Origin of the sequence: Streptococcus sp. CCUG 71758, assembly GCF_011714815.1 — a bacterium.
Classification (GTDB): domain Bacteria; phylum Bacillota; class Bacilli; order Lactobacillales; family Streptococcaceae; genus Streptococcus; species Streptococcus halitosis.
The window spans coordinates 1-55,849 of the sequence record NZ_RXXO01000003.1 but is presented as its reverse complement, the minus strand read 5'-3'; the positions used below and the strand labels follow the sequence as shown (position 1 = coordinate 55,849).

The following is a 55,849-nucleotide window of genomic DNA, read 5'->3' as shown; positions in this document are numbered from 1 at the left end:
AAAACTTCCTATCCAGCTCCTGGAGTTGGTTTGAGTGTGGTCTTAGTAGACTTTGGTCTCAAGCACTCCATCTTACGTGAACTTTCTAAGCGTAACTGTAACGTTACGGTTGTTCCTTATTCAACAACAGCAGAAGAGATTCTCCACCTTAATCCTGACGGAGTTATGTTGTCAAATGGACCAGGTAACCCAGAAGACGTTCCAGAAGCACTGGAGATGATTCGTGGTGTGCAAGGAAAAATTCCAATCTTCGGAATTTGTATGGGACACCAACTCTTTGCTATGGCAAACGGTGCTAAGACCTACAAGATGAAATTTGGTCACCGTGGATTTAACCACGCGGTACGTGAGATTGCTACAGGACGCGTAGACTTTACCAGCCAAAACCATGGTTATGCAGTTAGCCGTGAGGACTTGCCAGAGCACTTGATTATTACTCACGAAGAAATCAATGATAAGTCAGTTGAAGGTGTACGTCACAGATACCAACCAGGTTTTTCTGTACAATTCCACCCAGATGCAGCTCCTGGTCCACACGACGCTAGCTACCTCTTTGATGAATTTATCGAGATGATGGAAGCTTTTAAACAATCAAACTAAGAACGAGTAAAAGCTCGTCGAAGAATTTATGTAACTGAACACGGACGGAAAGCTCGGAATTTAGAGAAACCAACTTGGATTATCAATCCTTCCTTGGTTTACTAAAATTCAATCGCTCTCTATTCGTCCTTTGTATCTTATTTAATGGCAACCAGAAAGTTGCCGAATAGAAAGGCAGGTCGTTTCTTTTAGTCGCTATCGGGCGAACTAAAAACTCCCTGCACTAGATTTTTTATCGAAAATGATCGTTTCTCTAAAAAATCGTCGGAGAATTTATTTAATGGCAACCTGAGAGTTGCCGAATAGAAAGGAGAAGGGTGGTCCGTATTTGCTGAACTGAATACGGGCTACGGACGGTGCTAAAAAGATAGTTATTCCTAGAACTGATAGTTCTTCGTCATAACTCCTATTTTAGCTTTGTCCGCTTGACGCCCTTAATATCTTATAAATGCCTAAACGTACTGATATTCAAAAAATTATGGTGATTGGTTCTGGTCCGATTATTATTGGTCAGGCTGCTGAGTTTGACTACGCTGGGACTCAGGCCTGCTTGTCGTTGAAAGAGGAAGGTTATGAAGTTGTCTTGGTGAACTCAAACCCTGCCACTATCATGACGGATAAGGAGATTGCGGACAAGGTCTACATCGAACCGATTACACTCGAGTTTGTGACGCGTATTCTCCGTAAGGAACGTCCAGATGCCTTGCTACCGACCCTTGGTGGACAAACTGGTCTCAATATGGCCATGGAATTATCTAAAAATGGTATCCTAGATGAGCTCGGAGTAGAGCTTCTGGGTACTAAACTATCTGCTATCGACCAAGCAGAGGACCGTGACCTTTTTAAACAATTGATGGAAGAGCTTGAGCAACCAATTCCAGAATCTGAAATTGTCAACACAGTGGAAGAAGCAGTTGCTTTTGCGGCATCAATCGGCTATCCAGTCATTGTCCGTCCAGCCTTTACCCTAGGTGGTACTGGTGGTGGTATGTGTTCCAACGAGGAAGAATTGCGTGAAATCGCTGAAAATGGGTTGAAACTGTCACCTGTTACCCAATGTTTGATTGAACGTTCAATCGCAGGTTTCAAAGAAATCGAATACGAGGTTATGCGAGACTCAGCTGACAATGCTTTGGTTGTTTGTAACATGGAAAACTTTGACCCAGTTGGGATTCATACAGGGGATTCCATCGTCTTCGCTCCTGCGCAAACCATGTCAGACTATGAAAACCAAATGCTACGTGACGCGAGCTTGAGCATTATCCGCGCACTCAAGATTGAAGGTGGGTGTAACGTTCAGCTGGCCCTTGATCCGCATAGCTTCAAGTACTATGTTATCGAAGTAAACCCTCGTGTATCGCGTTCGTCAGCTCTTGCTTCTAAGGCGACGGGTTATCCGATTGCCAAATTGGCTGCCAAGATTGCCGTTGGTTTGACTCTGGATGAGGTCATCAACCCAGTTACAGGTTCAACTTATGCTATGTTTGAACCAGCTCTTGACTACGTCGTTGCTAAGATTCCACGTTTCCCATTTGACAAGTTTGAAAAAGGTGAGCGTCGTCTCGGAACTCAGATGAAAGCGACTGGGGAAGTCATGGCCATTGGTCGTAACATCGAGGAATCTCTTCTAAAAGCCTGTCGTTCACTTGAAATTGGGGTTCACCACAATGAAATGCCTGAATTGGCAACCGTTTCTGATGATGCCTTGATTGAAAAGGTTGTCAAGGCCCAAGATGACCGTCTCTTCTACGTATCAGAAGCTATTCGCCGTGGTTACACACCAGAAGAGATTGCAGATTTGACTAAGATTGATATCTTCTATCTTGATAAACTCTTGCATATCTTTGAAATTGAGCAAGAATTAGGAACTCATCCACAAGATGTAGCAGTCCTAAAAACAGCAAAACTCAATGGTTTCTCAGATCGTAAGATTGCGGAACTCTGGAAAACGACAGCTGACCAAGTTCGCCAACTTCGTTTGGAAAACAAGATTGTTCCAGTCTACAAGATGGTCGATACCTGTGCGGCAGAATTCGACTCTGAAACACCATATTTCTATTCAACCTATGGCTGGGAAAATGAGTCTATCAAGTCTGATAAGGAATCTGTACTTGTCTTAGGTTCAGGTCCAATCCGTATCGGTCAAGGGGTTGAGTTTGACTACGCAACTGTTCACTCTGTTAAGGCTATTCAGGCTGCTGGTTATGAAGCCATCATCATGAATTCAAACCCAGAGACCGTTTCAACAGACTTCTCAGTATCTGACAAGCTCTACTTTGAACCGTTGACTTTCGAAGATGTTATGAATGTTATCGACTTGGAGCAGCCAAAAGGCGTTATCGTTCAGTTTGGTGGTCAAACAGCTATCAACCTTGCCGAGCCATTGGCCAAAGCAGGAGTGACCATTCTTGGTACACAAGTTGCTGACCTAGACCGGGCGGAAGACCGCGACCTCTTTGAGCAAGCCCTTAAAGACTTGGATATTCCACAGCCACCAGGCCAAACAGCAACCAATGAAGAAGAAGCGGTGCTTGCAGCTCGCAAGATTGGTTTCCCAGTCCTTGTTCGCCCATCTTATGTCTTGGGGGGACGTGCCATGGAAATCGTTGAAAACGAAGAAGACCTCCGTTCTTACATGCGTACCGCTGTTAAGGCTAGTCCAGACCACCCAGTTCTTGTTGACTCTTACATCGTTGGGCAAGAGTGTGAAGTGGATGCCATCTCAGACGGAGAAAATGTCCTTATCCCTGGTATCATGGAGCATATCGAACGTGCCGGTGTCCACTCAGGTGACTCAATGGCCGTTTATCCTCCACAAACCTTGTCGCAAAAGGTACAGGAAACCATCGCAGACTACACCAAACGCCTAGCAATTGGTCTCAACTGTCTTGGTATGATGAACATTCAGTTTGTTATCAAGGATGAGAAAGTCTATGTTATCGAGGTCAACCCACGTGCCAGCCGTACGGTTCCATTCCTTTCTAAGGTAACCAATATCCCTATGGCTCAGGTAGCGACTAAGTTGATTCTTGGTCAAAGTCTCGAAGAACTTGGTTACCAAGATGGACTTTACCCTGAAAGCACACGAGTTCATATCAAAGCGCCAGTCTTCTCCTTTACCAAGCTAGCGAAAGTAGACAGCTTGCTCGGTCCTGAAATGAAATCGACAGGGGAAGTCATGGGTTCTGATACAACTCTTGAAAAAGCGCTCTATAAAGCTTTTGAAGCTTCATACCTTCACTTGCCTACTTTTGGTAATGTTGTCTTTACCATCGCTGATGATGCAAAAGAAGAAGCTTTAGATTTAGCTCGTCGTTTCCAAAACATTGGTTACGGAATCCTTGCAACTGCAGGAACAGCGGAGTTCTTTGCAAATCATGGACTTCAAGCTCAACTAGTTGGGAAAATCGGTGATGACGAACATGATATTCCTAGCTACGTCCGTAAAGGAAAAATCCAAGCTATCATCAATACTGTCGGAACCAAACGAACTGCTGACGAAGATGGTGAGCAAATCCGTCGTTCAGCCATTGAACACGGAGTGCCACTCTTTACAGCTCTAGATACAGCTAATGCCATGCTCAAGGTGCTAGAAAGCCGTAGTTTTGTCACAGAAGCGATCTAGTTGAGAAAGATTTTTCACAGTTTTAAAGCCAGCGTTTTCTGACGCTGGCTTTTACAATACTGATATTGCTTATTTCAACTATCATTTCTTTTATTAGGAATCATTCTAAAATGTGATATAATAAGGGTGAATTGGAAATAGGTAAACTATTTTCATCATTCTTTCAAAAAATATTCTATTAAGAAGTATGTAAAGACAGATTAGAAAGTGGGAAATCCCTATGTCCTCTTATGAAAAAGTCTCTCTTTCTGAGATCAATCAATCTATTGAGACTCCAAATAACAATCATTTTTGGCAAAATCTAAAAGCATTCTTAGGACCTGGTGCACTTGTGGCAGTTGGCTACATGGATCCTGGAAATTGGATCACCAGTGTGGTTGGTGGTGCCTCCTACAAGTACAGCCTTTTATTTGTTATTTTAATTTCATCCATCATCGCCATGCAGCTACAACAGATGGCTGGTAAGCTCGGTATCGTGACTAGGATGGACCTAGCACAGGCAACAGCTCATCATGCTCCCAAGTGGCTTCGCTATAGTTTGTGGGTGATTTTAGAATTAGCTTTAATGGCGACAGACTTGGCTGAGGTTCTAGGTTCAGCGATTGCCTTAAATCTTTTGTTTAAAATACCGATTATGGTCGCTATCCTCCTAACCGTTTTAGATGTGTTTCTTTTGTTGTTGTTGATGAAATTTGGTTTCAAAAAAATTGAATCTATTGTTACGACCCTTATTTTAACCATATTAGCCATCTTTACCTATCTTGTGGCCTTATCCAATCCAAGTATCCAGGGGATCATTGGTGGTTATTTGCCAACTTCAACTTTATTTGAAACACCGTTACCGGGTCATGAAAGTCAATTGACCTTGGCTCTAGGGATTGTAGGAGCGACAGTCATGCCTCATAATCTCTATCTCCATTCCTCTCTATCCCAAACAAGGAAAATCAATCACAAAGATAAGAAGGATGTTCGAAAAGCCGTGCGTTTTATGACCTGGGATTCAAATCTTCAGTTGTCCCTAGCCTTTATTGTCAATTCCTTACTTCTCATTTTAGGTGCCTCCCTCTTTTTTGGTCATGCATCTGAAATTTCAGCTTTCTCCCAAATGTACAATGCTTTACAGGATTCGACAATAGCAGGAGCGATAGCCAGCTCAACTCTGTCAACTTTATTTGCTCTAGCTCTCTTAGCAAGTGGTCAAAATTCGACCATTACAGGCACTTTGACAGGACAGATTGTCATGGAAGGTTTCTTACATCTAAGATTGCCTCAGTGGCTTATCCGTATCGGTACCCGTATTTTTGCCTTGCTACCTGTGATTATAGTCGCCGTTTTATTTGGGTATCAAGAAAAAACCTTGGATCAGTTATTGGTCTATTCACAGGTCTTTCTTTCAATCGCTCTTCCGTTTTCAATTTTCCCCTTGATTTATCTAACCTCTAAAAAGTCACTGATGGGAGAATTCACCAATGCCAAGTGGAACACCATCCTAGGTTACGCAGTTTCAATCATCTTGACCATTCTCAATATCAAGCTTCTTTTCGATATTTTTTAACCTCGTTTGAAATCAATCATAGTGTCAGCGTGAAGCTTGACAAAGAGAAAGTAGTAGTGGTTGGTTCATAAAAATAAGTACAAAAAAAGAACAGTTGAAACTGTTCTTTTTATGATTATTTGAGACCGTATTTTTTGTTGAAACGATCCACACGTCCATCTGCTTGAGTGAACTTTTGACGTCCAGTGTAGAATGGGTGTGAGTCTGATGAAATTTCCACACGGATCAATGGGTAAGTTTCGCCTTCGAACTCAACAGTTTCGTTAGAGCGTTTTGTTGAACCGCTAAGGAATTTGTAACCAGTAGTTGTGTCCATGAAGACAACTGGGCGATATTCTGGATGGATATCTTTTTTCATTTTGCAATATTTCCTTTCTGCCATGGTCTCTTTGCGAGCCATAGATTGTTACCATACTAGTCTATCAGATTCTGAAAAGTTTGGCAAGTATTTTATTAGTTTTTAAGCAAGTTTTTTAACTTTTGATAGATGATTTCGTTTTCCTCTAAGCTATAGGAATTGGCGCCACTGGCTAATGGATGCCCTCCCCCGTCGTGTCGTTTGGCAATCTCATTGATAGGGGCGATTTTACTTCGCATTCGCACACGGAAGTGACCATCAGCTTGCTCAACAAAGATAGCCCAAGCCTTAACGGTATCAATTCGGCCAGGTGCTCCGACAATCGCAGCCGTTTCAGCATCCGTAACCTTATATTTTTTCAGGATTTCTTGAGTAAGCAGAACGCGTGCAGCTCCATTCTCATCGACTTCTAAGTGATCATAAACATACCCTTGCAGTTTTGCAATCTTGAAGCTCATGGTATCCATTTGACGAGATAATCCAGCAAAGTCAAAATCAATTTCTCGGAGCTGGCCAGCTATTCTAAAGGTACGAGCACTAGTTGACGGGTAGAGAAAACGCCCTGTATCCCCGACAATTCCTGCATAGAGAAGTCGTGCCGCTTCACTAGACAAAGCTAGCTGATTTTCTTGAGCAAATAATGCAATCATCTCACTGGCACTGCTTGAACTTGTATCCACCCAAGATAGGTCACCATAGATATCATCGTTTGGATGGTGATCAATTTTGATGGTGAAAGCAGCTTGTTCGTAGCGTTTATCATCGATACGAGGACGATTCGCTGTATCACAAATAATAGCAAGAGCTCCTTGGTAGTCACTGTCTTGGACAGTATCCATTTCCGCCATCCAGGTTAGAGTGGGTTCGTTAAAACCGACCGCTTTGATAGTCTTTTCTGGAAAATGGTGTGTAAGAAGAGTTTTCAAGCCCACCTGACTTCCCAAGGCATCAGGGTCTGGTTTCATATGACGATGAATGATAATGGTATCGTATTCTTTGATTTTCTCTAAAATTTGCTGGCAAATTTCCATAAATAACCTCAATTCTTTCTCATTTCATTGTAGCACAAGAATTTTTATTTTTAAAATGAAAAAGATATGATATAATGGAGAAAGATAAATTGAGGAGGACGATATGGCATTAGCAAAAATTGTATTTGCCAGTATGACCGGTAATACCGAAGAAATTGCAGATATTGTAGCAGATAAATTGCGTGACTTGGGCTTGGATGTCGATGTGGATGAATGTACGACTGTTGACGCTTCAGACTTCTTGGAGGCGGACATCGCAATCGTTGCGACTTATACTTACGGAGACGGAGAATTGCCAGATGAGATGATGGACTTCTATGAAGATCTAGCAGATCTCAACTTGAATGGCAAAATCTACGGAGTGGTCGGTTCAGGAGATACTTTCTACGACGAATTCTGTAAGGCTGTTGATGACTTTGATCGTGTTTTTGTAGCGACAGGAGCAGAAAAAGGTTCAGAGTGTGTTAAAGTTGATCTTTCTGCTGAAGAAGAAGACATCGAACGTTTGGAACAATTCGCAGAAGAATTGGCTGCAAAAGTAGGATAAGAATCAAACTGCGCTGACTGGAAGAAGTCAGTGCGTTTTTTTATTAGTTTTTTGGGGATTTTACTAGCCTATTTAGAGGGTTTTTGATACAATAATTCAAATAAAGGAGGAGACTGTATGAACTTAGATATGATTCGGCAAGAAATTGATCAAATCGACGACCAAATCGTCAAGCTCTTGGAAGAACGGATGCATTTGGTTGAGGGAGTAGTTGCCTATAAGAAAGCCTCAAGAAAACCTATTTTAGATTCTAAGAGAGAAGCGGTTATTTTTGAAAAGGTTAGAAGTCGTGTAGAGGACAAGCGCTATCAGGAGACTATTGTTGCGACTTTTTCTGACATACTCAAACGTTCGCGTGATTATCAGGATCAAAATATCAAATGAAAAAAGAACAATTTTATCCGCTTGGAATTTTTCTGGCTGCAATGGTGGGAGGCCTTATCCGCTACTTTGTATCTAGTCAGTTGCCAGCCAGTCCTGAATTTCCTTGGGGAACCCTTCTCGTCAATTATCTGGGAATATTCTGCCTAGTCTATCTGGTGAAAGGCTATTTGGTCTATAAGAGAACTAGTAAAGGCTTAATTTTGGCGCTGGGGACGGGTTTTTGCGGTGGCCTGACAACCTTTTCTAGCCTAATGCTTGATGCAGTAAAACTGCTTGATACCGGGCGTTATCTTAGCTTAATCATCTATCTGCTTTTGAGTATTGGAGGAGGTCTACTCTTGGCTTATGTTCTAGGGAGGAAGAAATGGTAATCGTTTATCTTGCAATCGCCTGCGGGTTCGGAGCCCTGGTGCGTTATTTCTTTTCCCGCTATAATCAAGCTTCAAAATTACCTCTAGGAACTCTCCTTGCCAATCTTCTAGGATGTTTTTTAATTGGCCTACTCTACAATCATGTGGAGTCCAAGGAAATCTATGCTATCCTAGCGACAGGTTTTTGTGGAGGGTTGACGACCTTTTCAACCTTGAATGACGAGCTGCAAAGACTATTAAGTGACAAGAAGGTATTTTATAGCTATTTTCTCTTAACTTACATAGGCGGCTTAGTGGCGATTTTTTTAGGAATTCTGCTATAAATTTCTTTACTTTTAGGTAGAAATTTGGTAAACTATATCCTGTGTGTAATGGACGCACAAAAATACAGTTTATCCGCTGAGGAAGGTTCCTCAAGATTGACAAAGATAGGAGAATAAAATGAATCCATTAATCCAAAGCTTGACTGAAGGTCAACTTCGTACAGATATCCCATCATTCCGTCCTGGTGACACTGTTCGTGTACACGCGAAAGTTGTCGAAGGTAACCGTGAACGTATCCAGATTTTTGAAGGTGTTGTTATTGCACGTAAAGGTGCAGGCATCTCAGAAAACTACACAGTTCGTAAAATCTCTAACGGTGTAGGTGTTGAGCGTATCTTCCCAATCCACACTCCACGTGTTGAAAAGATCGAAGTTGTTCGTTACGGTAAAGTACGTCGTGCGAAATTGTACTACTTGCGTGCTCTTCAAGGTAAAGCAGCTCGTATCAAAGAAATCCGTCGTTAATTCGACTAAAAAACTCTGCTTACCCAGCAGGGTTTTTCTCTAGCTCCCTTAGTTCAATGGATATAACAACTCCCTCCTAAGGAGTAGTTGCAGGTTCGATTCCTGCAGGGGGCATTTTTAGTAATGTAAAGAAAGACAAAGAAAATTCAAAGTGTTAGTTTAAAGGCAATCATCACAAGTTTGTTTTTTAAAATAACTTAGTATTTTTGGAATTTTTGACCAAAGTGTGACCAAAAGTCAATGAATATAGAATAAAGTAGATCAGGAAACTGGTCTATTTATTTTGTAATTATTAATGAACAGTATTTTTTAAGTTTATAATATTCAGTTTAAGTTAAATAGTTGTAATTATAGTATATAAGTTTTTCTTTGTTAATGGTATAATATAAAGTATATAGAGCTATTTTTCGAGGTGCGGATTTGGCAAATAATAGACAAATTGAGACATTAGGTGTTTCATATCTGACAACATTCATAAATAGACATAGTTTACTTCAGACTTATTTTGATAGTAATGATAAAACTCCAGTCTGGGATGGTGAGATTCATGTTCTTAAATCTTCTAGTGAGAAAAAAAGTGAAATATTTGGTAAAGTACCTGTTCAAATTAAAGCTACAAGGCAACAGAAGAATAAATTGAAATCCTTCTTGTTAGACATAAGTGATTTAGAATTATATTCAAAAAATGGTGGTGTAGTTTTATTCGTAGTTTGGTTAAGTGAGAATGGTGATTTAAGAAATATCTACTATAAATCATTACCTCCTCTTTCTATAAAAAAACTAATCAAAAAAAATAATTTAAAAAATAAAACAACAAGCAATAAGAAACTTTCTGTACAGATTCATGAATTAGACGAACAAAAACTGTACCCCATGCTAGTCGATTTTATAACAAATAGTCGTAAGCAATATAGCTTCATAAATGTTGATGGTATTTCAGTTGAAGATATCTCTGATGATAGTAACCTTAAATTCTATTTTTATGGTCAAGGAAAGGGAGAAATCTTTAACTACCAGGAAGAAAATGATCTCTTCATTTATTATAAAGATCCTTTAACTGGTATTGAAGTACCACTTGAAAATACAATAAAGGTTGTCGAAACTTACGAGGAAACAGATTTAATTATTACAGTTGGAGATACTATTTTTCAAGATGTAAAAAGACATCGATTCCCTGATGGGAGTGTACAACTACATTTTGGTGAATGCTTTAAAATGTCCTTTGATGTAAATAAAAAAATATTTAAATTTAATTATACAAGGTCTAATATGCTCTCAAAAGCCATAGAGTGTACGGAGGTACTTCAAGAGCTAGGAAGAGTAGGATATTTTAATCTCAATGGAAATAAAATAGAACTAGATAATCAGTCAATATCGGATATTACTTCACGGAATTTAGATAGCGATATAAAGGATTTGAGACAGATTTCTAACTTCTTGGAAAATATGGGTGTACAAAAGGATCTTGATCTAAACTACTTTGATAAACAATCTCAAAAAAATCTAAATATCCTTAATTCAGGTCTTGTTCTAAAGAAGAAGGATGCCTTTGATTATAATGAATCTAAATTACTTCATCTAAGAATTGCTAATATCCATATTATTGCCTTATATGATTTTACAATAGATAAGAACGGAACTATGATTGATATCTTTACTGAAATTCCCTGGTGTAGGAGAGGTGAGGGGAAGGATTCTTCAGATATTTCAATTTTTGAAGTTTTTGAACCTAACGATTGGCTAAAAATAGATAATTGTAATTTTGATTCGGTTATTGCCTCATATCAAAGATTAGTTGATAATGACTTGAAATTTGAAGATGCTAACAACACTATTATAAAAATAGTTATTGCTGCTGACATGGCAGAAGATGCTTCTAGAAGAGAGTTATTGCTTAATTGGGCACAATGTCTTTCTAATTGGAACTTAAAATACTCCCAAAATAGTGAGATAGCTATAATAAATGACCTTCAAATAAAATCTAGAGTTCGTAAATTAAACAGCAAAGAAATGGAGATTCTGAGCAATATTTTAGTAAATAGTAATGATAACTATGAACTTTGTTTCGGTTCATCAGTGTTATTAAAATCGAAACCACAAGCTGATTTGTTTTGGAATAAACTGGATAATGAGACAAAAGAAAGATATAAAGACTTTCCTATTTATACTTTGTATATGAAATTATCGTAAAATTAAAAGAGATTATAAAGAGATAACATATAGAAATAGAGAGTGATTTATTACAATTCAGTACCACAAATTAAGGAAGCAATGCCTATTTTTTGTACTCTCAAGATTTAAGTAACTGTACAACACGTACATGAAAAAATTACATGTAGGGAGAGTTTTTGTACTCTCAAGATTTAAGTAACTGTACAACACCTCATGCTTGAAGATGGCCGATTGGCTGAAAAAGAAAGTTTCAACATCGAGCCTGACGGATTGATCACTACAAAATAATTTTTTAAAAATAGAAAGGAAATTTTCTAAAATATTGTTCGAATTGTAACCGCAGGCTCAGGCTTGCGGGCTTTTTTGTTTGCAATAATAAAAGCAGTGACGGAAATCACTGCTTATCAGCTGTAGCAAATTCATAAAGTTTTTCTGCTGTGAGAAGTGCCATTTTGTCCATGCTTGTTTTTCCTTTTCTGAGGTCAGAAACGGTAGTCCATGGCACACCGGCACCTTGTGAAATAGCAGATGTAGAAATAGAACTATTAAGTAATTCTTGAATAATTTTTCTCATATTTTTCTTTACCTCAATTTTTATCTTAATCATATTATATAACGGAGAACCGAGATGTCAAGTGTTTTGATAAATTATTTCTAATTCTAAGATGAAATAGATAAAACCCGCTCAGTTGAGCGGGTTTCGTCTATTCTTACTTTTTTACAATACCCACGTACGGATGGCATGGGCAACGCCAGATTCATCATTTGTTTTAGTGATGTATTTGGCGATTTTTTTGAGTTCTGGATTTCCGTTTTCCATGACTACAGGGTTGCCAACGACTTCCAGCATGGCACGGTCATTTTCTTCGTCTCCGATTGCCATGGTTTCATCTGTGGTCAATCCGAGTTTTTCAGCTAGGTGAGTGATGGCTGAACCCTTGTCTACATTCTTTTTAAGGAGTTCGAGGTAGAAAGGAGCAGATTTGTTGATGGAGTAGCGTTCGTAAAATTCTGCTGGTATCTTTTCAATCGCAACGTCGAGAATTTCCGGTTCATCGATAAACATACACTTGACGATTTCCTTGTCAGCCATTTCTTCAGGAGTGCGGTAAAAGATAGGCATGTTGACGAGGGTTGATTCGTGCACTGTGTATTTTCCGATATTGCGATTGGCAGTATAGATACCGTCCTTGGTAATAGCGTGCATGTGGACACCGAGTTTGCGACTGAGAAATTCCATATCGAGATAGTCCTCATAGGCTAAAGATTCGCTGATAATCTCATGGCCAGTAGCAGTTTCTTGGACAAGGGCACCGTTGAAGGTTACCACATAGTCACCCTTGTCTCTCAACTGCAAGTCGTCCAGAAGTTTAGCAACACCTGCGATAGGGCGGCCAGTTGCAATCACGACTTTGACGCCAGCTTGTTTGGCATCTTGGATGGCAGAAAAGACTTCAGGAGTGATTTCCTTTTTACTGTTAACCAGGGTACCATCGATATCGACAGCGATTAGTTTAATACTCATAAATTTCCTCTTCTAGTTTTTATTTGGGGTAAAATGATCGTTCTCAATCAAGTGTAAAAATTGCTGGGTGATACTTGCGAAGATGCTATTTTGATCCAACATTTCTTTTGGAAAATAGAAACGATTGTCACCGTGGCGGCTGCCAGCAAGGGATTGGACGATAGGGGACAGGCTAGATAGTTCTGCCAGTTCACCATTTTTTTGTAAAATCTCAATCTGTGTCCTTGGATTTTCAGATTCGGGTCGATAGATATCATAAGGTAGGTCAAAGTTCTTATGAATAGCAGTATAGTAGTCTGGATCAAAACCGATATCTTCAACCAGTTGTCTCATGGTTGCGAGTTGGTCTTGGTCTTTTTCTGAAAAAGTAATGGATTTAAAGACCTTGCGGTTGACAAAGCGTTGCGACAAGTCGGCTAGTATCTTGTCAGGACTGGTCATCCAGAGTTGGAAGTAGGTATTCATCACGCCATCATCCAGAGCTAGATAGTCAGACAAGGTCACATTTTTTTCAAAGAAAGGAAGGAGATGTGGAGAAGTTCGTGCAAAGAAATCTTTGTCTTCAGGATAGAGTTCCTTAGCGCGTTTGAGGAGATTCTGTAGAAGAACTTCCATGGCGCGTGTTGCTGGGTGGAAATAAACCTGCATATACATCTGATAGCGACTGAGCACGTAGTCTTCGATGGCATGCATGCCGTTGCGCTGAAAGGCGATCCCATTTTCGACAGGACGAATGACTCGGAGGATGCGAGTCAGGTCAAATTCCCCATAAGATGCTCCTGTAAAATAGGAGTCGCGCAAGAGATAGTCCATGCGGTCCGCATCGATCTGACTGGAAATGAGCTGTACGACCTGCTTGTTAGGGTAGGTATGGTCGATGACACTAGCCACCTTTTCAGGAAAATCGGGCGCCACTTGTAACAGGACTTGGTGAATCTCTGTATCAGGACTTTGGATGATTTCCTGAGTAATGGCCTCATGATCTGTATCAAAAAGATGTTCAAAAGTATGAGAGTAGGCACCATGCCCAAGGTCATGGAGGAGCGCAGCAGTCATGGTCAAAAGAGACTCAGCAGGATCCCATTCTTCAGGATATTTTTCTTCAAAAATCTCTGTGATGCGTCGTGCAATCTCATAGACTCCTAGACAGTGGGAAAAGCGACTGTGCTCCCCACCATGGAAGGTATAGCTGGAAGTTCCTAGCTGTTTGATACGACGCAGACGTTGAAATTCTTTTGTATTGATCAAGTCATAGATGACTTGATTATTGACATGGATATAGTTGTGAACTGGGTCACGGAATACTTTTTCGTTCATATGATCATTATAGCAAAATCCTGCTCTTTTTGGTAAAATAGTAGGACAAGAGACAAGAAAGAGGACCTGATGTGAAGATTCGGATGCGAAATACGATTCAGTTTGATGAGCAGTTGGAAGTGATTGACCAGCTTTATGACGTTGAAGTGCATGAAAAAGGGGATTTTAGCTATTTACTCTTTTATAATGAGGAAAAAGAAAAAGTAGTCATTAAATTCCATGGTCAAGAACTGGTGATGACCCGTTTCTCGAGTCCCAAAACCATCATGCGTTTTCTAAAGGATAGTGATAGTTTGGCCTATATTCCGACACCAATGGGGATGCAGGAGTTTATCATACAAACGAATTACTATGAACTGGATGGGCAAAAGATTGAATTAGCCTATCAACTGCAAAACCAAGAGGGACACCCCTTTGCCAGCTATCAATTAGAAATTACTTGGGGATAAGAAAAAGGTTGGCAAGAGCCAACCTTATTTGATATAGAGTTCTTGGTTTTTTAGGACAATTTCACGTACACTTGCGAACTTCTTGAGCTTTTTCAGTTCTTCAGGATGGGTTACCAGAGTGATAACATAGCCCTCTTTGCCCATGCGACCTGTACGGCCAGCACGGTGGGTGTATGTTTCGATGTCTCTAGGAACATCAAAGTTTACGACACATTCTAGGCTATCGATATCAATTCCACGAGCCAGAAGGTCAGTTGCAAGAAGCAGGGTTAGTTGCTTATCTTTAAACTTTTCTAAGATGACTTTTCGAAATTTAACATTGACATCGCTAGCGAGGGAAACAGCCAAAATATCGCGATACTGTAATTTTTCCTCAGCACTTCCAAGGTCTGATAGGCTGTTAAAGAAGACTAGTCCGCGAAAATCCTCTACATGAGCCAGTTTTCGTAGCATATCCACTCGGTGACGTTGGTCTACCTGCATGTAGAAATGTTGAATGTTGTCCAGTTTTTGATCAGAGAGATCAATAGTGCGCGTGTTTGCCGCAATCTTTTCTTGGTCAAACTTGGTCGTCGCACTCATGTAGACGAGTTGGTGGTCACGAGGTGCGTAGTGAGTGATTTTCTCGACAAAGTGAATCTGAGAATCATCGAGCAATTGGTCAAATTCATCCAGGATGATAGTTTCCACATTCATCATCTTGATTTTTTTCAATTTAATCAACTCAAAGATACGGCCAGGAGTTCCAATCAGAATTTCTGGTCCTTTTTTGAGGCGTTCAATCTGGCGTTTCTGACTTGAACCTGATAGGAAGAGTTGAGCTGTTAAACCAATAGCTTCAGCCCAGGTTTTACACACGTCAAAAATCTGTCCAGCTAGTTCTGTATTTGGTGCTAGAATCAAGAGTTGCTGGGCTTTTTTCTTTTGTAGTCTGAGAAGACTTGGGAGTAAATAAGCTAGCGTCTTACCAGTTCCTGTTGGGCTCACTCCCAGAAGGTTTTCTCCAGCAAGTATAGGCTCAAATAGTTGAGTTTGAATGGGAGTAAATTCTTGGAAACCGAGTTGGTCGCTCAGTTTTTGCCATTCAGTGGGGAGTTTGGTTTTCATTTTTCTGCCTCAAATCTAATGCCAGCAGTCTGGCGCATGGTATAGAGTAAATCATGAACAGAGCCTGCATCATCCAGCCAGTTCTGGTAAAGCGTCTGGTCTGGTTGCTGGATCATGTGTGCAAATGCAGCGACTTCCTCAGTCATCGTATGAGGAGCCTGTTGGATAGGGAGCTGAACTTGATTTCCTTGGTGGTTGGTAAAAATAGCTGAGCGGACATGCTCAATCGTGTTGAGGGTCAAGGTTCCATCTGCTGTGTATATCTCACAAGGAAGATTGGAAGTGATGTTTTTCCCAGCCTTGATATGAACTTGAAAGTCAGGGTAGAAGAGGATACCGTCTCCATTCAGGTCAATGCTATTGTCAAGCTGTTGAGCTTGATAAGTCGCGACCTGAGCCTTTCCAAAGAGGCGAACGGCAGCATAGAGAGGATAAATCCCCAAGTCCATAAGGGCTCCACCAGCAAAACGATCTGAAAAGACATTTGGCATCTCCCCAGCCAACAAGTCCGGCATCTTGGAAGAATACTTGGCATAGTTGAAATCAGCTCCCAATACTTGCTTGTCTGCCAAAAAAATCTTGATAGTAGTAAAAGCTTCCTCGTGGTAATTACGAGCAGCTTCAAAGATAAAACAGTGATTTTTCTCAGCTGTTTGCCTCAAATCTAGCCATTCTTGTGGCTGAGTGACAGCTGGCTTTTCAAGAATGACGTGCTTACCAGTAGACAAGGCAGCCTTGACTTGAACAAAATGCAAGGAGTTTGGACTAGCAATATAGACTACATCAAAGGAAGACTTAAAGAAGTCTTCTAATTGATCAAAGAGTTGGACATTTTGATAGCGGGAAGCAAAGGTTGCGGCAGTTTCTAGTTTTCTAGAATAGACTGCGACCAGTTGGTATTCTCCACTAGCATGGGCTGCTTCTATGAAATGATGGCTGATAGCGCCTGTTCCGATGACACCTAATTTAAGCATAGATACTCCTTTTCCGATTTTAAATCCTTCCTTCATTATAACACAGAAAAGAAGGACTATCCAACCGATGGTAAAAATTTTCAAATGGACTACGCATTTCTTGGAGAAAGTGGTACAATATTCAGATAGGTAGATAAAATGAAAAGGGGGAGAAAATGAGATTATTACCAATAAGAAAAATATCACGTCAGTCTAAGAGGCTAGCGCTTTTTTTGACTTTTTGCGCAGGATATGTAGATGCCTATACCTTTATCGTGCGAGGAAATACTCTTGTGGCAGGACAGACTGGGAATGTGGTTTTTCTATCAGTAGGACTCATTCAACACAATGTGTCAGATGCCAGTGCCAAAGTAATGACATTGCTAGCTTTTATGATGGGGGTCCTTTTATTAACTGTCTATAAGGAAAAATTGAGAATTGTTAAAAAGCCAATTTTGTCTGTAATTCCACTTGCAGTCTTGTCCCTAATTATTGGCTTTGTGCCGCAAACTGTAGAGAATATCTATCTCGTACCGCCCTTGGCCTTCTGTATGGGACTGGTGACAACTGCTTTTGGAGAAGTGTCTGGTATTGCCTATAATAATGCTTTTATGACCGGGAATATCAAACGAACCATGTTAGCTTTTGGAGATTATTTTCGGACCAAGCATACGCCTTTCCTACGAGAGGGCTTGATTTTTGTTAGCTTGCTTAGCAGTTTTGTCTTCGGAGTTGTTTTTTCAGCTTATTTGACGATTTACTATCAGGAGAAGACAATTCTAGGTGTTCCTCTTATGATGAGTATCTTTTACTTCAGCATGCTTTTTGCTTCTTGGAGAAAAAAAGGGAAAGAAAAAGCTTAATTTTAATTGATTTTACTTGTAAGAAAAAAGAAGATATGCTATAATCGAAGAGTTGACTATGCACAGTCCTGTGCAACCGCACGAACATCGTTGCTCATCGTATACAAAATTTAAACTTTGTTATACTTAGAGCTCTTCTTTTAAGTGGTTCGTCCCACGATGCTAGGCGAGTCTTCACAAAAATACGGGGAAACCCTAAAAATCATAGGAGGTGCATAATGAGCACATACGCAATTATCAAAACTGGCGGAAAACAAGTTAAAGTTGAAGTTGGTCAAGCAGTTTACGTTGAAAAATTGAACGTTGAAGCTGGTCAAGAAGTTACTTTTAACGAAGTTGTTCTTGTTGGTGGTGAAAACACTGTTGTCGGAACTCCACTTGTTGCTGGAGCTACTGTAGTTGGAACTGTTGAAAAACAAGGAAAACAAAAGAAAGTTGTTACTTACAAGTACAAACCTAAGAAAGGTAGCCACCGCAAACAAGGTCACCGTCAACCATATACAAAAGTTGTCATCAACGCGATCAACGCTTAATTTTTAAGGAGAACACATGATACAAGCAGTCTTTGAGAGAGCCGAAGATGGCGAGCTGAGGAGTGCGGAAATTACTGGACACGCCGAAAGTGGCGAATACGGCTTAGATGTCGTGTGTGCATCGGTTTCTACGCTTGCCATTAACTTTATCAATTCCATTGAGAAATTTGCAGGCTACGAACCAATCCTAGAATTAAACGAAGATGAAGGTGGTTATCTAAAGGTTGAAATACCAGAGGATCTTCCTTCGCACCAGAGAGAAATGACCCAGTTATTCTTTGAATCATTTTTCTTAGGTATGGCAAACTTATCGGAGAACTCTTCTGAGTTCGTCCAAACCAGAGTTATCACAGAAAACTAACACGGAGGAAAACATTATGTTAAAAATGACTCTTAACAACTTGCAACTTTTCGCCCACAAAAAAGGTGGAGGTTCTACATCAAACGGACGCGATTCACAAGCGAAACGTCTTGGAGCTAAAGCGGCTGACGGACAAACTGTAACAGGTGGATCAATCCTTTACCGTCAACGTGGTACGCACATCTATCCAGGTGTAAACGTTGGACGTGGTGGAGACGATACTTTGTTCGCTAAAGTTGAAGGCGTAGTACGCTTTGAACGTAAAGGACGCGATAAAAAGCAGGTTTCTGTTTACCCAATCGCAAAATAAAAAGGTCCAGTGAACCTTTTTATCCCGAGCCTTAAAATGAAAAGGCGAGGAAGCTAGAAGTAGCATTAAATAAGGCTTTCCGAGTTTTCGGAGAGCCTATTTTTTTGTTTTGATACCCACAATTTTTTGTTACTAGTGTAGATGAATTTTGTGAGCGACATTATTTTTCCTAGGTGGAAAACTTCTAAAATATGGTATAATGAACAGATAGAGAAGTTGGGGGTAGAAGATGAATATTCAACAATTACGCTATGTTGTTGCTATTGCCAATAGTGGTACTTTCCGTGAAGCTGCTGAAAAGATGTATGTGAGTCAGCCCAGTCTGTCTATTTCTGTGCGCGATTTGGAAAAAGAGTTAGGTTTTAAAATTTTCCGTCGGACGAGTTCGGGAACGTTTTTGACCCGTCGTGGTATGGAATTTTATGAGAAAGCGCAGGAGTTGGTCAAAGGCTTTGATGTTTTTCAAAATCAGTATGCCAATCCTGAGGAAGAAAAGGATGAATTTTCCATTGCCAGTCAGCACTATGACTTCTTGCCACCAACGATTACGGCCTTTTCAGAACGTTATCCTGATTATAAGAACTTTCGTATTTTTGAGTCTACTACAGTTCAAATATTAGACGAAGTAGCCCAAGGGCATAGTGAGATTGGGATTATCTACCTCAACAACCAAAATAAAAAGGGCATCATGCAACGGGTTGAAAAACTTGGTTTAGAAGTTATTGAACTAATTCCTTTCCAGACTCACATTTATCTTCGTGAAGGACATCCTTTAGCACAGAAAGAGGAATTGGTTATGGAGGATTTAGCGGATCTACCAACAGTTCGTTTCACCCAGGAAAAGGATGAGTACCTATACTATTCAGAGAACTTTGTCGACACCAGCGCGAGCTCCCAGATGTTTAATGTGACCGACCGTGCCACTTTGAATGGTATTTTGGAGCGGACAGATGCCTATGCGACAGGTTCAGGATTTTTAGATAGTGACAGTGTTAATGGGATCACAGTTATTCGTCTCAAGGATAATCTAGATAACCGCATGGTCTACGTCAAACGTGAGGAAGTGGAGCTTAGCCAAGCTGGTACTCTTTTCGTTGAGGTTATGCAAGAATATTTTGATCAAAAGAGGAAATCATGAAAAAAAGAGGAATAGTAGCAGTCATTGTACTGCTTTTGATTGGGCTGGATCAGTGGGTTAAAGCCTATGTTGTCCAGCAGATTCCACTGGGTGAAGTTCGTTCGTGGATCCCCAATCTCGTTAGCTTGACCTACCTGCAAAATCGTGGGGCAGCCTTCTCAATGTTACAAGACCAGCAGTGGTTTTTTGCTGTTATTACACTGGTCGTCATGGTAGGAGCCATTTGGTATCTACATAAACATATGGAGGATTCTCTCTGGCTAGTTTTCGGACTGACTTTGATAATCGCGGGAGGTCTAGGCAACTTTATCGACAGAATGAGTCAAGGTTTTGTGGTGGATATGTTTCACCTAGACTTTATCAACTTTGCGATTTTCAATGTTGCTGACAGCTATTTGACAGTTGGTGTGATTGTTCTATTGATTGCAATGCTTAAAGAGGAAGTAAATGGAAATAAAAATTGAAACTGGTGGGCAACGTCTAGACAAGGCTCTGTCGGACCTGACAGAATTGTCACGCAGTCTCGCGAATGAACAAATCAAGGCTGGACAAGTTTTGGTCAATGGGCAAGCCAAGAAAGCCAAATACACTGTCCAAGAGGGGGATGTGGTCACCTATCATGTGCCAGAACCAGAGGTTTTAGAGTATGTGGCTGAGAATCTTCCACTGGATATCATCTATCAAGATGAGGATGTAGCTGTTGTTAACAAACCTCAAGGGATGGTTGTTCATCCCAGTGCCGGTCATACTAGCGGAACCCTGGTCAATGCCCTCATGTACCATATCAAGGACTTGTCAGGTATCAATGGTGTTCTCCGACCGGGTATCGTTCACCGTATTGATAAGGATACGTCTGGTCTCCTTATGATTGCAAAAAATGATGAGGCCCACTTGGCACTTGCCCAAGAGCTAAAAGATAAGAAGTCTCTACGTAAATACTGGGCGATTGTTCATGGCAATCTTCCCAATGATCGTGGTGTGATTGAAGCGCCGATTGGCCGTAGTGAAAAAGACCGTAAGAAACAGGCAGTAACTGCTAAAGGGAAGCCGGCAGTGACCCGTTTTCACGTCTTGGAACGTTTTGGTGATTATAGCTTAGTGGAGTTGCAACTGGAAACAGGGCGTACCCACCAAATCCGTGTTCATATGGCTTATATTGGCCATCCAGTCGCTGGTGATGAAGTCTATGGTCCTCGTAAGACTTTGAAAGGACATGGACAGTTTCTCCATGCTAAGACTCTAGGTTTTACCCATCCGAGAACAGGTGAAACCTTGGAGTTCACAGCAGATATTCCAGAGATTTTTAAAGAAACGCTGGAAAGATTGCGTAAAACTGAGAATAGATAAAAGAGTTGAGATGCCTTGTCTCAACCTTTTTCATTTCAAGTCTTTTCTATTTTAAAGTATTCATGTTATAATGGATAAATATGAAGAATCGGAGTGAGAATATGAAGTACAAACGAATCGTCTTTAAGGTGGGGACCTCCTCCTTGACAAATGAAGACGGGAGTTTATCAAGAAGTAAAGTAAAGGCAATTACCCAGCAATTGGCTATGCTGCATGAGGCTGGACATGAGTTGATTTTAGTGTCATCTGGGGCAGTAGCCGCTGGATTTGGAGCTTTGGGTTTTAAAAAACGTCCGACCAAGATTGCAGATAAACAAGCTTCTGCTGCAGTTGGTCAGGGACTTTTGTTGGAGGAATACACAACCAACCTCCTCATGCGCCAGATCGTTTCTGCACAAATCTTGCTGACACAAGATGATTTTGTAGATAAACGTCGCTATAAGAACGCCCATCAGGCCTTGTCCGTATTGCTTCATCGTGGGGCAATTCCTATCATTAACGAGAATGATAGCGTCGTTATTGATGAGCTCAAGGTTGGGGATAATGACACTCTAAGTGCCCAGGTAGCGGCGATGGTCCAAGCGGATCTTTTAGTTCTCTTGACGGATGTGGACGGTCTCTATACTGGCAATCCCAACTCAGATCCAACAGCCAAACGCTTGGACAAAATCGAGACTATCAATCGTGAGATTATTGATATGGCTGGTGGAGCAGGTTCTTCAAATGGAACTGGGGGTATGCTGACAAAAATTAAGGCGGCTACGATTGCAACGGAGTCGGGTGTACCAGTCTATATTTGCTCCTCCTTGAAATCAGATGCCTTGATCGAAGCAGCGGAGGAGACTAGGGATGGTTCCTTCTTTGTTGCGCAAGAGAAGGGACTTCGTACCCAGAAACAATGGCTGGCCTTCTATGCTCAAAGTCAGGGAACGATTTGGGTAGATGGTGGAGCTGCAGAGGCACTTTCAAAAAACGGGAAAAGTCTCCTTTTATCGGGTGTTGTAGAAGTGGAAGGAAACTTCTCTTACCACGATATTGTCACAGTAGCAGATAAAGAAACAGGTCAATCTCTTGGAAAGGGACGTGTCCAATTTGGTGTCTCAGCCCTAGAAGATATGCTCCGTTCTCAAAAAGCTAAGGGAGTCTTGATTCACCGTGATGACTGGATTTCCATCACTCCTGAAATCCAGCTGCTCTTTACAGAATTTTAGAGGTGAACGATGGTAAGTACACAAGAACAATTTGAACAGGTACAGGCTGTTAAGAAATCAATCAATACTGCTAGTGAAGCAGTGAAAAACCAAGCCTTGCTAGCTATGGCTGATCACTTAGTGGCTGCTACTGAGGAGATTTTAGCGGCCAATGCCCTCGATATGGAAGCGGCCAAGGGGAAAATCTCAGATGTTATGCTAGATCGTCTTTATTTGGATGCGGGACGTATAGAAGCGATGGCAAATGGGATTCGTGAAGTGGTTGCTTTACCAGATCCTATTGGTGAAGTCCTAGAAACAAGTCAGCTTGAAAATGGCTTGGTTATTACTAAGAAGCGTGTGGCTATGGGGATCATCGGTATTATCTATGAAAGTCGTCCAAATGTGACATCTGATGCGGCTGCTTTGGCACTCAAGAGTGGGAATGCGGTTGTTCTTCGTAGTGGGAAGGACGCCTATCAAACTGCCCATGCTATTGTCACAGCTTTAAAGAAGGGCTTGGAGACGACTACCATTCATCCAGAGGTGATTCAACTGGTAGAAGATACCAGTCGTGAAAGTAGCTATGCTATGATGAAGGCTAAGGGCTATTTAGATCTTCTCATTCCTCGTGGAGGGGCTGGTTTGATCAATGCTGTGGTTGAAAATGCTATCGTGCCCGTTATCGAGACAGGAACTGGAATTGTCCATGTCTATGTGGATAAGGATGCCGATGAAGACAAGGCTCTGTCTATCATCAACAATGCTAAAACCAGTCGTCCTTCTGTCTGCAATGCTATGGAGGTCTTGCTGGTTCATGAAGACAAGGCAGCAAGCTTCCTTCCTCGCTTGGAGAAAGTGCTGGTTGCAGATCGAAAAGAAGCTGAGTTGGAACCAATTCAATTTCGTTTGGATAGCACAGCAAGTCAGTTTGTTTCAGGTCGAGCAGCTGAGGCTCAAGACTTTGATACCGAGTTTTTAGACTATGTCCTAGCTGTTAAGGTTGTGAGCAGTTTAGAAGAAGCGGTTGCGCATATTGAAGCCCACAGTACCTATCATTCGGATGCGATTGTGACGGAAAATGCTGAAGCTGCAGCTTACTTTACAGATCAAGTGGACTCTGCCGCGGTTTATGTCAATGCCTCGACTCGTTTCACTGATGGTGGCCAGTTTGGTCTTGGATGTGAGATGGGGATTTCTACTCAGAAACTGCATGCGCGTGGGCCTATGGGCTTGAAAGAGTTGACCAGCTACAAGTATGTGGTTACTGGTGATGGACAGATAAGGGAGTAAGAGATGAAGATTGGATTTATCGGTTTGGGGAATATGGGAGCTAGCTTGGCTAAGGCTGTTGTGCAGGCCAAGACGGGTGCTCAGATTCTCCTTGCCAATCGTAGTCAAGCAAAAGTAGATGCTTTCATTGCCAACTTTGGTGGTCAGGCTTCCAGCAATGACGAAATCTTCGCAGAAGCAGATGTGATTTTTCTAGGTGTTAAGCCTGCTCAGTTCTCAGACTTGCTTTCTCAATACCAGACCATCCTTGAAAAGAGAGAAAGTCTTCTTTTGATTTCCATGGCGGCTGGATTGACCTTGGAAAAACTGGCAAGTCTTCTGCCAAGTCAACACCGAATTATTCGCATCATGCCCAATACACCAGTGGCTATCGGCCAAGGAGTGATTAGTTACGCTTTATCAGAAAACTGTTGTGCTGAGGACAGGGAGCTCTTTTGTCAGCTTTTAGCCAAGGCTGGTCTCTTGGTTGAGCTGGGGGATGGCTTAATCGATGCTGCGACAGGTCTTGCAGGTTGTGGACCAGCCTTTGTCTACCTTTTTATCGAGGCTTTAGCAGATGCGGGTGTGCAGACAGGATTGCCCCGAGAAAGGGCCTTGAAAATGGCAGCCCAAACAGTAGTCGGCGCTGGGCAAATGGTTCTCGAAAGCCAGCAACATCCTGGAGTTTTGAAAGACCAAGTTTGTAGTCCAGGTGGTTCGACTATCGCTGGTGTAGCGAGTTTAGAAGCGCATGCTTTTCGAGGAACAGTCATGGATGCAGTTCAGCAAGCCTATAAACGAACACAAGAATTAGGTAAATAAGAGGTGGCTTTGACTGCCTCTTTTATAGTGCATGGAATAAGAAGACAAAAAGATTGTCACAAACCCCTATTTTTTTGATAGAATAGAAGTAGTAAAAAAGAAATGAGTTAGACATGTTAAAAGGATTTTTAGTCTCTCTTGAGGGACCAGAGGGAGCAGGCAAGACCAGTGTTTTAGAGGCTCTGCTCCCAATTTTAGAGGAAAAAGGAGTAGAGGTGCTGACGACCCGTGAACCTGGCGGAGTCTTGATTGGGGAGAAAATTCGTCAAGTGATTTTGGATCCAAGTCATACTCAGATGGATCCTAAAACGGAACTCCTTCTCTATATTGCCAGTCGCAGACAGCACTTGGTGGAAAAAGTTCTCCCAGCACTTGCAGCTGGCAAGTTGGTCATTATGGACCGCTTCATCGATAGTTCCCTTGCTTATCAGGGATTTGGCCGAGGCTTGGATATTGATGCCATTGATTGGCTCAATCACTTTGCGACAGATGGCCTCAAACCCGATTTGACACTCTATTTTGACATTGAGGTGGAAGAGGGGCTGGCTCGCATTGCTGCCAATAGTGATCGCGAGGTCAATCGTTTGGACTTGGAAGGCTTAGACTTGCACAAAAAAGTCCGTCAAGGTTATCTTTCTCTTCTGGACAAAGATGGAAATCGCATTGTCAAGATTGATGCGAGTCTTCCTTTGGAGCAAGTTGTGGAAACAACTAAGGCTGTCTTATTTGACAGAATGGGCTTGGATAAATGAAACAAGATCAACTAAAGGCTTGGCAACCAGACCAGTTTGACCGCTTTGTCCGTATCCTAGAACAAGACCAGCTCAATCACGCCTATCTTTTTTCAGGTTTCTTTGGAAGCTTGGAAATGGCGCAGTTTTTGGCTAAGAGCCTCTTTTGTAGGGATAAAGTAGGCGTTCTACCATGTGAGAAATGCCGAAACTGCAAGCTGATTGAGCAGGAAGAATTTCCCGATGTTACCTTGATTAAGCCAGTCAATCAGGTCATCAAGACAGAACGCATTCGGGAATTGGTGGGTCAGTTTTCCCAAGCAGGGATTGAAAGTCAGCAACAGGTCTTTATTATCGAGCAGGCGGAGAAAATGCATCCCAACGCGGCTAATTCTCTGCTCAAGGTCATCGAAGAACCCCAGAGTGAGGTTTATATTTTCTTCTTGACTAGCGATGAGGAAAAGATTTTACCAACTATCCGAAGTCGGACCCAAATTTTCCACTTTAAAAAGCAAGAAGAAAAGCTCATTCATCAATTAGAACAAGCAGGTCTCGTTAAGAAAAAAGCGACTCTTTTAGCACAGTTTAGTCAATCGCGTGCTGAAGCAGAAAAGCTGGCCAATCAAGCCAGTTTTTGGAATTTGGTGGATGAGAGTGAACGTCTGCTGACCTGGTTATTAACTAAGAAAAAAGAAAGTTATCTCCAAGTTGCTAAATTAGCCAACTTGGCAGATGACAAGGAAAAACAGGATCAGGTCTTGCGAATCCTCGAAGTGCTCTGTGGACAGGATCTCTTGCAAGCAAGGATTCGACAGATTCTACAAGATTTGCTAGAAGCTAGAAAAATGTGGCAAGCCAATGTTAGCTTTCAAAATGCCATGGAATATCTGGTCTTGAAAGAAATATAAACTCAATGAAGGATAAAGAAAGGAAAGGGCTGGTTTATGGATAAGAAAGAATTATTTGATGCGCTGGACGATTTTTCCCAACAGTTATTGGTGACCTTGGCCGATGTGGAAGCCATTAAGAAAAATCTCAAGAGCTTGGTAGAGGAAAATACAGCTCTTCGTTTGGAAAATAGTAAGTTGCGCGAACGCTTAGGCGAGGTGGAAGCAGATGCTCCCGTCAAGGCCAAGCATGTTCGTGAAAGCGTCCGACGAATCTATAAAGATGGTTTTCACGTTTGTAATGATTTTTATGGGCAACGCCGAGAGCAGGACGAGGAATGTATGTTCTGTGACGAGTTGTTGTACAGGGAGTAAGCATGCAGATTCAAAAAAGTTTTAAGGGGCAATCTCCCTATGGCAAGCTTTACCTAGTGGCAACGCCGATTGGCAATCTAGATGATATGACTTTTCGTGCCATTCAGACCTTGAAAGAGGTGGACTGGATTGCTGCGGAGGACACGCGCAATACGGGTCTTTTGCTCAAGCATTTTGACATTCCGACCAAACAGATCAGTTTTCATGAGCACAATGCCAAGGAAAAAATTCCTGATTTGATCGGTTTATTGAAGGCGGGGCAAAGTATTGCTCAGGTTTCTGATGCGGGTCTGCCTAGCATCTCGGACCCTGGTCACGATTTGGTCAAGGCAGCCATCGAAGAAGATATTGCTGTTGTCACAGTTCCAGGTGCCTCTGCAGGGATTTCTGCCTTGATTGCTAGCGGATTGGCGCCACAGCCACATATCTTTTACGGTTTCTTACCGAGAAAATCAGGTCAGCAAAAGCAATTTTTCGACTTGAAAAAAGATTATCCAGAAACTCAGATTTTCTATGAATCGCCCCACCGTGTAGCGGATACGTTAGAAAATATGCTAGAAGTCTACGGCGACCGCTCGGTGGTCTTGGTGAGAGAATTGACTAAAATCTATGAAGAATACCAACGAGGTACCATTTCTGAGTTATTAGAAAACATAGCTGAAACGCCACTCAAGGGTGAATGCCTTCTCATCGTTGAAGGCGTCAGTCAGGATGTGGAAGAAAAGGACGAGGAAGACTTGTTCTTAGAAATCCAAGCTCGTATCCAGCAAGGTATGAAGAAAAATCAAGCCATAAAGGAAGTTGCGAAACTCTACCAGTGGAATAAAAGCCAGCTCTATGCTGCCTACCACGACTGGGAAGAAAATTAAGAAAATGACTAAACAGGGAAGTTTGCCTTCTTCCCTTTTTTTGTTATACTAGTAAAAGAAAATTTAGAAAGATTTGTGGGTGTCAAACAGTCTAGTAGCTTGTTTTGATATGAACTTAGGTTCCACCCAAAGAGGTATTAGTGTCGTGTCTCAATCTTATATCAATGTTATCGGAGCAGGTTTGGCAGGTTCTGAAGCAGCTTATCAAATTGCAGAACGTGGTATTCCAGTTAAACTTTTTGAAATGCGTGGTGTAAAGCCTACACCCCAGCACAAAACAGACAATTTTGCAGAGTTGGTTTGTTCCAATTCCTTACGTGGGGATGCTTTGACCAATGCTGTCGGTCTTCTCAAGGAAGAAATGCGTCGCTTGGGTTCTGTCATATTGGAATCTGCTGAAGCTACACGTGTTCCTGCAGGCGGTGCCCTTGCGGTGGACCGTGATGGTTTCTCCCAAATGGTGACCGAAAAAGTGGCCAACCACCCCTTGATTGAAGTGGTTCGTGATGAAATTACAGAATTGCCGACTGATGTTATTACAGTTGTCGCTACTGGTCCTTTGACCAGTGATGCCCTAGCTGAAAAGATTCATGCCCTTAATGACGGTGATGGTTTCTATTTCTACGACGCGGCGGCGCCGATTATCGACGTTAACACCATCGATATGAGTAAGGTCTATCTCAAGTCTCGTTATGACAAGGGAGAGGCGGCCTACCTTAATGCGCCTATGACTAAAAAAGAATTTATGGATTTCCATGAAGCCTTGGTCGATGCGGAAGAAGCACCGCTCAATTCGTTTGAAAAAGAAAAGTACTTTGAAGGATGTATGCCAATCGAAGTCATGGCCAAACGTGGCATTAAAACCATGCTCTATGGTCCTATGAAGCCAGTCGGTTTGGAGTATCCAGAAGATTACACAGGACCTCGTGATGGCGAATTCAAAACCCCTTATGCAGTTGTTCAACTTCGTCAGGACAATGCGGCTGGTAGCCTCTACAATATCGTCGGTTTCCAAACCCACCTCAAATGGGGAGAACAAAAGCGTGTCTTCCAAATGATTCCAGGTCTTGAAAATGCGGAGTTTGTTCGTTATGGTGTCATGCACCGCAATTCTTACATGGATTCACCGAACTTGCTAGAACAAACCTATCGTTCTAAGAAACAGCCAAACCTTTTCTTTGCTGGTCAGATGACGGGTGTGGAAGGCTATGTTGAGTCAGCGGCATCAGGTCTAGTAGCTGGGATTAACGCAGCTCGTCTTTTCAAGGGAGAAAGCGCAGCTATTTTTCCAGAAACAACAGCGATTGGAAGTCTGGCTCATTACATCACCCACTCTGACAGCAAGCATTTCCAACCTATGAACGTCAATTTCGGGATCATCAAGGAGTTGGAAGGCGAGCGTATCCGTGATAAGAAGGCTCGTTATGAAAAAATTGCAGAGCGTGCTCTTGCTGACTTAGAGGAATTTTTGACTGTCTAATTTTTTTGAAAGAATTGCTCATGATACTATAAAAATCTTAGAAATTGTGATAAAATAGGTAGGATAAAAAAAGGAGAGTAAAAATGGCGAACCCCAAGTATAAACGTATTTTAATCAAGTTATCAGGTGAAGCCCTTGCCGGTGAACGTGGCGTAGGGATTGATATCCAGACAGTTCAAACAATCGCAAAAGAGATTCAAGAAGTTCATAGCTTAGGTATCGAAATTGCCCTTGTTATTGGTGGAGGGAATCTCTGGCGTGGGGAACCTGCTGCAGAAGCAGGAATGGACCGTGTTCAGGCAGATTACACTGGAATGCTTGGGACCGTTATGAATGCTCTTGTGATGGCAGATTCATTGCAACAAGTTGGTGTTGATACGCGAGTGCAAACAGCCATTGCGATGCAACAAGTTGCAGAACCTTATGTACGTGGACGTGCCCTTCGTCATCTTGAAAAAGGCCGTATCGTTATCTTTGGTGCCGGAATTGGTTCACCTTACTTCTCAACAGATACAACAGCGGCTCTTCGTGCAGCTGAAATCGAAGCAGATGCCATTCTTATGGCTAAAAACGGTGTCGATGGTGTTTACAATGCCGACCCTAAGAAAGACAAGACAGCCGTTAAGTTTGAAGAATTGACCCACCGTGATGTTATCAACAAAGGTCTTCGTATCATGGACTCAACAGCTTCAACCCTCTCAATGGATAATGACATTGACTTGGTTGTCTTTAACATGAACCAACCAGGCAACATCAAACGTGTCGTATTTGGTGAAAATATCGGAACAACAGTTTCAAACAATATCGAAGAAAAGGAATAGGAAAGATTATGACTAACGCAATTATTGAAAAAGCGAAAGAAAGAATGACCCAGTCTCACCACTCACTTGCTCGTGAATTTGGTGGTATCCGTGCCGGCCGTGCCAATGCAAGCTTGCTTGACCGTATCCACGTAGAATACTATGGAGTAGAAACTCCTCTTAACCAAATCGCTTCAATTACCATTCCAGAAGCGCGTGTCTTGTTAGTGACACCATTTGACAAGTCTTCATTGAAAGACATCGAACGTGCCTTGAACGCTTCTGATCTTGGTATTACACCAGCTAATGACGGCTCTGTGATCCGCTTGGTTATCCCTGCCCTTACAGAAGAAACTCGTCGTGACCTTGCTAAAGAAGTGAAGAAGGTCGGTGAAAATGCCAAAGTAGCTATTCGTAACATCCGTCGTGATGCTATGGACGAAGCTAAGAAACAAGAAAAAGCAAAAGAAATCACTGAAGATGAATTGAAGACCCTTGAAAAGGATATTCAAAAAGTAACAGACGATGCTGTGAAACACATCGACGATATGACTGCCAACAAGGAAAAAGAACTTTTGGAAGTCTAAGAAATAAACAGAAAAACTCAGTTGGCATTGCTGGCTGAGTTTTATTCGAAAGAAGGAAATATGAATACAAATCTTGCAAGTTTTATCGTTGGACTTATCATCGATGAAAATGACCGTTTTTACTTTGTGCAAAAGGATGGTCAAACCTATGCACTTGCCAAGGAAGAAGGTCAACATACAGTAGGGGATACGGTCAAAGGTTTTGCCTACTCAGATATGAAGCAAAAACTCCGCTTGACCACTCTAGAAGTGACTGCCACTCAGGACCAATTTGGTTGGGGAACCGTAACAGAAGTTCGTAAGGACTTGGGTGTCTTTGTCGATACCGGTCTACCTGATAAAGAAATCGTTGTGTCACTCGATATCCTCCCTGAGCTCAAGGAACTCTGGCCTAAGAAGGGTGACAAACTCTACATCCGCCTTGAAGTGGACAAGAAAGACCGAATCTGGGGACTTTTGGCGTATCAGGAAGACTTCCAACGTCTGGCTCGTCCTGCCTACAACAACATGCAGAACCAAAACTGGCCAGCTATTGTTTACCGTCTCAAGCTGTCAGGAACCTTTGTTTACCTACCAGAAAATAACATGCTTGGTTTCATTCACCCAAGTGAACGCTACGCAGAGCCACGTTTGGGGCAAGTTCTAGATGCGCGTGTCATCGGTTTCCGTGAAGTAGACCGTACTTTGAACCTCTCCCTCAAACCACGTTCCTTTGAAATGTTGGAAAATGATGCCCAGATGATTCTGACCTACTTGGAAAGCAATGGCGGTTTCATGACCTTGAATGATAAGTCGTCTCCTGAGGACATCAAGGCAACCTTTGGCATTTCTAAAGGTCAGTTCAAGAAAGCGCTCGGTGGCTTGATGAAGGCTGGTAAAATCAAGCAAGATCAGTTTGGGACAGAGTTGATTTAAACCTTATAGACATGATAAAGAAACTTGAAGAAATGAGTTTAGAGGAACTCTGGCAACTTTTTCCTATTTTTCTAGTAGAGCACAAGTCAGAGTGGAAAGACTGGTATGAATCGGAAAAAGCAAATCTGAAAAAAATATTGGGTGCAAATGTTATTAAAAGAATAGAACATATCGGTAGCACTGCTATCCCTAATATTTGGGCTAAAAATATCGTTGATATTCTGCTAGAAGTAGGTAAAATAGAGGATTTAGCAAGAGTTAGGGATTTATTGGTGAAGAATGGGTGGCTAGTGATGTCGGAGAGTCCTAACAGGATTTCGCTAAATAAAGGCTATACAGAGCAGGGCTTTGCCGAGAAAGTTTTTCATTTACATTTGCGAATGACGGGAGATCATGACGAGATTTATTTTAGAGATTATCTCTGCCAGCATCCAGATATTGCCCAAGCGTATCAGGAATTAAAACTAAGTTTGTGGAAAAAATTTGAACACAACCGAGACGCCTATACAGATGCGAAAACAGATTTTATAAACCACTACGTTTCAGAGGCTAAGTCTAGTAATTTTCAAGAATCAGAAAAGTGTCATTAAAAAACTCTTGATAGGAGAAAGAATTGAGAAAATCATTTTACACTTGGCTCATGACCGAGCGCAATCCTAAAAGTAACAGTCCTAAAGCTATCTTGGCAGACCTCGCTTTTGAGGAGTCAGCTTTTCCAAAACACACGGATGATTTTGATGAGGTGAGTCGCTTTTTGGAGGAGCATGCCAGCTTCTCTTTTAACCTAGGAGACTTTGACGCCATCTGGCAAGAATACTTAGAACACTAGAGACAATGAGATGAGGCTAGTATTTTATTGTTCTCTTTGCTATAATAAAAAGAAATAAACGGATTAGAGAGGTTCTTTATTTGAAGGAACATTCAATAGACATTCAACTAAGTCACCCAGATGACTTGTTCCATCTTTTTGGTTCCAATGAGCGCCATCTTCGTTTGATGGAAGAAGAGCTCGATGTGGTGATTCATGCCCGTACGGAGATTGTCCAGGTTTTGGGAGAAGAGACTGCCTGTGAAGAAGCCCGTCAGGTTATCCAAGCCTTGATGGTCTTGGTGAATCGGGGGATGACCGTTGGCACGCCAGATGTGGTGACTGCGATTAGCATGGTCAAAAACGATGAAATCGACAAGTTTGTCGCCCTTTACGAAGAAGAAATCATCAAGGACAATACTGGGAAACCGATTCGTGTCAAAACCTTAGGTCAAAAACTTTATGTGGACAGTGTCAAACAGCATGATGTGACCTTTGGAATCGGACCAGCAGGGACAGGGAAGACCTTTCTTGCAGTGACCTTGGCAGTAACTGCCCTTAAACGTGGGCAAGTCAAGCGGATTATCCTGACTCGTCCAGCAGTAGAAGCAGGTGAGAGTCTAGGATTTCTTCCAGGTGATCTTAAGGAGAAGGTCGATCCCTATCTTCGACCAGTTTATGATGCCTTGTATCAGATTCTTGGCAAAGACCAAACGACTCGTCTCATGGAGCGTGAAATCATTGAAATTGCGCCCCTTGCCTATATGCGTGGTCGGACCTTGGATGATGCCTTTGTCATTCTCGATGAGGCACAGAATACGACCATCATGCAGATGAAGATGTTCTTGACTCGTTTAGGCTTTAATTCTAAGATGATTGTCAATGGGGATATCAGTCAGATTGACCTGCCACGTAATGTTAAGTCCGGTTTGATTGATGCTCAAGAAAAGCTCAAGAACATTCACCAAATCGACTTTGTTCATTTTTCAGCTAAGGATGTGGTTCGTCATCCAGTTGTCGCTCAGATTATTCGAGCCTATGAACCAGCTCCAGTTAAGGTTGAAGAAAAGAACCAAGAAACAGAATAGCAAAAAAAGCAGTTCAGATGTGAACTGCTCTTTTTCTGATTTAATGACTGATTGTTGTTAAACAAGTTCGTCGATAGACGTGTGCTCTTTATCGAGGCCTTGAGCAACTGGGAGGCTGGTCAAGTAACCTTGATAAGTGGTCACACCTTGACGTAAGCCTTCATCTTCAGAGATTGCTTGTGCGAATCCTTTGCCAGCCAGTGCTTCGATATAAGGAAGAGTGACATTTGTTAGGGCGATAGTAGAAGTACGGGCAACCGCACCAGGGATATTGGCAACGGCATAGTGGAGAACGCCGTGTTTCTCATAGACAGGTTCATCGTGTGTTGTCACACGGTCAGCTGTCTCGATAACGCCACCTTGGTCAACGGCAACGTCAACGATGACAGAGCCTGGACGCATTTGTTTGACCATCTCATCTGTCACCAATTTCGGAGCCTTGGCACCAGGGATGAGAACTGCACCAATCACCACATCTGCATCTCTCACACTTGCTTCAATGTTGAATGAATTGGACATAAGAGTTTGGATTTGGTTCCCAAAGACTTCCTCTAGCACTGAGAGACGTTTGGCACTGATATCTAAAATAGTCACTTGAGCACCAAGTCCAAGGGCGATGCGGGCAGCATGTGTACCGACGACACCACCACCGATGATGGTTACTTTTCCTTTTGGAACACCCGGCACACCACCTAGTAGGACACCAGAGCCACCAGCTTGCTTAGTAAGGAAGTGAGCTCCGATTTGAACAGCCATACGACCTGCAACCTCACTCATAGGAACGAGGAGTGGTAGTTGTCCTTGATTATCACGAACAGTTTCATAGGCAATTCCTGTTGTTTTTGCTGCTAACATAGCATCTGCTAATTCTGGCGCAGCGGCCATGTGCAAGTAGCTGAAGAGGAGAAGATCATCGCGCAAATAACCGTATTCAGAAGCTAGAGGTTCTTTTACTTTAACGACTAATTCGGCAGCCCAGGCTTCAGCAGCAGTAGCGACAATCTCAGCTCCTTGCTTTTGATAGTCAGCATCAGTAAATCCTGAACCAAGACCAGCATTTGTTTCGATGAGGACACGATGTCCACGAGAAACTAAGCTATGGACACCAGCAGGTGTGAGGGCGACACGGTTTTCGTTATTTTTAATTTCTTTTGGGATTCCGATTAACATAGAGATAACCTACCTTTCAATTGACGGGATTGTTTTAGTTGTCACATTTCAGTTCATAAATCAAAAATGTGATGATTTTATTGTATATGAAACCGCTTCAAAAATCAAGGAAAACTTGTCATTAAAATTTATTTATGCTAGACTAGTGAGAATCAAGCTCTAATGGAGGGAAAAGTATGGAATCAATATTTGTGAAATTTGCCCAGTATCCAACTATAGAAACGAAGCGTTTATTGCTCCGACCTGTAACCTTGGATGATGCAGAAGCTATGTTTGAGTATGCTTCAGACAGAGAAAATACACGATACACTTTTCCAACAAATCAAAGCTTAGAAGAAACTAAGAACAACATTGCTCAGTTTTACTTGTCTAATCCCTTGGGCCGTTGGGGAATCGAATTAAAAAGCAATGGTCAGTTTATTGGAACTATTGATTTGCACAAGATTGACCACATTCTCAAAAAAGCAGCTATTGGTTATATTATCAACCAAAAGTATTGGAATCAAGGATTGACGACAGAAGCCAATCGCGCCGTTATTGAGCTGGCTTTTGAGAAGATTGGAATGAACAAGTTGACTGCCCTTCACGATAAGGACAATCCCGCATCAGGAAAGGTCATGGAGAAATCAGGTATGCGCTTTTCCCACGAAGAACCCTATGCCAGAATGGATAATAAAGAACCAGGTCGAATGATCACAAGAGTTCATTATGTCTTGACTAAGGAAGATTATTTTGCAAATAAGTAAGCAGTTGAAAAGATTTTTCAGCTGTTTTTTTCTTCCTCTTACGAATAATCTAAGAGAGGAGAAAATATGGAAGCAATTATAGAGAAAATCAAAGAGTATAAAATCATTGCCATCTGTGCTGGTTTGGGTTTGGCCTTGGGCGGATTTTTCCTACTAAAGCCATCTACACAGACATCCGTCACAGAAACAAATTTGCAGACTGAAGTCGCAGCTGTTTCAAAGGATTCATCGTCTGAAAAAGAAGTGAAGAAGGAGGAAAAGGAAGAGTCTGCTGAACAAGATCTAATCACAGTGGATGTCAAAGGTGCCGTTAAATCGCCAGGAATTTATGATTTGCCAGTTGGCAGTCGAGTTCATGATGCTGTTCAGAAAGCTGGTGGATTGACAGAGGAGGCAGATAGCAAATCGCTAAATCTCGCTCAGAAAGTCAGTGACGAGGCTCTTGTCTATGTTCCAACTAAGGGAGAAGAAGCAGCTAGTCAGCAGGCTGCCTCTGGAACGACTCCTTCAACAAGTAAAGAAAAGAAGGTCAACCTCAATAGAGCTAGTCTGGAAGAACTCAAGCAGGTCAAAGGCTTGGGAGGAAAACGAGCTCAGGATATTATCGACCATCGCGAGGCAAATGGCAAGTTCAAGTCGGTTGATGAACTAAAGAAAGTTTCTGGCATTGGCGCAAAGACCATAGAAAAGCTAAAAGACTATGTTACAGTGGATTAAGAATTTCCCTATCCCCCTAATCTATTTGAGTTTTCTGTTACTCTGGCTTTACTATGCCATTTTTGGAGCGTCCTATCTCGCACTGCTAGGTTTTGTTTTTTTGCTTGTCTGTCTCTTTTTTCAATTTCCTTGGAAATCGACTGGTAAAGTTCTAGCTATTTGTGGAGTTTTTGGATTTTGGTTTCTGTTTCAAACTTGGCAACAGACACAAGCTAGTCAAAACCTAGTGGATTCTGTTAAGAGGGTACGGATTTTGCCTGACACTATTAAGGTCAATGGAGATAGTCTGTCCTTTCGGGGCAAGGCTGACGGCCGCACCTTACAAGTTTACTATAAACTCCAGTCTGAGGAGGAGAAAAAGCTCTTTCAGGCCTTAACAGACCTTCACGAGATAGAGATAGAAGGAAAACTTTCAGAGCCTGAAGGTCAGAGGAATTTTGGTGGATTTGACTATCAAGCCTATCTAAAGACTCAAGGAATTTACCAAACTTTGACTATCAAGAGTATCCAGTCAATGAAACAGGTTAGAAGTTGGGATATAGGAGAAAATCTGTCTGGTTTACGTCGGAAGGCTGTAGTTTGGATCAAGAAGCGCTTTCCAGATCCTATGCGCAATTATATGACAGGTCTTCTTTTAGGACATTTGGACACGGACTTTGAGGAAATGAATGAGCTCTATTCCAGTCTTGGAATTATCCATCTCTTTGCCTTGTCGGGTATGCAGGTGGGCTTTTTCATGGATGCCTTTAAGAAACTCCTCTTGCGATTGGGCTTAACTCAAGAAAAGTTGAAGTGGCTAACTTATCCCTTTTCTCTTATCTATGCAGGTCTGACAGGATTTTCAGCTTCGGTCATTCGCAGTCTCTTGCAAAAGTTACTAGCACAACATGGTATTAAGGGCTTGGATAATTTTGCCTTGACGATCCTTGTCCTCTTTATCATCATGCCCAACTTTTTCTTGACAGCTGGAGGGGTCTTGTCTTGTGCTTATGCTTTTATCTTGACCATGACCAGCAAAGAAGGGGAGGGGATCAAGGCTGTTGCTAGAGAAAGTCTGGTCATTTCCTTGGGAATATTGCCCATTCTATCCTTCTATTTTGCAGAATTTCAGCCTTGGTCTATCCTTTTGACCTTTGTCTTTTCTTTTCTGTTTGATGTGGTATTCTTACCGCTTTTGTCCATCTTATTCATTCTGTCTTTTGTTTACCCAGTCACTCAGTTTAACTTTGTCTTTGAGTGGTTGGAGGGCATCATTCGCTTGGTTTCACAGATGGCAAGTAGGCCCTTGGTCTTTGGACAACCCAACGCATGGCTGTTGATTCTACTGTTAATTTCCTTGGCAATACTGTATGATTTTAGGAAAAACATCAAAAGACTAGCAGGATTCAGTCTCTTTGTCATAGGGCTCTTTTTCTTAATCAAGCATCCTCTGGAAAATGAAATTACCATGCTGGATGTAGGGCAGGGAGAAAGTATTTTCCTACGGGATGTAACTGGAAAAACCATTCTCATAGACGTGGGAGGCAAGGCAGAGTCTGATAAGAAAATTGAAAAATGGCAAGAAAAGGCGACGACCAGCAATGCCCAGAGAACCTTGATTCCCTATCTTAAAAGTCGAGGAGTAGACAAGATTGACCAGCTGGTTTTGACCAATACAGACAAGGAGCATGTTGGCGATTTGCTAGAAGTAACAAAGGCTTTCCATGTCGGAGAGATTTTAGTATCAAAAGGAAGTCTGACACAGAAGGAATTTGTAGCGGAGCTAGAAGCAAGCCAAACCGAGGTGCGCAGTGTGGCAGCAGGGGAGAACTTGCCGATTTTTGGCAGTTACTTAGAAGTCCTATCTCCAAGGAAGATTGGAGATAGGAATCGTGATGATTCTCTGGTTCTTTATGGAAAACTCTTGGATAAGCATTTTCTCTTTACTGGAAACTTGAAAGAGAAGGGAGAGAAGGATCTTCTAAAGCAATATCCTGACTTAGAGGTGGATGTCTTGAAAGCAAGCCAACATGGTGCTAAAACATCATCCAATCCAGCTTTCATAGAAAAAATCAAACCAGAAATTACTCTCATCTCAGTTGGAAAAAACAATCGTGCGAAACTTCCCCATCAGGAAACCTTGACACGAATGGAAAGTATCAAGAGTAAGATTTACAGAACTGACCAGCAAGGGGCTATCCGCTTTAAAGGATGGAATAGTTGGCGAATTGAAACGGTGCGATAAAATAGACAAAGTTTTTCGAAAAATTGACTTTTTATCTTGACAAGGGATAGAAAACTTGGTATCATATAAAAGTTGAGAAAAGCAGAAGTGAGAGCTTCTCGCCTTGTGACATCAAGTTGCCTGGCCCTACGGATGAAAAGTTTCTAAGAAACGCTATCATAACGTGCGGGCTTGTATCATTACGAGTCCGCTATTGTTTTTCTCTAATAATAAAAAAGAGGTGAAAACCATAGCAAAGCAAGACTTATTCATCAATGATGAAATTCGTGTACGTGAAGTTCGCTTGATCGGTCTTGAGGGAGAACAGCTAGGCATCAAGCCACTCAGCGAAGCGCAAGCATTGGCTGATAGTGCAAATGTTGACTTAGTATTGATTCAACCCCAAGCAAAACCACCTGTTGCTAAAATTATGGACTACGGTAAGTTCAAATTTGAGTATCAGAAAAAGCAAAAAGAACAACGTAAAAAACAAAGTGTTGTTACTGTGAAAGAAGTTCGTCTGAGTCCAACTATTGACAAGGGTGACTTTGACACAAAACTTCGCAATGCACGCAAGTTCCTTGAAAAAGGAAATAAAGTTAAGGTATCCATTCGCTTTAAAGGGCGTATGATCACCCATAAAGAGATTGGTGCAAAAGTTTTAGCCGAGTTTGCTGAAGCAACACAAGATATTGCAATCATCGAACAACGAGCTAAGATGGATGGACGCCAAATGTTCATGCAGTTGGCGCCAGCAACTGACAAAAAATAATTGTCAGAAAGTTAAATAAAGGAGAAAAAATCATGCCAAAACAAAAAACACACCGCGCATCAGCTAAACGTTTCAAACGTACAGGTTCTGGTGGACTTAAACGTTTCCGTGCTTACACTTCTCACCGTTTCCACGGAAAAACTAAGAAACAACGTCGTCATCTTCGTAAAGCATCTATGGTGCATTCAGGAGATTTCAAACGTATCAAAGCAATGCTTACTCGCTTGAAATAATAGCCTAATAGTAAGTAAACAATTCTAGGAAATATTTGGAGGAAATAAAACATGGCACGTGTTAAAGGTGGCGTTGTATCACGCAAACGTCGTAAACGTATTCTTAAATTAGCAAAAGGTTACTATGGAGCTAAACACATCTTGTTCCGTACTGCAAAAGAACAAGTAATGAACTCTTACTACTATGCATACCGTGACCGTCGTCAGAAAAAACGTGACTTCCGCAAATTGTGGATCACTCGTATCAATGCGGCAGCTCGTTTGAACGGACTTTCATACTCACAATTGATGCATGGTTTGAAATTGGCTGAAATCGAAGTTAACCGTAAAATGCTTGCTGATTTGGCTGTTAATGATGCAGCAGCTTTCACAGCTCTTGCAGATGCAGCTAAAGCAAAACTTGGTAAATAATAATTGATAAGACTGGAACAGGATTGTCCCAGTCTTTTTAAAAATAAAGGAGAATATATGGCTTCAAAAATGCTACACACTTGTTTGCGAGTAGAAAACCTTGAAAAATCAATCGCATTTTATCAAGATGCTTTTGGATTTAAAGAATTGCGTCGCAGAGATTTTCCAGATCATGCCTTCACGATTGTCTATCTAGGACTTGAGGGTGACGACTATGAGTTGGAATTGACTTATAACTACGATCACGGCCCTTATGTGGTGGGAGATGGTTTTGCACATATCGCCCTCAGTACACCTGACCTTGAAGCGCTTCATCAAGAGCACAGTGCAAAAGGATATGAAGTGACTGAGCCAAATGGTCTACCAGGAACTGCACCAAACTATTACTTTGTCAAGGATCCTGATGGCTACAAAGTCGAAGTGATTCGTGAAAAATAATCGAGTAATGTCAAGTAGAATGTTCGTTTTCTACTTGACTTTTTTTCTTTGAAAGGGTATACTAATACAAATTTAACCTTTAAGGGGAGTCCAGAGAGACTCACAAGGTGTCAGATAAAAGGGATAGGGGACTCTCTGTGGAGACTTTTTAAGTGTGCGCATGAGTTCTAGCCTAACCTAACTGAGGCCTTGCATTAGCAAGGCCTTTTCTTTATCTGGTCCCCTTAAATTTAAGGAGGAAAATCATGAATCCCACATGTAAGAAGCGTTTGGGTGCCATTCGTTTGGAAACCATGAAGGTGGTTGAACAGGAGGAAATTGCGCCAGCAATCTTTGAATTAGTTCTAGAAGGAGAAATGGTTGAAGCTATGCGAGCAGGCCAATTTCTACATCTACGTGTGCCTGATGATGCCCATCTCTTGCGCCGTCCTATTTCAATTTCGTCTATTGACAAGGCAAATAAGCAGTGTCATCTCATTTATCGGATAGAGGGTGCTGGAACCGCTATTTTTTCAACCTTAAGTCAGGGAGATACTCTTGATGTGATGGGGCCTCAGGGAAATGGTTTTGACTTGTCTGATTTAGACAATCAGAGCCAAGTTCTCCTCGTTGGTGGTGGGATCGGTGTTCCACCCTTGCTTGAGGTGGCTAAGGAATTGCATGCGCGTGGGGTGACAGTAGTGACAGTCCTCGGTTTTGCGACTAAGGATGCTGTTATTCTCGAAACCGAATTGGCCCAATATGGTCAGGTATTTGTAACGACAGATGATGGTTCTTATAGCATCAAGGGAAATGTTTCTGTTGTTATCAATGATTTAGGTAGTCAATTTGATGCGGTTTACTCATGTGGGGCACCTGGAATGATGAAGTACATCAATCAAACCTTTTATGACCACCCAAGAGCCTACCTATCTCTGGAATCTCGTATGGCTTGTGGGATGGGGGCTTGCTATGCCTGCGTTCTAAAAGTGCCAGATAGTGAGACTGTCAGTCAACGCGTCTGTGAAGATGGCCCTGTTTTCCGCACAGGAACAGTTGTGTTATAAGGAGAAAATTATGACTAAAAATCGTTTACAAGTTTCTCTTCCTGGTTTGGATTTGAAAAATCCAATTATACCAGCATCAGGCTGTTTTGGTTTTGGTCAAGAGTATGCCAAGTACTATGATTTAGACCTTTTAGGCTCTATTATGATCAAGGCGACGACACTTGAACCCCGTTTTGGCAATCCAACTCCAAGGGTGGCAGAGACACCTGCTGGTATGCTCAACGCAATCGGTTTACAAAATCCTGGTTTAGAAGCTGTTTTGGCTGAAAAACTTCCTTGGTTGGAAAGAGAATACCCAAATCTTCCTATCATCGCTAATGTAGCTGGCTTTTCAAAACAAGAGTACGCTGCCGTTTCTCGAGGAATTTCCAAGGCAGCCAATGTAAAAGCTATCGAGCTCAATATCTCCTGCCCGAATGTAGATCACGGCAATCATGGACTTCTGATTGGGCAAGATCCTGACTTGGCTTATGAAGTGGTAAAAGCGGCTGTGGAAGCCTCTGATGTGCCAGTCTATGTCAAGCTTACTCCTAGTGTAACAGATATTGTCACCGTCGCCAAAGCCGCAGAAGATGCAGGGGCAAGTGGCTTAACCATGATCAATACTCTAGTCGGTATGCGCTTTAACCTCAAAACTCGCAAACCAATCTTGGCCAATGGAACAGGTGGAATGTCTGGCCCGGCAGTTTTTCCAGTAGCCCTCAAACTCATCCGTCAAGTTGCCCAAACAACAGACCTGCCCATCATTGGAATGGGAGGAGTGGATTCGGCAGAGGCTGCACTAGAAATGTATCTGGCTGGAGCGTCTGCCATCGGAGTTGGAACAGCCAATTTTACCAATCCTTATGCCTGTCCTGATATCATCGAAAATTTACCAAAAGTTATGGACAAATATGGCATTAGCAGTTTGGAAGATCTCCGTAAGGAAGTCAAAGCCAGTCTGAGATAAGCTAGGTCTTCCTTATTGTCAACAAGAAATAGAATCTTCATCAATTTGTAATATTTCCGTCGGTTAACTATGTTACAATAGGGTTTAGAAAACGTTATTGGAGTATTTAAATGAAACGATGGAAAGTGGCCCTAGTAAGTGCTGGTTTATTGGGGTGTTTTTTTACTGTAGTGGAGACAGCAAAAGCAGAAGAGGGAACTTGGCAAGGAAAGACCTACCTCAAAGCTGATGGAAAACCAGTAACCAACCAATGGATCTTTGACCAAACGTATCAGAATTGGTTTTATCTTAAGGCTGATGGACAACGTGCAGAAAACGGCTGGTTGACTGTTGCTGGTAAGGACTACTATTTTGATGCTAATGGAATCTTGGCTACAAATACTTGGGTCAACCAATATTATGTCAATGCTAATGGTGCCAAGGCCAAGGACCAGTGGCTTTTTGACCAAGAAGGACAGAGCTGGCTTTACCTTAAGGCTGATGGTCAGAGAGCTAAAAACGAGTGGATTACTCAAGGACAGGAAAAATATTACCTTAAAGAAGATGGGAAAATGGCCAAAGATGAGTGGGTCACTCAAGGTGGGAACCAATACTACGTTAATTCTCAAGGTAAAATGCTGAAAAGTACTTGGCTTGGTAAGAACTATTTGTCAGAAAATGGTAATAAGGTCAAACAAGGTTGGATTTATGATGACAACTATAGCAGTTGGTTCTACATTCAACAAGATGGTACCTATGCTGAAAATGGCTGGCGAACCATAGACGGAAAGGACTACCATTTCAAATTTGGAGGCTATCTTTCTACCGAGCGCTGGATTGGCCACTTCTATGTTGCAAAGAGTGGAGCCAAACTGAAATCCGAATGGCTCTTTGATAAGAATTACGATTCTTGGTTTTACTTGAAAGCTGACGGAACCTATGCCGAAAAAGGCTGGGAAACGATTAAAGAAAAAGATTACCATTTCAAATCAGGCGGCTATCTTTCTACCGAGCGCTGGATTGACCGCTTCTATGTTGCTAAAAGTGGAGCTAAATTGAAATCGGAATGGCTCTTTGACAAGAATTATAACTCTTGGTTTTACTTGAAAGCTGACGGAACCTATGCTGAAAAAGGTTGGCAAACCATCAAAGGCAAGGATTACCATTTCAAATCAGGCGGCTACCTCTCTACGGAAACTTGGATTGACCGCAGTTATGTGACGAGTAGTGGAGCAAAAGCTGGCAAAGGGTGGCTCTTTGACAAGAATTATAACTCTTGGTTCTATATTAACTCTGATGGAAATTATGCCAATAAAGAATGGCTCTGGGATAATGGTTATTACTATCTCAAATCTGGCGGTTATATGGCTGCGAGTGAGTGGGTATGGTACAAGAACAATTGGTTCTACCTCAAGTCAAATGGGAAGATGGCTGAGAAAGAATTAATCTATGATTCATCCGATCAATCATGGTACTACCTTAAATCAGGCGGTTACATGGCAAAAAACGAGACTGTAGATGGTCATACTTTGGATGCCTCAGGTAAATGGCATGTTGCGGATAAAACCAAATATTACAAAGTTAAACCAATCACAGCCTATGTCTATAGTGCATCTGGAGAAATCTTAAGTTACATTAACCAAGGAAGCATCGTTTCACTGGATAGCTCGACGCGAAAAGGTGGCCGACTTGCAGTTTCGATTTCTGGCTTGTCTGGCTATATGAATCAAAGTGATTTGACAGCAGTGGATGAAGGAAGCGAGTTTATCCCTCATTATACTAGTGATGGGAAATTCCTCTACCATGAACTCTCTCCTTACACGAGTATCAAAGTAGCTCCACACACATCTGCTATGGTTATTGGTAAGAAGTACTACTCAACTGATGGTGAGCATTTTGACGGCTTTACCATTAAAAATCCTTTCCTCTATAAAAACTTGAGAGAACCAAGTAATTATAGTGCAGCTGAATTGGATAAACTGTATTCGATGATGAACTTGCAGGATAGTCCTCTTGCGGGTAAAGGAGCGACTTTCAAAGAAGCTGAGGAACGCTACGGTGTCAATGCCCTTTACTTGATGGCACATAGTGCCCTTGAAAGTGCTTGGGGTCGCAGTCAAATTGCCAGAGATAAGAACAACTTCTTTGGTATTGCTGCTTATGATACTAGCCCATATCTCTCAGCCAAGAGTTTTGATAATGTGGATAAAGGAATCCTTGGAGCAGCCAAGTGGATCCGTGAGAATTACATTGACTACGGCAGAGACCACCTTGGAAATAAAGCAACCGGGATGAATGTTCGCTATGCTTCTGATCCATACTGGGGTGAGAAGATAGCCAGCATCATGATGACTATCAACAGCAAACTTGGTGGGAAAGACTGATCAAAAGAAATCAACGGTAACTACTGAAAAGTGGTTATCGTTTTTGTTTTGGACATTGGAGGATAAATAGTATAATAACAGACTTTTTACTCTTGAACAATTAACAAAATGATAGTAAAATGTAAGAGGAGATATTAATCTAATTACTATATAAAAAGGAGATTTTTATGAAAAAGCTACTATCCTTCTCAATTGCCTTGCTTTCAATCACAACCCTAGTTGCTTGTTCTGGACATAAGGCAGAATCAAAGGCCCCAGAAGAAAAAATTGAACAGAAGCAAATCAAGTTTGATGAGAAGTTGTTTAAAGAAGCTGGACTCTTGCCTTTTAAAAATGAGAAGCAACTAGAACTTGGAGAATTAGATTCTAAATCACGCGCAACGGGTGCTCATATTCAACTTAAGGACAGCGATGAGCCAACTGAGAAGAGAGAGTCCAAGTTGACTTATGATCCAGTTGGATGGCACAATTATAAATTCTTTTATGGTGATGGTAAAAAAGAAGCTTGGTTGATGAGTCGAGGCCATCTGATCGGGTACCAGTTTAGTTGATTAAACGATGAAAAGAGGAATCTGGTTCCAATGACTAACTGGCTCAATGCTGGAAATTATTCTGGAACAGATGATCAAAACCAAAGTAGCATGCTTTACTATGAAAATCGATTGGACTCTTGGTTGGCCAACCATCCGAACTACTATCTTGACTACAAGGTGACCCCAATCTATCAGAAAGATGAATTGATTCCGAGACAAATTGAATTGCAGTATGTGGGAATTGATGAAAACGGCAAACTCTTGGAGATCAAGTTGGGTGGTAGTAAGGAAAAGGTTGATCAGTATTCTGTGACACATGTTATTCTAGACAATGTTTCAGCTAATGCGGAAATCAATTACTTGGATGGTACGGCTAAAAATACAGTTGAAGATGCAAAGATAAAAGAAGAAAAAGAAAAGGCTAAGAAGGAAGCTGAGGAAAAAGCCGAGAAAGAGGCTGAAGAAAAAGAAGCAGCTGAAAAGAAAGCAAAAGAAGAAGAACAGGAAAAAGCTCGCCAAGCCGCACAAGAAAAGGAAGAAAGCCAGGAATCAAACTCGCCATCAACAAATTCAGGTGGCTACTTTAGAGATAGAAAAGGGAGATGGCACAGACCAAATGGTAAATTTGCTTCTAAGAAAGAAATCAGAGAAGCCGGATTGCAGTGGTAAGAAGAATTTAGTAGATACACAGTCAAAAAGCCGTTGGAAAACGGTTTTTTGTTGCTTGTTTTGGTGTATTATAGTAAAATTGTGAAGATATTAAATACTTTTTGGAGATTGAAATGAAGAAAAAAATAACGATATTGTCAATGTGTCTCATCATAGGAATTTCTGGTCTGGGGTACTATTTCTTATCCTATGCGCCACATCAAGCTGCTGTAACTGAGTTTGAAGATGTAGTAAAGGATTTAAATGAAAAAAATGAAGAAGTTGAAGATCAAATAGCTGAGGCTGAAAAGGTTGTTGATAATGATGAAGAACCTCTTGATTCTAAGACATTGGAAGAATTGAAATCAACTATAAAGGATAGTAAAGATTCACTTCGTAAAATACCAGATATTGAAAAACAAACTGAGCAAATTGAGAAGCAAATTGAAGAATTAAGTCAACCATTAGATTATAGTGAAACAAAAAAGAATTTGTCTGAAAAATTGACTCACTATCAAAATAGCATTCTTCAATTAAAACAAATTACAAATCCTTCAAGTTCTTTTATTGAAGAAAGACTCAAAGAAATTGAATCAATTACTGGAGTACAATCTGTTACGGAGGATAATGACCCTAATAAAAAATTAAATAAACAAGGTGGGTATACAGCGTCTGTATATTTTGTTGACAAGCAAGTGAATGAATCTGTAGAAGGCTCAGATATTGTTCAAAAAGGTAATGATGCTGGTGGAAATATAGAGGTTTATAAGACAAAAGAAGATGCAGAAAAGCGCAATACTTATATTAGTGCTTTTGATGGAACTGCTTTAAATCCGGGATCCCACTATGTTTATGGAACTGTTTTAATTCGTACTTCACACTATTTAACAGGAACGCAACAGAAAGAACTGACTGAGAAAATCTACAATAAATTAATTGAACTGAAATAATAAAAAAATTGGATAGCTATTTGTTTTATTGCACTAAGATACAGTCAAAAAGCCGTTGGAAAACGGTTTTTTGTTATAATTAAATGAAGAATGTAGCATTAAAGGAGAACAACATGACTTTTGAAGAAATCTTGCCTGGATTAAAGGCTAAGAAAAAATATGTACGAACTGGCTGGGGAGGGGCTGAAAACTATGTCCAACTCTTTGACACTATCGAGCAAAATGGGATTGCACTTGAAGTGACGCCTTATTTCCTAATCAATGTGTCTGGAGAAGGGGAAGGTTTTTCCATGTGGAGCCCGACACCTTGTGATGTTTTGGCGACGGATTGGGTAGAAGTGCATGACTAGACGTGTATTGATTACGGGAGTAAGTTCAGGGATTGGTCTGGCTCAAGCTCGACTCTTTTTAGAGAAGGGTTATCAAGTTTATGGAGTTGATCAAGGTGAAAATCCACTCTTAGAGGGTGATTTCTACTTTTTACAGAGAGATTTGACCTTGGACTTGGAGCCAATTTTTGACTGGTGTCCTTATGTGGATGTTTTGTGCAATACTGCAGGAGTTTTGGATGATTACAAACCCCTTTTGGAACAGTCTGCGCAGGAAATTCAAGAGATTTTTGAAATCAACTATGTGACTCCAGTTGAGATGACACGACATTATTTGACACAAATGCTGGAAAGTAAAAAGGGAATCATTATCAATATGTGTTCGATTGCTTCGAGCCTAGCTGGTGGAGGTGGTCACGCCTATACCTCGTCTAAGCATGCCTTAGCTGGCTTTACCAAGCAGTTGGCTCTAGACTATGCAGAAGCTGGGATTCAGGTCTTTGGTATCGCTCCGGGAGCGGTCAAGACAGCTATGACCGCTGCGGACTTTGAGCCAGGTGGGTTGGCTGACTGGGTGGCTAGTGAAACGCCAATCAAGCGCTGGATTGAGCCAAGTGAAATTGCAGAAGTCAGTCTCTTTTTAGCTAGCGGTCACGCATCTGCCATGCAAGGACAAATTCTGACCATTGATGGTGGTTGGAGTTTGAAGTGATGCTTTGGTACAGTTTGCATTGTTCACTATTGGAGGTTAAAGATGGAACAAGATATATTTGGATTTGAGTTTCCAAGTTTCTACCATCAGTTTTTATTGGAATGGGACGAAGTGGATCCTTATGAGATTGGTGACTCAGGTATCTGTTTATATGCTAAGGAGGATCTCTTAGAGCGTAATGAGACCTATCAGATAGAAGTAGATGAACCAGACTTCTTTATGATTGGTCAAGAGGGAGATTTGGCCTACTTTATCAAGAAAAATGCTGATGATTGCATTTATGAAAATGATTTGGGTGCTTTGGGCTCTTTAGAAATGCAAAAAGTTGCTGCAACTGTCTATGACTTTATTGACAAGGTCTTAGAAGAAAGATTGTAAAAACCGGAGGGATAATTATGCTGAGAGCAACAGATGCGAATGAACCAATTACAAGAGAAGACCTTTTACAATTTGAGGAGAACCTTGGAAAGAAATTGCCGGAAGCCATGTTAAACTTTTATCTCAAGTACAATGGTGGTCAATCTTGTGTGTCTGGTGTTCATGATGACAAACATCTCTTTCCTTTCAATGCTTTTTATTCATTAGAGGAGATGGAGAAGGCCCTCAACTGGTTTGACGATGAGGTTGTTCCTGCTGGATTTCAGGCTAAAGACCTCCTTCATTTTGCCTATGATCCTGGGTCTGGAAACTATGCTCTGTCTCTAAGGGAAGAAGATTATGGCAAGGTTTACTACTATGTTTTAGAAGAAAGAGCTGAGATTTTTGGTCAATGGCTTTCATTTGAGGCTTTTCTGACTAGTTTTGTGGAAGGTGAGTAGAAATAAAAGGAGCAATCATACGTAAACACCAATTCTTTTCACTAGCAGATATTTTAGAGCAAGTTAAGTTAGAACAATGTACTCAAGATGACTTTTGCCTCTATGACAATGATGAAGGGAATTTGGCTTTCGATAGCCTTTATTTTGGTGTCGGATTATCCAGTTGTAGTTGATGATAAAGATGTCTACCCTGTGGGAAGTAGTAGAGAGAAATCTTAATCTGGTATATTATGGTGAGCATCTGATAGATGTCCTTCTAGTGCATTGGATGAAAAGCCAGACGCAAGCCCTGAATACTTGGTCGATGCCTTAATTTATTATAATCAACATGATACTTTTATTCCCTTTGCCTAGTAACTAAGCTGGATTTGCATAGTTCTATTAAACATAAGCGAATACAGTAAGGAGTCAAGAAATGATAGATTACAAAATGGTAAATAAAAAAATTTCACCTTTTAAATTTTTAGTCCATGATGAAGAGAGACAAAGTGTTCGAGGGTCGCTCATTTATTATCCTGATGGAGAATACAGACAGGAAGTATTCGACACTCGGGAAGATGAGGGATTCGAAGGAAATGGATACGATTGGGCATCTCTTGCTTTGATATTTTTAGAGGAAAAAATGCCTGAATTAAGCGAATCTATTGACTTTGATCCAGAAGGAAGTATGTTTTGTGCCTATTCTTCCAATATTGATGCCTTAGCAACATTTGCTTTAGGTTTTAAGGAGTTTTGCGACGATTCTGAGTCTATGATAGACTTGTTTAGTCGAGCAGAGTTAGATTAGCTGATTAGAAAAGCTTTAACTACTAGATATTTGACTAGGGAAAAGACACAAAGGAGTTAAGATGAAGCTGATAGAAGTATTTGAGCTAGTGGAAAATCATTCTGATTTAAAACCCTATGTAGAAAAAATATTAAAAAAGTACAAGAAGACCAACTGTTCCTATCTTGAGTCTCTTAATCACCTTGCTTATTTACTCTATCTACATGGTCAAAAAGAACTAGCTAAAAAGTTGTTAGATATTTTGCTACAAATTCCCTTTGAAGGAGATTATAATAGTTGGACCTTTGTTGAGAGTTCGATAGTCTTGTTGGCCTATATGGAAAAGCAGACGGAAAATCAGGTGTCCATCTATCAAAATCTCCTTTTAAGTCCACTAGATTCTGGGGAGGAAGCAACTAGAAAAATAAGAAGGAGAGTACATCAGAGATTTTTGAATGGTGATACTTTGGAACAAAAGCTTGCAAAAATCGAGCAAGCTTCGACCTTTACATCTGAAATTGAATGGCGCTTACTTTACTTAGCAGACTTGTTAAAACTTCAGTTGTTTAGTGCGGAATCAACTCTGGACGAGGCGGATATCCAGTCTAAAATAGAAGAACAAATCGAAAGATTACAAAGCTTTATCAAGGAGCAAGGTATTGTTAGCCTTTTCCCTTTTAAGGGATGAGGAAGTGTGGCTAAATTTGAAGGATGGAAAGAGGTGAATGGCTATGAAAAACCAGCTAGCCCTTAGTGGAGAGCAAATTGTTGAAAAAGTTTACCCACAACTATTGCATCATGTTGGTATGATTCGTGGGGAATACTTACTGAGAGAGCTTAATCAAAACATCCTATTAGCAAGTTGTCAGCAATTTGTAAAAGATTATCTAGATACCATTTGCTCCTTGTACTCAGATGAAGAGGTTTGGTATCGTTTTTCAGAGTTAACAAATACAGAAGCTAATTGTTTAGAGGGGACTAAAGAGTATTTTGATGAAAATCATCCCTTATTTGGATATAGAGGGATAAGGCGTTTGCTGGCGTGTCCGAATGAATTTCAGGCTGAGGCACATGTCGTTACAGAAGTTTATCAAACCAATTCCAATCTGTCTGTTATTTTTCCTTTTGTCAATGATGCCGACCAATTAAAACAAGCTATTAGAGTATTGCGTGAGCATGGTTTTACTGGAAAAGTCGGTACAATGATTGAATTACCGTCAGCATATTTTGACTTGGACAGGATACTGGAAACTGGCATTTCAAAGATTGTAGTTGGAATGAATGATTTGACTTCCTTTGTTTTTTCGACTGTGAGAAACAGTCAATGGCATGATATGGAAAGTCCAATAATGTTAGATATGCTGAGAGATATGCAGGATAAAACAAGGATGAAAAAGATTGACTTTGCTGTAGCAGGCTATCTGAATGCTTCTTTCATACAAAAAACGAATCAGATGGGTATCAAGTGTATTATCCACTATAGTTCTATTCCAGAGATTTTTGATTTAGATATTGATCATCCAGACCACCTCAAACGTGTAAAAGAAGTAAGTAAAAAATTACAAAGGAGTGATCTATGACACCGCAAGAAATGTGGAATATTTACAAGCAAATTAACCCCTCTATCGGAGATGAGATAGACGCCTGGGCTTTTGGAGTGGAAGCAGATCTCTTGGCAGATTTGGTTTTAAAAGGCGAAAAGACAGCAACCGCCTCAGTCTACGACCTCTACGCACTAGAAGACGAACCTCTTCCACAAGAAGGAACCTTCGATGTCATTTTAGACAGTCAAAATCAGGCTGTCTGCATTGTCGAAATTACCAAGGTTTCCGTTCAGCCTTTTCATCAAGTTTCTGCAGACCATGCCTACAAGGAAGGTGAGGGAGACAAATCTTTAGCCTATTGGCGCCAGGTTCATGAGGACTTTTTCACCGAGTGGATGAGGGAGGCTGGACTGACTTTTACACCTGACAGCAAGGTCGTTTTGGAAGAATTTCGTAAGGTCTACCCACTGTAGACTGCCAGAAGGAAGAAAGTTTTGGAAATTACCGTCCAATCCTTTTTTCTAAAGCAAAACATGATATAATAAGTTTGTTTGAAGAAGAGTAAAACTCTTAAACTTAGAATAGGAGAAAACTATGCAAGCAGTTGAACATTTTATTACCCAATTTGTTCCTGAACATTATGATTTATTTTTAGACTTGAGTCGTGAGACCAAGACGTTTTCTGGGAAGGTGACCATTACTGGTCAAGCACAGAGTGATCGTATTTCCCTTCACCAAAAAGACTTGGAAATCGCTTCTGTAGAAGTTGCGGGTCAAGCTCGTCCGTTTACAGTTGACCATGACAATGAAGCCCTTCATATCGAATTAGCTGAGGCTGGCAAAGTTGAAGTGGTTCTTGACTTTTCTGGTAAAATCACAGACAACATGACAGGGATTTACCCTTCTTACTACACAGTTGATGGTGTCAAGAAGGAGGTCCTGTCTACTCAGTTTGAAAGCCATTTTGCGCGTGAAGCCTTCCCATGTGTGGATGAGCCTGAAGCCAAAGCAACTTTTGACCTTTCTCTACGTTTTGACCAAGCAGAAGGTGAAGTTGCCTTGTCAAACATGCCAGAAATTGATGTTGAAAACCGTAAGGAAACAGGCATCTGGAAGTTTGAGACAACACCTCGCATGTCTTCTTACTTGTTGGCCTTTGTTGCTGGTGATTTGCAAGGGGTAACGGCTAAAACTAAAAACGGTACCCTCGTCGGTGTCTACTCAACGAAAGCCCACCCACTATCTAACCTTGATTTCTCACTAGACATCGCCGTTCGCTCGATCGAGTTTTACGAAGATTACTATGGAGTTAAGTATCCAATCCCTCAATCACTTCACATCGCCCTTCCTGACTTCTCAGCTGGTGCTATGGAAAACTGGGGTCTTGTGACTTACCGTGAAGTTTACTTGGTTGTAGATGAGAACTCAACCTTTGCTAGCCGTCAACAAGTTGCCCTAGTTGTAGCGCATGAGTTGGCCCACCAATGGTTTGGAAACCTCGTTACTATGAAATGGTGGGATGACCTCTGGCTCAATGAAAGCTTCGCTAACATGATGGAATACGTCTGTGTGGATGCCATCGAGCCAAGTTGGAATATCTTTGAAGACTTCCAAACAGGTGGTGTTCCAGCTGCGCTTAAACGCGATGCGACTGATGGTGTTCAGTCTGTTCATGTCGAAGTTAAACACCCAGATGAAATCAACACGCTCTTTGATGGCGCTATCGTCTATGCTAAAGGAAGCCGTCTCATGCACATGCTTCGCCGTTGGCTCGGTGATGCTGATTTCGCTAAAGGCTTGCATGCTTACTTTGAAAAACACCAATACAGCAATACCATCGGTCGTGACCTTTGGAATGCTCTCGGACAAGCATCAGGACGTGATGTCGCAGCTTTCATGGATTCTTGGTTGGAACAGCCTGGCTATCCAGTTCTCACTGTCAAAGTTGAAAATGATGTCTTGAAGATTTCGCAAAAACAATTCTTCATCGGTGAGCACGAAGACAAGAACCGCCTCTGGGTTGTCCCACTCAACAGCAACTGGAAGGGTCTACCAGATACACTTGAAACTGAAAGTATCGAAATCCCTGGCTATGCTGCTCTTCTTGCTGAAAACGAAGGAGCCCTTCGTCTCAACACTGAAAATACAGCCCACTACATTACAGATTATCAAGGAGACTTGTTAGAAGCTGTTCTTGCTGACTTAGAAACACTTGATAACACAAGCAAACTACAAATCGTTCAAGAACGTCGTTTGCTTGCTGAAGCGGGTCACATTTCTTATGCTGACTTGCTCCCAGTCCTAGATAAACTTGCTAAGGAAGAGTCTTACCTGGTGGTTTCAGCTATTTCTCAAGTGATTTCAGCCCTTGAGCGCTTTATTGATGAAGGAACGGATGCTGAAACAGCCTTCAAAGCACTGGTTGCTAAATTGGCTCGTCACAACTATGACCGTCTTGGTTTTGAAGCCAAAGATGGAGAATCAGATGAGGACGAATTGGTTCGTCAGTTGACCATTTCCATGATGATTCGCTCCAATGATGCAGAAGCTAGTCAAGTCGCTAGCCAAATCTTTGCAGCTCATAAGGAGAACCTTGCAGGACTTCCAGCAGCCATCCGTGCACAAGTTCTCATAAATGAGATGAAACACCATGAGACAAAGAACTTGGTCGCAACTTATCTGGACCTCTACACTCATGCCACAGATGCTGTCTTCAAACGCCAGTTGGCAGCTGCTCTAGCCTACAGTACAGATGCTGACAATATTCAAACCTTGGTTGGCTCATGGAAGGATAAGTTTGTTGTGAAACCACAAGACTTGTCTGCTTGGTATTACCAGTTCCTAGATCATCAAACAACTCAAGAAACTGTTTGGGTATGGGCGCGTGAAAACTGGGATTGGATCAAGGCAGCTCTTGGTGGGGATATGAGCTTTGATAGCTTTGTTATCCTACCTGCCCATGTATTTAAGACAGAGCAACGCTTGGCAGAGTACAAGGAATTCTTTGAACCGCAACTTTCTGACCTCGCTCTTAGCCGAAACATCCGTATGGGAATCAAGGATATCGCAGCGCGTGTTGACTTGATTAAGCGTGAGAAAGCAGCAGTCGAAGCTGTTGTAGCCCAATATGCTAAAGTTTAATTCGTTCGAAATGTAAATAAAAACTCAACTTTCTATCTGAAAACAAGAGAGAGTTGAGTTTTTTTTAAGGCAATTTTGGTATAATAATCGTAACAAGGAGGAGTTTCTGATGATAAAAATCTTATTAGTAGAAGATGATCTAGGCCTGTCAAACTCAGTATTTGACTTTTTAGATGATTTTGCAGATGTCATGCAGGTCTTTGATGGAGAAGAAGGTCTCTACGAAGCAGAAAGTGGCGTTTATGACTTGATTCTGCTTGACCTGATGTTGCCTGAAAAAAATGGCTTCCAAGTTTTGAAAGAATTGCGTGAAAAAGGAATTACAACACCAGTCCTTATCATGACTGCCAAAGAGAGTTTGGATGACAAGGGACATGGTTTTGAGTTGGGAGCGGATGACTACCTCACCAAACCCTTCTACCTAGAAGAACTCAAAATGCGGATTCAAGCCCTTCTCAAACGTTCAGGCAAGTTTAACGAAAATACCTTGACCTATGGGGATATTGTCGTCAACCTTTCAACGAATGAAGTAAAAGTGGAAGATACTCCTGTAGAACTACTCGGAAAAGAGTTTGAGTTATTAGTTTACTTCCTTCAAAATCAAAATGTCATTCTTCCCAAGACGCAAATTTTTGACCGCCTATGGGGATTTGATAGCGATACGACTATTTCCGTTGTAGAAGTCTATGTTTCAAAAGTTCGTAAGAAACTGAAGGGTACAGCCTTTGCTGAGAATCTTCAAACCTTGCGTAGTGTCGGGTATATTTTAAAAGATGTTCAATAAACTAAAAAAAACATGGTATGCGGATGATTTTAGCTATTTCATTCGAAACTTTGGAGTGTTCACCTTGATTTTCTCTGCTATGACCTTGATTATCCTTCAGGTCATGCATTCGAGTCTCTACACCTCTGTAGATGAAAAACTCCAAGCTCTTAGTAGTAGTCCCCAAGCGGTTATCCAGTTAGCCCTTAATCGGGCAACCGAAGAAGTCAAGGATATCCAACCCGCAACAGCGGATGCCAACAAGGCTGAAATCAAGCCCAATGTTAGCTCTAATACGGAAGTTTTGCTTTTTGACAAGGATTTTAACCAACTCTTACTGGGTAATCGCTTTTTAGGCTTGGACAAGATCAAGCTGGACAAGAAAGAGTTGAATCATATTCGGCAAATCCAAGTTGTCAATAGCTACGGTCAGGAAGAAACCTATCGAATGGTCTTGATGGAAACCAACTCTTCCACCGTATCAAGTAATGTCAAATATGCGGCGGTTCTAATCAATACCAGCCAGCTTGAGCAAATCAGCCAAAATCACGAGCATTTAATTGTTGTAGTCATGGCTAGTTTCTGGCTCCTGTCTTTAATTGCCAGTGTTTACCTGGCACGTGTCAGTGTCAAACCCTTGCTGGAAAGCATGCAAAAGCAGAAGTCCTTTGTTGAAAATGCGAGTCACGAACTGAGAACGCCTCTGGCCGTTTTACAAAATCGTTTAGAGAATCTTTTTCGAAAACCAGAGGCAACCATCATGGAATCCAGTGAAAGTATTGCTTCCAGTCTTGAAGAAGTTCGCAACATGCGTTTCCTTACGACCAATCTTCTCAACCTTGCACGTCGAGATGATGGAATCAAACCAGAAATAGCAGAAGTATCACCACAGTTTTTTAAGACTACCTTTGCCAACTATGAGTTGATTGCTTCTGAAAATGATCGTATTTTTGAGTATGAAAATCGGATTTATCGTTCTTTTATGACCGATCAGTTGCTTCTAAAACAGCTCATGACCATCTTATTTGATAATGCCATTAAGTATACTGAAGAAGATGGGAAAATTGAGTTTGTGGTCCATGCTACGGATCGCCACCTCTATCTATCCGTAACGGATAACGGAATTGGGATTTCAGCTGCCGATAAGAAGAAAATCTTTGACCGCTTTTATCGTGTAGACAAGGCAAGAACTCGTCAGAAAGGCGGTTTTGGTCTAGGTTTATCTTTGGCCAAGCAAATCGTTGATGCCTTACGAGGAACGATTACCGTTAAAGATAACAAGCCTAGAGGAACGATTTTTGAAGTTAAGATTGCTATCCAATCTCCTCCCAAACGTAAGAATAAATAAAAAGACAGTTATATGAACTGCACCCCAAAAGTTAGACAGAAAGAATCTAACTTTTGGGGTGTTTTATTATGAAATTGAGTTATGAAGATA

Annotated in this window: 61 protein-coding genes, 1 tRNA gene, 4 pseudogenes and 2 other annotated features (1 of these 68 cut by a window edge); of the genes and pseudogenes, 57 read left to right on the top strand and 9 right to left on the bottom strand. The window is 41.4% G+C overall.

Annotation, left to right across the window (positions count from 1 at the left end; translation table 11 throughout):
- From EKB01_RS06730 to EKB01_RS06720, 3 genes are all read left to right on the top strand, one after another.
- Positions 1-600, top strand: the 3' portion of a protein-coding gene (locus EKB01_RS06730) for a carbamoyl phosphate synthase small subunit (protein WP_125388774.1). Its footprint begins 480 nt before the window's first position; 600 of the gene's 1,080 nt are visible here — the last part of the coding sequence; its start codon lies off the left edge, out of view; it ends in the stop codon at positions 598-600.
- A gap of 448 nt (positions 601-1,048) precedes the next feature.
- On the top strand, positions 1,049-4,225 hold the full coding sequence (gene carB, locus EKB01_RS06725) for a carbamoyl-phosphate synthase large subunit (protein WP_167266233.1): 3,177 nt from the start codon (positions 1,049-1,051) through the stop codon (positions 4,223-4,225).
- Between the two features lie 220 nt (positions 4,226-4,445).
- Entirely contained in the window at positions 4,446-5,780 is a 1,335-nt protein-coding gene (locus tag EKB01_RS06720; protein ID WP_084875465.1) for an Nramp family divalent metal transporter, read from the top strand.
- A 115-nt stretch (positions 5,781-5,895) separates the two neighbouring features.
- On the opposite strand, the gene EKB01_RS06715 is transcribed toward EKB01_RS06720, so the two are convergent.
- Together EKB01_RS06715 and EKB01_RS06710 are read right to left on the bottom strand one after the other, a co-directional pair.
- Complete coding sequence (locus EKB01_RS06715) at positions 5,896-6,138, bottom strand: type B 50S ribosomal protein L31 (RefSeq protein WP_000710762.1); 243 nt, start codon at positions 6,136-6,138, stop codon at positions 5,896-5,898.
- 95 nt (positions 6,139-6,233) lie between these two features.
- Positions 6,234-7,169, bottom strand: a complete 936-nt coding sequence (locus EKB01_RS06710) for a bifunctional oligoribonuclease/PAP phosphatase NrnA (protein ID WP_167266230.1) — start codon at positions 7,167-7,169, stop codon at positions 6,234-6,236.
- A gap of 103 nt (positions 7,170-7,272) precedes the next feature.
- On the opposite strand from EKB01_RS06710, the gene EKB01_RS06705 reads away from it, so the two are divergent.
- From EKB01_RS06705 to EKB01_RS06675, 7 genes are all read left to right on the top strand, one after another.
- On the top strand, positions 7,273-7,716 hold the full coding sequence (locus tag EKB01_RS06705) for a flavodoxin (RefSeq protein WP_001162125.1): 444 nt from the start codon (positions 7,273-7,275) through the stop codon (positions 7,714-7,716).
- Between the two features lie 117 nt (positions 7,717-7,833).
- Complete coding sequence (locus EKB01_RS06700) at positions 7,834-8,100, top strand: chorismate mutase (RefSeq protein ID WP_033583996.1); 267 nt, start codon at positions 7,834-7,836, stop codon at positions 8,098-8,100.
- Positions 8,097-8,471 (top strand): fluoride efflux transporter CrcB, encoded by a 375-nt coding sequence (gene crcB, locus EKB01_RS06695; protein ID WP_000712109.1) that lies wholly within the window; start codon positions 8,097-8,099, stop codon positions 8,469-8,471. Before EKB01_RS06700 ends, crcB (EKB01_RS06695) begins: the two co-directional genes overlap by 4 nt.
- Positions 8,465-8,794 carry a fluoride efflux transporter CrcB gene (gene crcB, locus EKB01_RS06690; protein WP_033583998.1) on the top strand — a complete coding sequence of 110 codons (330 nt, stop codon included), beginning with the start codon at positions 8,465-8,467 and terminating at the stop codon, positions 8,792-8,794. The genes crcB (EKB01_RS06695) and crcB (EKB01_RS06690) overlap by 7 nt, the downstream gene beginning before the upstream one ends.
- A 118-nt stretch (positions 8,795-8,912) precedes the next feature.
- Entirely contained in the window at positions 8,913-9,260 is a 348-nt protein-coding gene (rplS, locus tag EKB01_RS06685; RefSeq protein WP_001068669.1) for a 50S ribosomal protein L19, read from the top strand.
- A gap of 42 nt (positions 9,261-9,302) precedes the next feature.
- A tRNA-Arg gene (locus tag EKB01_RS06680) sits at positions 9,303-9,374 on the top strand.
- Positions 9,375-9,680: 306 nt separating this feature from the next.
- Positions 9,681-11,450, top strand: coding sequence for a DUF4365 domain-containing protein (locus tag EKB01_RS06675; protein ID WP_033584000.1), 1,770 nt, complete (start codon positions 9,681-9,683; stop codon positions 11,448-11,450).
- Between the two features lie 376 nt (positions 11,451-11,826).
- On the opposite strand, the gene EKB01_RS06670 is transcribed toward EKB01_RS06675, so the two are convergent.
- The 3 genes from EKB01_RS06670 to EKB01_RS06660 form a co-directional block, all read right to left on the bottom strand.
- On the bottom strand, positions 11,827-12,006 hold the full coding sequence (locus EKB01_RS06670; protein ID WP_033584002.1) for a hypothetical protein: 180 nt from the start codon (positions 12,004-12,006) through the stop codon (positions 11,827-11,829).
- Between the two features lie 144 nt (positions 12,007-12,150).
- On the bottom strand, positions 12,151-12,957 hold the full coding sequence (yidA, locus tag EKB01_RS06665) for a sugar-phosphatase (protein WP_084867036.1): 807 nt from the start codon (positions 12,955-12,957) through the stop codon (positions 12,151-12,153).
- 12 nt (positions 12,958-12,969) lie between these two features.
- Positions 12,970-14,274 (bottom strand): HD domain-containing protein, encoded by a 1,305-nt coding sequence (locus EKB01_RS06660; RefSeq protein WP_109289818.1) that lies wholly within the window; start codon positions 14,272-14,274, stop codon positions 12,970-12,972.
- Between the two features lie 71 nt (positions 14,275-14,345).
- On the opposite strand from EKB01_RS06660, the gene EKB01_RS06655 reads away from it, so the two are divergent.
- Positions 14,346-14,723, top strand: a complete 378-nt coding sequence (locus EKB01_RS06655) for a DUF1934 domain-containing protein (protein WP_109289819.1) — start codon at positions 14,346-14,348, stop codon at positions 14,721-14,723.
- A gap of 24 nt (positions 14,724-14,747) precedes the next feature.
- On the opposite strand, the gene EKB01_RS06650 is transcribed toward EKB01_RS06655, so the two are convergent.
- Together EKB01_RS06650 and EKB01_RS06645 are read right to left on the bottom strand one after the other, a co-directional pair.
- Positions 14,748-15,830: a DEAD/DEAH box helicase gene (locus tag EKB01_RS06650; protein ID WP_109289820.1), complete on the bottom strand. Its 1,083-nt coding sequence runs from the start codon at positions 15,828-15,830 to the stop codon at positions 14,748-14,750.
- On the bottom strand, positions 15,827-16,804 hold the full coding sequence (locus EKB01_RS06645) for a Gfo/Idh/MocA family oxidoreductase (protein WP_109289821.1): 978 nt from the start codon (positions 16,802-16,804) through the stop codon (positions 15,827-15,829). The genes EKB01_RS06650 and EKB01_RS06645 overlap by 4 nt, the downstream gene beginning before the upstream one ends.
- A gap of 155 nt (positions 16,805-16,959) precedes the next feature.
- On the opposite strand from EKB01_RS06645, the gene EKB01_RS06640 reads away from it, so the two are divergent.
- The 4 genes from EKB01_RS06640 (at position 16,960) to rpmA (ending at position 18,850) form a co-directional block, all read left to right on the top strand.
- Complete coding sequence (locus tag EKB01_RS06640) at positions 16,960-17,646, top strand: YoaK family protein (protein WP_033584012.1); 687 nt, start codon at positions 16,960-16,962, stop codon at positions 17,644-17,646.
- Between the two features lie 64 nt (positions 17,647-17,710).
- Positions 17,711-17,830 (top strand) — a sequence feature (ribosomal protein L21 leader region).
- 34 nt (positions 17,831-17,864) lie between these two features.
- Positions 17,865-18,179 carry a 50S ribosomal protein L21 gene (gene rplU, locus EKB01_RS06635; RefSeq protein ID WP_000109141.1) on the top strand — a complete coding sequence of 105 codons (315 nt, stop codon included), beginning with the start codon at positions 17,865-17,867 and terminating at the stop codon, positions 18,177-18,179.
- A gap of 16 nt (positions 18,180-18,195) precedes the next feature.
- On the top strand, positions 18,196-18,540 hold the full coding sequence (locus tag EKB01_RS06630; RefSeq protein WP_033584014.1) for a ribosomal-processing cysteine protease Prp: 345 nt from the start codon (positions 18,196-18,198) through the stop codon (positions 18,538-18,540).
- Between the two features lie 16 nt (positions 18,541-18,556).
- Positions 18,557-18,850, top strand: coding sequence for a 50S ribosomal protein L27 (gene rpmA / locus EKB01_RS06625; protein ID WP_000916509.1), 294 nt, complete (start codon positions 18,557-18,559; stop codon positions 18,848-18,850).
- A 165-nt stretch (positions 18,851-19,015) separates the two neighbouring features.
- Here the strand turns inward: rpmA and EKB01_RS09315 are convergent.
- Positions 19,016-19,087: pseudogene (locus tag EKB01_RS09315) on the bottom strand (AraC family transcriptional regulator); the annotation flags it as partial.
- Between EKB01_RS09315 and EKB01_RS06620 the strand changes: the two are divergent.
- The 17 genes from EKB01_RS06620 to EKB01_RS06540 all read left to right on the top strand — a co-directional run bounded on the left by EKB01_RS06620 (position 19,080) and on the right by EKB01_RS06540 (position 33,159).
- Complete coding sequence (locus EKB01_RS06620; protein ID WP_001025717.1) at positions 19,080-19,988, top strand: LysR family transcriptional regulator; 909 nt, start codon at positions 19,080-19,082, stop codon at positions 19,986-19,988. The pseudogene EKB01_RS09315 and the gene EKB01_RS06620 overlap by 8 nt on opposite strands.
- Positions 19,985-20,452, top strand: a complete 468-nt coding sequence (gene lspA / locus EKB01_RS06615; protein ID WP_167266228.1) for a signal peptidase II — start codon at positions 19,985-19,987, stop codon at positions 20,450-20,452. Before EKB01_RS06620 ends, lspA begins: the two co-directional genes overlap by 4 nt.
- Positions 20,436-21,335 (top strand): RluA family pseudouridine synthase, encoded by a 900-nt coding sequence (locus tag EKB01_RS06610; RefSeq protein WP_167266225.1) that lies wholly within the window; start codon positions 20,436-20,438, stop codon positions 21,333-21,335. Before lspA ends, EKB01_RS06610 begins: the two co-directional genes overlap by 17 nt.
- A 101-nt stretch (positions 21,336-21,436) precedes the next feature.
- The gene (proB, locus tag EKB01_RS06605) at positions 21,437-22,546 is read left to right on the top strand and encodes a glutamate 5-kinase (RefSeq protein WP_000875725.1); all 1,110 of its coding nucleotides are present in this window, start codon (positions 21,437-21,439) and stop codon (positions 22,544-22,546) included.
- A gap of 9 nt (positions 22,547-22,555) precedes the next feature.
- Complete coding sequence (locus EKB01_RS06600) at positions 22,556-23,818, top strand: glutamate-5-semialdehyde dehydrogenase (protein ID WP_167266222.1); 1,263 nt, start codon at positions 22,556-22,558, stop codon at positions 23,816-23,818.
- Between the two features lie 3 nt (positions 23,819-23,821).
- Complete coding sequence (gene proC, locus EKB01_RS06595) at positions 23,822-24,619, top strand: pyrroline-5-carboxylate reductase (RefSeq protein WP_033584022.1); 798 nt, start codon at positions 23,822-23,824, stop codon at positions 24,617-24,619.
- 113 nt (positions 24,620-24,732) lie between these two features.
- Entirely contained in the window at positions 24,733-25,371 is a 639-nt protein-coding gene (gene tmk / locus EKB01_RS06590) for a dTMP kinase (RefSeq protein WP_033584024.1), read from the top strand.
- Positions 25,368-26,258, top strand: a complete 891-nt coding sequence (locus EKB01_RS06585) for a DNA polymerase III subunit delta' (protein ID WP_033584026.1) — start codon at positions 25,368-25,370, stop codon at positions 26,256-26,258. Before tmk ends, EKB01_RS06585 begins: the two co-directional genes overlap by 4 nt.
- Before the next feature lie 36 nt (positions 26,259-26,294).
- Entirely contained in the window at positions 26,295-26,612 is a 318-nt protein-coding gene (gene yabA, locus EKB01_RS06580) for a DNA replication initiation control protein YabA (protein ID WP_000358227.1), read from the top strand.
- A 2-nt stretch (positions 26,613-26,614) separates the two neighbouring features.
- The gene (gene rsmI / locus EKB01_RS06575) at positions 26,615-27,481 is read left to right on the top strand and encodes a 16S rRNA (cytidine(1402)-2'-O)-methyltransferase (protein WP_033584028.1); all 867 of its coding nucleotides are present in this window, start codon (positions 26,615-26,617) and stop codon (positions 27,479-27,481) included.
- A gap of 145 nt (positions 27,482-27,626) precedes the next feature.
- The gene (trmFO, locus tag EKB01_RS06570) at positions 27,627-28,961 is read left to right on the top strand and encodes a methylenetetrahydrofolate--tRNA-(uracil(54)-C(5))-methyltransferase (FADH(2)-oxidizing) TrmFO (RefSeq protein ID WP_167266219.1); all 1,335 of its coding nucleotides are present in this window, start codon (positions 27,627-27,629) and stop codon (positions 28,959-28,961) included.
- An 83-nt stretch (positions 28,962-29,044) separates the two neighbouring features.
- Positions 29,045-29,782 (top strand): UMP kinase, encoded by a 738-nt coding sequence (gene pyrH, locus EKB01_RS06565; protein ID WP_000002996.1) that lies wholly within the window; start codon positions 29,045-29,047, stop codon positions 29,780-29,782.
- A gap of 8 nt (positions 29,783-29,790) precedes the next feature.
- Positions 29,791-30,348 carry a ribosome recycling factor gene (gene frr, locus EKB01_RS06560; protein WP_009730016.1) on the top strand — a complete coding sequence of 186 codons (558 nt, stop codon included), beginning with the start codon at positions 29,791-29,793 and terminating at the stop codon, positions 30,346-30,348.
- A 60-nt stretch (positions 30,349-30,408) separates the two neighbouring features.
- Positions 30,409-31,263 carry an RNA-binding virulence regulatory protein CvfB gene (cvfB, locus tag EKB01_RS06555; protein ID WP_167266217.1) on the top strand — a complete coding sequence of 285 codons (855 nt, stop codon included), beginning with the start codon at positions 30,409-30,411 and terminating at the stop codon, positions 31,261-31,263.
- Between the two features lie 11 nt (positions 31,264-31,274).
- Positions 31,275-31,853 (top strand): GrpB family protein, encoded by a 579-nt coding sequence (locus EKB01_RS06550; RefSeq protein WP_061588095.1) that lies wholly within the window; start codon positions 31,275-31,277, stop codon positions 31,851-31,853.
- Positions 31,854-31,876: 23 nt separating this feature from the next.
- A complete protein-coding gene (locus EKB01_RS06545; RefSeq protein WP_001232084.1) occupies positions 31,877-32,092 on the top strand; it encodes a YozE family protein in 216 nt (71 codons plus the stop codon).
- A gap of 80 nt (positions 32,093-32,172) precedes the next feature.
- Positions 32,173-33,159, top strand: a complete 987-nt coding sequence (locus EKB01_RS06540; RefSeq protein WP_000658201.1) for a PhoH family protein — start codon at positions 32,173-32,175, stop codon at positions 33,157-33,159.
- 57 nt (positions 33,160-33,216) lie between these two features.
- Here EKB01_RS06540 and ald read toward each other — a convergent pair whose 3' ends face one another.
- Positions 33,217-34,329, bottom strand: a complete 1,113-nt coding sequence (gene ald / locus EKB01_RS06535; protein ID WP_167266214.1) for an alanine dehydrogenase — start codon at positions 34,327-34,329, stop codon at positions 33,217-33,219.
- A 176-nt stretch (positions 34,330-34,505) separates the two neighbouring features.
- Here ald and EKB01_RS06530 point away from each other — a divergent pair, with 176 nt between their 5' ends.
- From EKB01_RS06530 to EKB01_RS06420, 25 genes and pseudogenes are all read left to right on the top strand, one after another.
- Positions 34,506-35,075: a GNAT family N-acetyltransferase gene (locus EKB01_RS06530; protein ID WP_167266211.1), complete on the top strand. Its 570-nt coding sequence runs from the start codon at positions 34,506-34,508 to the stop codon at positions 35,073-35,075.
- 66 nt (positions 35,076-35,141) lie between these two features.
- Positions 35,142-35,792, top strand: coding sequence for a helix-hairpin-helix domain-containing protein (locus tag EKB01_RS06525; protein ID WP_167266209.1), 651 nt, complete (start codon positions 35,142-35,144; stop codon positions 35,790-35,792).
- Positions 35,776-38,016, top strand: a complete 2,241-nt coding sequence (locus tag EKB01_RS06520) for a DNA internalization-related competence protein ComEC/Rec2 (RefSeq protein WP_033584043.1) — start codon at positions 35,776-35,778, stop codon at positions 38,014-38,016. The genes EKB01_RS06525 and EKB01_RS06520 overlap by 17 nt, the downstream gene beginning before the upstream one ends.
- A 73-nt stretch (positions 38,017-38,089) precedes the next feature.
- Positions 38,090-38,221 (top strand) — a sequence feature (ribosomal protein L20 leader region).
- A gap of 15 nt (positions 38,222-38,236) precedes the next feature.
- Positions 38,237-38,767: a translation initiation factor IF-3 gene (gene infC / locus EKB01_RS06515; RefSeq protein ID WP_000848184.1), complete on the top strand. Its 531-nt coding sequence runs from the start codon at positions 38,237-38,239 to the stop codon at positions 38,765-38,767.
- A 32-nt stretch (positions 38,768-38,799) separates the two neighbouring features.
- Positions 38,800-39,000 carry a 50S ribosomal protein L35 gene (gene rpmI / locus EKB01_RS06510; RefSeq protein ID WP_001125942.1) on the top strand — a complete coding sequence of 67 codons (201 nt, stop codon included), beginning with the start codon at positions 38,800-38,802 and terminating at the stop codon, positions 38,998-39,000.
- A 51-nt stretch (positions 39,001-39,051) separates the two neighbouring features.
- Positions 39,052-39,411: a 50S ribosomal protein L20 gene (gene rplT / locus EKB01_RS06505; protein ID WP_000124830.1), complete on the top strand. Its 360-nt coding sequence runs from the start codon at positions 39,052-39,054 to the stop codon at positions 39,409-39,411.
- 57 nt (positions 39,412-39,468) lie between these two features.
- Positions 39,469-39,849: a VOC family protein gene (locus EKB01_RS06500; RefSeq protein ID WP_000157153.1), complete on the top strand. Its 381-nt coding sequence runs from the start codon at positions 39,469-39,471 to the stop codon at positions 39,847-39,849.
- A gap of 245 nt (positions 39,850-40,094) precedes the next feature.
- On the top strand, positions 40,095-40,895 hold the full coding sequence (locus EKB01_RS06495; protein ID WP_001070094.1) for a dihydroorotate dehydrogenase electron transfer subunit: 801 nt from the start codon (positions 40,095-40,097) through the stop codon (positions 40,893-40,895).
- Positions 40,858-41,844 carry a dihydroorotate dehydrogenase gene (locus EKB01_RS06490; RefSeq protein ID WP_165442252.1) on the top strand — a complete coding sequence of 329 codons (987 nt, stop codon included), beginning with the start codon at positions 40,858-40,860 and terminating at the stop codon, positions 41,842-41,844. Before EKB01_RS06495 ends, EKB01_RS06490 begins: the two co-directional genes overlap by 38 nt.
- Positions 41,845-41,954: 110 nt before the next feature.
- Positions 41,955-42,188, top strand: a pseudogene (locus EKB01_RS09385) (endo-beta-N-acetylglucosaminidase); the annotation flags it as partial.
- Between the two features lie 14 nt (positions 42,189-42,202).
- Positions 42,203-42,373: pseudogene (locus EKB01_RS09380) on the top strand (hypothetical protein); the annotation flags it as partial.
- 22 nt (positions 42,374-42,395) lie between these two features.
- Positions 42,396-44,207 (top strand): glucosaminidase domain-containing protein, encoded by a 1,812-nt coding sequence (locus EKB01_RS06485; RefSeq protein WP_347877300.1) that lies wholly within the window; start codon positions 42,396-42,398, stop codon positions 44,205-44,207.
- A 167-nt stretch (positions 44,208-44,374) separates the two neighbouring features.
- Positions 44,375-45,409 (top strand): annotated as a pseudogene (locus tag EKB01_RS09355) (DNA/RNA non-specific endonuclease).
- Between the two features lie 113 nt (positions 45,410-45,522).
- A complete protein-coding gene (locus EKB01_RS06475) occupies positions 45,523-46,338 on the top strand; it encodes an EbhA (RefSeq protein ID WP_167266205.1) in 816 nt (271 codons plus the stop codon).
- A 113-nt stretch (positions 46,339-46,451) separates the two neighbouring features.
- A complete protein-coding gene (locus tag EKB01_RS06470) occupies positions 46,452-46,688 on the top strand; it encodes a DUF2829 domain-containing protein (RefSeq protein ID WP_049479736.1) in 237 nt (78 codons plus the stop codon).
- Complete coding sequence (locus EKB01_RS06465) at positions 46,681-47,379, top strand: 3-oxoacyl-ACP reductase (RefSeq protein ID WP_167266200.1); 699 nt, start codon at positions 46,681-46,683, stop codon at positions 47,377-47,379. The genes EKB01_RS06470 and EKB01_RS06465 overlap by 8 nt, the downstream gene beginning before the upstream one ends.
- A gap of 42 nt (positions 47,380-47,421) precedes the next feature.
- Positions 47,422-47,757, top strand: coding sequence for a hypothetical protein (locus EKB01_RS06460; protein ID WP_000434269.1), 336 nt, complete (start codon positions 47,422-47,424; stop codon positions 47,755-47,757).
- Positions 47,758-47,774: 17 nt separating this feature from the next.
- Positions 47,775-48,197, top strand: coding sequence for an SMI1/KNR4 family protein (locus tag EKB01_RS06455; RefSeq protein ID WP_033584059.1), 423 nt, complete (start codon positions 47,775-47,777; stop codon positions 48,195-48,197).
- Between the two features lie 415 nt (positions 48,198-48,612).
- Positions 48,613-48,984, top strand: a complete 372-nt coding sequence (locus EKB01_RS06450; protein ID WP_200907759.1) for an Imm51 family immunity protein — start codon at positions 48,613-48,615, stop codon at positions 48,982-48,984.
- A gap of 61 nt (positions 48,985-49,045) precedes the next feature.
- Positions 49,046-49,651: a DUF6707 family protein gene (locus EKB01_RS06445; RefSeq protein ID WP_167266197.1), complete on the top strand. Its 606-nt coding sequence runs from the start codon at positions 49,046-49,048 to the stop codon at positions 49,649-49,651.
- A 43-nt stretch (positions 49,652-49,694) separates the two neighbouring features.
- Positions 49,695-50,543: a putative PEP-binding protein gene (locus EKB01_RS06440; protein ID WP_109289920.1), complete on the top strand. Its 849-nt coding sequence runs from the start codon at positions 49,695-49,697 to the stop codon at positions 50,541-50,543.
- A complete protein-coding gene (locus EKB01_RS06435) occupies positions 50,540-50,980 on the top strand; it encodes an ASCH domain-containing protein (protein WP_084872927.1) in 441 nt (146 codons plus the stop codon). The genes EKB01_RS06440 and EKB01_RS06435 overlap by 4 nt, the downstream gene beginning before the upstream one ends.
- 121 nt (positions 50,981-51,101) lie before the next feature.
- Complete coding sequence (locus EKB01_RS06430; RefSeq protein WP_167266194.1) at positions 51,102-53,648, top strand: M1 family metallopeptidase; 2,547 nt, start codon at positions 51,102-51,104, stop codon at positions 53,646-53,648.
- A gap of 109 nt (positions 53,649-53,757) precedes the next feature.
- Positions 53,758-54,432 (top strand): two-component system response regulator CiaR, encoded by a 675-nt coding sequence (gene ciaR / locus EKB01_RS06425; RefSeq protein ID WP_000590630.1) that lies wholly within the window; start codon positions 53,758-53,760, stop codon positions 54,430-54,432.
- The gene (locus EKB01_RS06420) at positions 54,422-55,759 is read left to right on the top strand and encodes a HAMP domain-containing sensor histidine kinase (protein WP_167266192.1); all 1,338 of its coding nucleotides are present in this window, start codon (positions 54,422-54,424) and stop codon (positions 55,757-55,759) included. Before ciaR ends, EKB01_RS06420 begins: the two co-directional genes overlap by 11 nt.
- Positions 55,760-55,849 lie beyond the last annotated feature (90 nt).

What these genes read in the sequence shown, in the direction of transcription:
- rplT (WP_000124830.1), top strand. Translation starts at nt 39,052, where the DNA reads ATGGCACGTGTTAAAGGTGGCGTTGTATCACGCAAACGTCGTAAACGT.
- EKB01_RS06445 (WP_167266197.1), top strand. Translation starts at nt 49,046, where the DNA reads ATGAAGCTGATAGAAGTATTTGAGCTAGTGGAAAATCATTCTGATTTA.
- EKB01_RS06710 (WP_167266230.1), bottom strand. Translation starts at nt 7,169, where the DNA reads ATGGAAATTTGCCAGCAAATTTTAGAGAAAATCAAAGAATACGATACC.
- EKB01_RS06450 (WP_200907759.1), top strand. Translation starts at nt 48,613, where the DNA reads ATGATAGATTACAAAATGGTAAATAAAAAAATTTCACCTTTTAAATTT.
- EKB01_RS06700 (WP_033583996.1), top strand. Translation starts at nt 7,834, where the DNA reads ATGAACTTAGATATGATTCGGCAAGAAATTGATCAAATCGACGACCAA.
- EKB01_RS06550 (WP_061588095.1), top strand. Translation starts at nt 31,275, where the DNA reads ATGATAAAGAAACTTGAAGAAATGAGTTTAGAGGAACTCTGGCAACTT.
- rpmA (WP_000916509.1), top strand. Translation starts at nt 18,557, where the DNA reads ATGTTAAAAATGACTCTTAACAACTTGCAACTTTTCGCCCACAAAAAA.
- pyrH (WP_000002996.1), top strand. Translation starts at nt 29,045, where the DNA reads ATGGCGAACCCCAAGTATAAACGTATTTTAATCAAGTTATCAGGTGAA.
- EKB01_RS06455 (WP_033584059.1), top strand. Translation starts at nt 47,775, where the DNA reads ATGCTGAGAGCAACAGATGCGAATGAACCAATTACAAGAGAAGACCTT.
- carB (WP_167266233.1), top strand. Translation starts at nt 1,049, where the DNA reads ATGCCTAAACGTACTGATATTCAAAAAATTATGGTGATTGGTTCTGGT.
- EKB01_RS06485 (WP_347877300.1), top strand. Translation starts at nt 42,396, where the DNA reads ATGGCCAAAGATGAGTGGGTCACTCAAGGTGGGAACCAATACTACGTT.
- crcB (WP_033583998.1), top strand. Translation starts at nt 8,465, where the DNA reads ATGGTAATCGTTTATCTTGCAATCGCCTGCGGGTTCGGAGCCCTGGTG.
- EKB01_RS06585 (WP_033584026.1), top strand. Translation starts at nt 25,368, where the DNA reads ATGAAACAAGATCAACTAAAGGCTTGGCAACCAGACCAGTTTGACCGC.
- EKB01_RS06530 (WP_167266211.1), top strand. Translation starts at nt 34,506, where the DNA reads ATGGAATCAATATTTGTGAAATTTGCCCAGTATCCAACTATAGAAACG.
- EKB01_RS06600 (WP_167266222.1), top strand. Translation starts at nt 22,556, where the DNA reads ATGGTAAGTACACAAGAACAATTTGAACAGGTACAGGCTGTTAAGAAA.
- EKB01_RS06435 (WP_084872927.1), top strand. Translation starts at nt 50,540, where the DNA reads ATGACACCGCAAGAAATGTGGAATATTTACAAGCAAATTAACCCCTCT.
- EKB01_RS06670 (WP_033584002.1), bottom strand. Translation starts at nt 12,006, where the DNA reads ATGAGAAAAATTATTCAAGAATTACTTAATAGTTCTATTTCTACATCT.
- EKB01_RS06495 (WP_001070094.1), top strand. Translation starts at nt 40,095, where the DNA reads ATGAATCCCACATGTAAGAAGCGTTTGGGTGCCATTCGTTTGGAAACC.
- EKB01_RS06460 (WP_000434269.1), top strand. Translation starts at nt 47,422, where the DNA reads ATGGAACAAGATATATTTGGATTTGAGTTTCCAAGTTTCTACCATCAG.
- rplU (WP_000109141.1), top strand. Translation starts at nt 17,865, where the DNA reads ATGAGCACATACGCAATTATCAAAACTGGCGGAAAACAAGTTAAAGTT.
- EKB01_RS06420 (WP_167266192.1), top strand. Translation starts at nt 54,422, where the DNA reads ATGTTCAATAAACTAAAAAAAACATGGTATGCGGATGATTTTAGCTAT.
- yidA (WP_084867036.1), bottom strand. Translation starts at nt 12,957, where the DNA reads ATGAGTATTAAACTAATCGCTGTCGATATCGATGGTACCCTGGTTAAC.
- EKB01_RS06650 (WP_109289820.1), bottom strand. Translation starts at nt 15,830, where the DNA reads ATGAAAACCAAACTCCCCACTGAATGGCAAAAACTGAGCGACCAACTC.
- EKB01_RS06440 (WP_109289920.1), top strand. Translation starts at nt 49,695, where the DNA reads ATGAAAAACCAGCTAGCCCTTAGTGGAGAGCAAATTGTTGAAAAAGTT.
- EKB01_RS06465 (WP_167266200.1), top strand. Translation starts at nt 46,681, where the DNA reads ATGACTAGACGTGTATTGATTACGGGAGTAAGTTCAGGGATTGGTCTG.
- EKB01_RS06500 (WP_000157153.1), top strand. Translation starts at nt 39,469, where the DNA reads ATGGCTTCAAAAATGCTACACACTTGTTTGCGAGTAGAAAACCTTGAA.
- EKB01_RS06490 (WP_165442252.1), top strand. Translation starts at nt 40,858, where the DNA reads ATGGCCCTGTTTTCCGCACAGGAACAGTTGTGTTATAAGGAGAAAATT.
- ciaR (WP_000590630.1), top strand. Translation starts at nt 53,758, where the DNA reads ATGATAAAAATCTTATTAGTAGAAGATGATCTAGGCCTGTCAAACTCA.
- EKB01_RS06715 (WP_000710762.1), bottom strand. Translation starts at nt 6,138, where the DNA reads ATGAAAAAAGATATCCATCCAGAATATCGCCCAGTTGTCTTCATGGAC.
- EKB01_RS06640 (WP_033584012.1), top strand. Translation starts at nt 16,960, where the DNA reads ATGAGATTATTACCAATAAGAAAAATATCACGTCAGTCTAAGAGGCTA.
- EKB01_RS06645 (WP_109289821.1), bottom strand. Translation starts at nt 16,804, where the DNA reads ATGCTTAAATTAGGTGTCATCGGAACAGGCGCTATCAGCCATCATTTC.
- EKB01_RS06620 (WP_001025717.1), top strand. Translation starts at nt 19,080, where the DNA reads ATGAATATTCAACAATTACGCTATGTTGTTGCTATTGCCAATAGTGGT.
- rsmI (WP_033584028.1), top strand. Translation starts at nt 26,615, where the DNA reads ATGCAGATTCAAAAAAGTTTTAAGGGGCAATCTCCCTATGGCAAGCTT.
- tmk (WP_033584024.1), top strand. Translation starts at nt 24,733, where the DNA reads ATGTTAAAAGGATTTTTAGTCTCTCTTGAGGGACCAGAGGGAGCAGGC.
- EKB01_RS06720 (WP_084875465.1), top strand. Translation starts at nt 4,446, where the DNA reads ATGTCCTCTTATGAAAAAGTCTCTCTTTCTGAGATCAATCAATCTATT.
- lspA (WP_167266228.1), top strand. Translation starts at nt 19,985, where the DNA reads ATGAAAAAAAGAGGAATAGTAGCAGTCATTGTACTGCTTTTGATTGGG.
- EKB01_RS06520 (WP_033584043.1), top strand. Translation starts at nt 35,776, where the DNA reads ATGTTACAGTGGATTAAGAATTTCCCTATCCCCCTAATCTATTTGAGT.
- rplS (WP_001068669.1), top strand. Translation starts at nt 8,913, where the DNA reads ATGAATCCATTAATCCAAAGCTTGACTGAAGGTCAACTTCGTACAGAT.
- EKB01_RS06475 (WP_167266205.1), top strand. Translation starts at nt 45,523, where the DNA reads ATGAAGAAAAAAATAACGATATTGTCAATGTGTCTCATCATAGGAATT.
- proB (WP_000875725.1), top strand. Translation starts at nt 21,437, where the DNA reads ATGAAGTACAAACGAATCGTCTTTAAGGTGGGGACCTCCTCCTTGACA.
- EKB01_RS06705 (WP_001162125.1), top strand. Translation starts at nt 7,273, where the DNA reads ATGGCATTAGCAAAAATTGTATTTGCCAGTATGACCGGTAATACCGAA.
- ald (WP_167266214.1), bottom strand. Translation starts at nt 34,329, where the DNA reads ATGTTAATCGGAATCCCAAAAGAAATTAAAAATAACGAAAACCGTGTC.
- EKB01_RS06430 (WP_167266194.1), top strand. Translation starts at nt 51,102, where the DNA reads ATGCAAGCAGTTGAACATTTTATTACCCAATTTGTTCCTGAACATTAT.
- frr (WP_009730016.1), top strand. Translation starts at nt 29,791, where the DNA reads ATGACTAACGCAATTATTGAAAAAGCGAAAGAAAGAATGACCCAGTCT.
- yabA (WP_000358227.1), top strand. Translation starts at nt 26,295, where the DNA reads ATGGATAAGAAAGAATTATTTGATGCGCTGGACGATTTTTCCCAACAG.
- EKB01_RS06470 (WP_049479736.1), top strand. Translation starts at nt 46,452, where the DNA reads ATGACTTTTGAAGAAATCTTGCCTGGATTAAAGGCTAAGAAAAAATAT.
- EKB01_RS06525 (WP_167266209.1), top strand. Translation starts at nt 35,142, where the DNA reads ATGGAAGCAATTATAGAGAAAATCAAAGAGTATAAAATCATTGCCATC.
- proC (WP_033584022.1), top strand. Translation starts at nt 23,822, where the DNA reads ATGAAGATTGGATTTATCGGTTTGGGGAATATGGGAGCTAGCTTGGCT.
- EKB01_RS06660 (WP_109289818.1), bottom strand. Translation starts at nt 14,274, where the DNA reads ATGAACGAAAAAGTATTCCGTGACCCAGTTCACAACTATATCCATGTC.
- EKB01_RS06630 (WP_033584014.1), top strand. Translation starts at nt 18,196, where the DNA reads ATGATACAAGCAGTCTTTGAGAGAGCCGAAGATGGCGAGCTGAGGAGT.
- rpmI (WP_001125942.1), top strand. Translation starts at nt 38,800, where the DNA reads ATGCCAAAACAAAAAACACACCGCGCATCAGCTAAACGTTTCAAACGT.
- cvfB (WP_167266217.1), top strand. Translation starts at nt 30,409, where the DNA reads ATGAATACAAATCTTGCAAGTTTTATCGTTGGACTTATCATCGATGAA.
- crcB (WP_000712109.1), top strand. Translation starts at nt 8,097, where the DNA reads ATGAAAAAAGAACAATTTTATCCGCTTGGAATTTTTCTGGCTGCAATG.
- EKB01_RS06610 (WP_167266225.1), top strand. Translation starts at nt 20,436, where the DNA reads ATGGAAATAAAAATTGAAACTGGTGGGCAACGTCTAGACAAGGCTCTG.